General features: G+C 62.4%; 38 protein-coding genes. 17 read left to right on the top strand and 21 right to left on the bottom strand.

Annotated elements, in window-relative coordinates; all coding sequences use genetic code 11:
* Positions 1-528 precede the first annotated feature (528 nt).
* From BM317_RS27225 to ubiE, 10 genes are all read right to left on the bottom strand, one after another.
* Positions 529-2,445 carry a methyl-accepting chemotaxis protein gene (locus tag BM317_RS27225; protein ID WP_092476934.1) on the bottom strand — a complete coding sequence of 639 codons (1,917 nt, stop codon included), beginning with the start codon at positions 2,443-2,445 and terminating at the stop codon, positions 529-531.
* A 130-nt stretch (positions 2,446-2,575) separates the two neighbouring features.
* Entirely contained in the window at positions 2,576-3,283 is a 708-nt protein-coding gene (locus tag BM317_RS27220; RefSeq protein WP_092175271.1) for a 16S rRNA (uracil(1498)-N(3))-methyltransferase, read from the bottom strand.
* Positions 3,280-4,077, bottom strand: coding sequence for a twin-arginine translocase subunit TatC (gene tatC, locus BM317_RS27215; RefSeq protein ID WP_092476932.1), 798 nt, complete (start codon positions 4,075-4,077; stop codon positions 3,280-3,282). Before tatC ends, BM317_RS27220 begins: the two co-directional genes overlap by 4 nt.
* Positions 4,074-4,493, bottom strand: coding sequence for a Sec-independent protein translocase protein TatB (gene tatB / locus BM317_RS27210; protein ID WP_092175263.1), 420 nt, complete (start codon positions 4,491-4,493; stop codon positions 4,074-4,076). The genes tatC and tatB overlap by 4 nt, the downstream gene beginning before the upstream one ends.
* A 10-nt stretch (positions 4,494-4,503) precedes the next feature.
* On the bottom strand, positions 4,504-4,791 hold the full coding sequence (locus BM317_RS27205) for a twin-arginine translocase TatA/TatE family subunit (RefSeq protein ID WP_060739575.1): 288 nt from the start codon (positions 4,789-4,791) through the stop codon (positions 4,504-4,506).
* A 24-nt stretch (positions 4,792-4,815) separates the two neighbouring features.
* Positions 4,816-5,148, bottom strand: a complete 333-nt coding sequence (locus BM317_RS27200; protein ID WP_003186671.1) for a phosphoribosyl-ATP diphosphatase — start codon at positions 5,146-5,148, stop codon at positions 4,816-4,818.
* Complete coding sequence (gene hisI / locus BM317_RS27195; RefSeq protein WP_003196931.1) at positions 5,141-5,539, bottom strand: phosphoribosyl-AMP cyclohydrolase; 399 nt, start codon at positions 5,537-5,539, stop codon at positions 5,141-5,143. Before hisI ends, BM317_RS27200 begins: the two co-directional genes overlap by 8 nt.
* 132 nt (positions 5,540-5,671) lie before the next feature.
* Positions 5,672-7,276: a ubiquinone biosynthesis regulatory protein kinase UbiB gene (gene ubiB, locus BM317_RS27190; RefSeq protein WP_092175259.1), complete on the bottom strand. Its 1,605-nt coding sequence runs from the start codon at positions 7,274-7,276 to the stop codon at positions 5,672-5,674.
* Between the two features lie 3 nt (positions 7,277-7,279).
* Positions 7,280-7,897, bottom strand: a complete 618-nt coding sequence (locus BM317_RS27185; RefSeq protein WP_092175256.1) for a ubiquinone biosynthesis accessory factor UbiJ — start codon at positions 7,895-7,897, stop codon at positions 7,280-7,282.
* Positions 7,897-8,667, bottom strand: a complete 771-nt coding sequence (ubiE, locus tag BM317_RS27180; protein WP_003196937.1) for a bifunctional demethylmenaquinone methyltransferase/2-methoxy-6-polyprenyl-1,4-benzoquinol methylase UbiE — start codon at positions 8,665-8,667, stop codon at positions 7,897-7,899. Before ubiE ends, BM317_RS27185 begins: the two co-directional genes overlap by 1 nt.
* Before the next feature lie 155 nt (positions 8,668-8,822).
* Here ubiE and BM317_RS27175 point away from each other — a divergent pair, with 155 nt between their 5' ends.
* The 3 genes from BM317_RS27175 to BM317_RS27165 all read left to right on the top strand — a co-directional run bounded on the left by BM317_RS27175 (position 8,823) and on the right by BM317_RS27165 (position 10,707).
* Complete coding sequence (locus tag BM317_RS27175) at positions 8,823-9,098, top strand: polyhydroxyalkanoic acid system family protein (protein WP_092175253.1); 276 nt, start codon at positions 8,823-8,825, stop codon at positions 9,096-9,098.
* Positions 9,099-9,362: 264 nt separating this feature from the next.
* Positions 9,363-9,785, top strand: coding sequence for a phasin family protein (locus BM317_RS27170; protein WP_060739572.1), 423 nt, complete (start codon positions 9,363-9,365; stop codon positions 9,783-9,785).
* Positions 9,786-9,795: 10 nt separating this feature from the next.
* Positions 9,796-10,707: a phasin family protein gene (locus BM317_RS27165; RefSeq protein WP_092476931.1), complete on the top strand. Its 912-nt coding sequence runs from the start codon at positions 9,796-9,798 to the stop codon at positions 10,705-10,707.
* 207 nt (positions 10,708-10,914) lie between these two features.
* On the opposite strand, the gene BM317_RS27160 is transcribed toward BM317_RS27165, so the two are convergent.
* From BM317_RS27160 to BM317_RS27115, 10 genes are all read right to left on the bottom strand, one after another.
* Positions 10,915-11,535, bottom strand: a complete 621-nt coding sequence (locus BM317_RS27160; protein ID WP_092476929.1) for a TetR/AcrR family transcriptional regulator — start codon at positions 11,533-11,535, stop codon at positions 10,915-10,917.
* A 60-nt stretch (positions 11,536-11,595) separates the two neighbouring features.
* Positions 11,596-13,278, bottom strand: coding sequence for a class II poly(R)-hydroxyalkanoic acid synthase (gene phaC, locus BM317_RS27155; protein WP_092175244.1), 1,683 nt, complete (start codon positions 13,276-13,278; stop codon positions 11,596-11,598).
* 113 nt (positions 13,279-13,391) lie between these two features.
* Complete coding sequence (phaZ, locus tag BM317_RS27150; RefSeq protein WP_003186648.1) at positions 13,392-14,249, bottom strand: poly(3-hydroxyalkanoate) depolymerase; 858 nt, start codon at positions 14,247-14,249, stop codon at positions 13,392-13,394.
* 212 nt (positions 14,250-14,461) lie between these two features.
* Entirely contained in the window at positions 14,462-16,141 is a 1,680-nt protein-coding gene (gene phaC / locus BM317_RS27145) for a class II poly(R)-hydroxyalkanoic acid synthase (protein WP_092175241.1), read from the bottom strand.
* 278 nt (positions 16,142-16,419) lie between these two features.
* Positions 16,420-16,797 carry a gamma-butyrobetaine hydroxylase family protein gene (locus BM317_RS27140; protein ID WP_092175238.1) on the bottom strand — a complete coding sequence of 126 codons (378 nt, stop codon included), beginning with the start codon at positions 16,795-16,797 and terminating at the stop codon, positions 16,420-16,422.
* A 94-nt stretch (positions 16,798-16,891) separates the two neighbouring features.
* A complete protein-coding gene (gene hslU / locus BM317_RS27135) occupies positions 16,892-18,229 on the bottom strand; it encodes an ATP-dependent protease ATPase subunit HslU (protein WP_053117636.1) in 1,338 nt (445 codons plus the stop codon).
* A 50-nt stretch (positions 18,230-18,279) separates the two neighbouring features.
* On the bottom strand, positions 18,280-18,810 hold the full coding sequence (gene hslV, locus BM317_RS27130; RefSeq protein WP_003196958.1) for an ATP-dependent protease subunit HslV: 531 nt from the start codon (positions 18,808-18,810) through the stop codon (positions 18,280-18,282).
* A gap of 277 nt (positions 18,811-19,087) precedes the next feature.
* The gene (locus BM317_RS27125) at positions 19,088-19,783 is read right to left on the bottom strand and encodes an SPOR domain-containing protein (protein ID WP_003196959.1); all 696 of its coding nucleotides are present in this window, start codon (positions 19,781-19,783) and stop codon (positions 19,088-19,090) included.
* A gap of 1 nt (position 19,784) precedes the next feature.
* The gene (gene argS / locus BM317_RS27120; protein WP_092175234.1) at positions 19,785-21,521 is read right to left on the bottom strand and encodes an arginine--tRNA ligase; all 1,737 of its coding nucleotides are present in this window, start codon (positions 21,519-21,521) and stop codon (positions 19,785-19,787) included.
* Between the two features lie 269 nt (positions 21,522-21,790).
* Positions 21,791-24,010, bottom strand: coding sequence for a primosomal protein N' (locus BM317_RS27115; protein WP_092476927.1), 2,220 nt, complete (start codon positions 24,008-24,010; stop codon positions 21,791-21,793).
* 289 nt (positions 24,011-24,299) lie between these two features.
* On the opposite strand from BM317_RS27115, the gene rpmE reads away from it, so the two are divergent.
* The 3 genes from rpmE to BM317_RS27100 all read left to right on the top strand — a co-directional run bounded on the left by rpmE (position 24,300) and on the right by BM317_RS27100 (position 26,803).
* Positions 24,300-24,524, top strand: a complete 225-nt coding sequence (gene rpmE, locus BM317_RS27110; protein ID WP_014336159.1) for a 50S ribosomal protein L31 — start codon at positions 24,300-24,302, stop codon at positions 24,522-24,524.
* An 11-nt stretch (positions 24,525-24,535) separates the two neighbouring features.
* A complete protein-coding gene (locus BM317_RS27105; RefSeq protein ID WP_092476925.1) occupies positions 24,536-25,348 on the top strand; it encodes a thermonuclease family protein in 813 nt (270 codons plus the stop codon).
* 186 nt (positions 25,349-25,534) lie between these two features.
* Positions 25,535-26,803 carry a malic enzyme-like NAD(P)-binding protein gene (locus BM317_RS27100; protein ID WP_072407352.1) on the top strand — a complete coding sequence of 423 codons (1,269 nt, stop codon included), beginning with the start codon at positions 25,535-25,537 and terminating at the stop codon, positions 26,801-26,803.
* A gap of 300 nt (positions 26,804-27,103) precedes the next feature.
* On the opposite strand, the gene BM317_RS27095 is transcribed toward BM317_RS27100, so the two are convergent.
* The gene (locus BM317_RS27095; protein ID WP_170842383.1) at positions 27,104-29,548 is read right to left on the bottom strand and encodes a penicillin-binding protein 1A; all 2,445 of its coding nucleotides are present in this window, start codon (positions 29,546-29,548) and stop codon (positions 27,104-27,106) included.
* Positions 29,549-29,755: 207 nt separating this feature from the next.
* On the opposite strand from BM317_RS27095, the gene BM317_RS27090 reads away from it, so the two are divergent.
* The 11 genes from BM317_RS27090 to hemE all read left to right on the top strand — a co-directional run bounded on the left by BM317_RS27090 (position 29,756) and on the right by hemE (position 45,520).
* Positions 29,756-30,820 (top strand): pilus assembly protein PilM, encoded by a 1,065-nt coding sequence (locus tag BM317_RS27090; RefSeq protein WP_092476923.1) that lies wholly within the window; start codon positions 29,756-29,758, stop codon positions 30,818-30,820.
* A complete protein-coding gene (locus BM317_RS27085; protein ID WP_092175212.1) occupies positions 30,820-31,386 on the top strand; it encodes a PilN domain-containing protein in 567 nt (188 codons plus the stop codon). Before BM317_RS27090 ends, BM317_RS27085 begins: the two co-directional genes overlap by 1 nt.
* Complete coding sequence (pilO, locus tag BM317_RS27080; protein WP_092476922.1) at positions 31,383-32,006, top strand: type 4a pilus biogenesis protein PilO; 624 nt, start codon at positions 31,383-31,385, stop codon at positions 32,004-32,006. Before BM317_RS27085 ends, pilO begins: the two co-directional genes overlap by 4 nt.
* A complete protein-coding gene (locus BM317_RS27075) occupies positions 32,003-32,551 on the top strand; it encodes a pilus assembly protein PilP (protein WP_092175205.1) in 549 nt (182 codons plus the stop codon). The genes pilO and BM317_RS27075 overlap by 4 nt, the downstream gene beginning before the upstream one ends.
* The gene (gene pilQ / locus BM317_RS27070; RefSeq protein ID WP_092175202.1) at positions 32,548-34,635 is read left to right on the top strand and encodes a type IV pilus secretin PilQ; all 2,088 of its coding nucleotides are present in this window, start codon (positions 32,548-32,550) and stop codon (positions 34,633-34,635) included. Before BM317_RS27075 ends, pilQ begins: the two co-directional genes overlap by 4 nt.
* Positions 34,636-34,639: 4 nt before the next feature.
* Positions 34,640-35,158 (top strand): shikimate kinase AroK, encoded by a 519-nt coding sequence (gene aroK, locus BM317_RS27065; RefSeq protein ID WP_003196983.1) that lies wholly within the window; start codon positions 34,640-34,642, stop codon positions 35,156-35,158.
* A 129-nt stretch (positions 35,159-35,287) separates the two neighbouring features.
* The gene (gene aroB / locus BM317_RS27060) at positions 35,288-36,388 is read left to right on the top strand and encodes a 3-dehydroquinate synthase (RefSeq protein ID WP_092476920.1); all 1,101 of its coding nucleotides are present in this window, start codon (positions 35,288-35,290) and stop codon (positions 36,386-36,388) included.
* A 10-nt stretch (positions 36,389-36,398) separates the two neighbouring features.
* On the top strand, positions 36,399-37,982 hold the full coding sequence (locus BM317_RS27055) for an AAA family ATPase (protein ID WP_092476918.1): 1,584 nt from the start codon (positions 36,399-36,401) through the stop codon (positions 37,980-37,982).
* Positions 37,983-38,332: 350 nt separating this feature from the next.
* Positions 38,333-42,781: a glutamate synthase large subunit gene (gene gltB, locus BM317_RS27045; RefSeq protein ID WP_092175190.1), complete on the top strand. Its 4,449-nt coding sequence runs from the start codon at positions 38,333-38,335 to the stop codon at positions 42,779-42,781.
* Between the two features lie 33 nt (positions 42,782-42,814).
* Complete coding sequence (locus BM317_RS27040) at positions 42,815-44,233, top strand: FAD-dependent oxidoreductase (RefSeq protein ID WP_092175185.1); 1,419 nt, start codon at positions 42,815-42,817, stop codon at positions 44,231-44,233.
* Positions 44,234-44,452: 219 nt separating this feature from the next.
* The gene (gene hemE, locus BM317_RS27035) at positions 44,453-45,520 is read left to right on the top strand and encodes a uroporphyrinogen decarboxylase (RefSeq protein WP_092476916.1); all 1,068 of its coding nucleotides are present in this window, start codon (positions 44,453-44,455) and stop codon (positions 45,518-45,520) included.
* The last annotated feature ends 590 nt before the right edge of the window (positions 45,521-46,110 follow it).

Below are 46,110 nucleotides of genomic sequence, written 5' to 3'. Positions count from 1 at the left end.
TAGGCAATGGCGCAAGGCTTCGTAGCCTTGGGATGACGGATTGTGGGAGTGGGGATTTTTGTGTGTATATCCGTTATTTGGGTAACGGCTGCTTAGGGTTCCGCCCTTACGGCGGGTCACTTTTGAGAAGCGCAAAAGTAACCAAAACGCTTTATGCCCCACCACTCGGCACCTCGCCTAGGCTCGGTGTGCCCGAACGCAGGCATTGCTCCGTGGGCCCGCCGCGAAGGGCCATCCATGGCCCAGCGCGGCTATCCCGGCATCCATGCCGGGATGCCCACTCCACAATGCCTGCGTTCGGCCAGCGTGGTTAACGGGGCGCCGAGATCAACGTCCGACGCGAGGCGGCCTTATAGCCGACCTGGTTCTTGATGGGGATCGCGTTTCCCCTGTGGGAGCGGGCTTGCTCGCGAAGACGGCGGCACATTCAGCATTGATGCAAGCAGACCCACCGCTAGGCTCCCACAGGGCTCGGCGGTGTGCATGAATATTGTGTGCCCTGAAGAGCACGGGTATCCCCACGCCAAGTTAAACCCGGAACCGTCCCACCAACGTCTGCAAATGAACCCCCAATCGCGCCAGTTCGGCACTGGAAGCCGCAGTTTCTTCACTGGACGACGCCGTCTGCTCCGACACATCACGCACATTCAGTACGCTACGGTTGATCTCCTCAGCCACCGCACTCTGTTGCTCGGCCGCGGCCGCGATCTGCTGGTTCATCGATTGGATCGCCGAAACCGTGCGAGTGATGTTCTCCAACGAGCCTCCCGCGCGGCGGGTCAGTTCGACGCTGCTGTCGGTCAGGCTGCGGCTGTTGTCCATGATGGTCGCGACCTGTTCAGTACCGGCTTGCAGGCCAACGATCAGTTCTTCGATCTCTTCCGTGGACTTCTGGGTGCGCTGGGCCAGGCTGCGGACTTCGTCGGCCACCACCGCGAAACCACGCCCGGCTTCGCCGGCGCGGGCCGCTTCGATGGCCGCGTTGAGGGCCAGCAGGTTGGTTTGCTGGGCCACGGACTTGATCACGTCCAGGACGCTGCCGATCTTGTCGCTTTCACGTTTCAAATCGCCCATGGCTGCGGTGGAGTTGCCCACTTCCTTGGCCAGCCGTTCGATCTGAGCGATGGCTTCGCCGACGACCTTGTCGCCTTCACGAGCCTGCTGATCGGCTGCGACGGCTGCTTCGGAGGCTTCCTCGGCGTTGCGCGCGACTTCCTGCACCGTGGCGGTCATTTCGTGCATGGCGGTGGCGACCTGATCGGTTTCCACTTTTTGGCTGTTGACCCCGGCGCTGGTCTGCTCGGTCACGGCTGAAAGCTGTTCGGCGGCACTGGCGATCTGGGTCACACCTTCGCTGATGCCGCCGATCAATTGCCGCAGGCCCACGGTCATGCTTTGCATGGCGCGTTGCAGTTGGCCCAGTTCGTCGCGACGGTTGGAGGTGAGGTTGTGGGTCAGGTCGCCAGCAGCCACGCGCTCGGCAACCTTCAAGGTCTCGCCGAGCGGGCCCACGATCTGCCGGGTGATGAACAGCGCGGCGATCACGCCAAACAGCAGCGCCAAGGCGGCCGCTACGATCAGGACCATCTTGGCTTGGGCGGCGTCGCGGTCACGCACGCCTGTCTGGGACACGGTCAGCTTCTGGCTGGCATCCATCAGTATCTGGCCCTGCTCGCTCATGCGCTGGAGGGCCGCGGCGTTGTCGATTTGCGAGTCGCGGAACTGGGCGACCGCCGCGCGATAGAGGTTGAACGAGTCGCTGGCCTGCTGCAGGTTGGCGGCGTGTTCCTGGGGCAATTGGTCTGGCAGGCGCGCAAGCAGTTTGAGGACGACGTCGATGGCATCGAGGGCGGGTTGCTGGGCATCGCTCTTGCCGCTGTAGGTGTAGCCGCGAACCTGGTAGCGGGCTTGCTGGATGGCTTTGCTCAGGGTGACCACGCTGTTGAACGTGGTGACATCGCCCGCTTGCAGCATCGACTTTTCAACTTCGGCGACGCGGGCCACGGCGTTGTCGGCGCTGGCGCCGAGTTTGCTGCGTGCATCTTCGCGGCTGACGGTAGCGCGGGTCATCTGGGCGAAGGCGCCTTTGTATTCGGCGACGGCGGCCAATTGCTTGTCGATCAGCGCGACGTCGGCCGGCTGTTCGATCAACTCGCGAGCGGTTTTCAGCCCGGCCTCGAGCTTGCCGAGCAGATCGTTGACCGCTTGCGGTCCTTTCTCGCCCCGCGTGGTGTTGTAGTCGATGCTGGCCAGGTTCAAGTCTTTGCTCAAGTCGTTGAGACTGGCAATGAACCCCAGTTTATCGCCCCGGCTGATGACATTGCCCAGGCTGGACCAGCCGGTGAATGCGATCATCAAGGTGAGGAACAACACCAAGCCGAAGCCTGCGCCGAGTTTGCGATTGACGCCTACATTTCCCAGACCCTGGGCAAGCCACCGGAACATGCTGATACTCCCTGGAGCGTTGAATTGGTTTTATGGGATCTGTATCGGCGGCTTTGGAGGGATCTGTAGAAAATAGGCGCTGGGTGCTCCCTCGCCACAAGGATCATGTGCCTGTGTGAGTGTTGCCGGGTCAGAACAACCGGGCAAGCAGCGCCGTAACCGCAGTCTCGACCCGCAGGATTCGCTCGCCCAGTTGAACCGGTTGCAGGCCGGCCTTGCCCAGCAGGTCGATCTCGTAGGGAATCCAACCGCCTTCGGGGCCGATGGCCAAGGTCACTGGTTCTGTCAGCGCTCGCGGGCAGGGCGGGTGGTTGCCAGGGTGGCCGACCAGGCCGAGGGTGCCATTCGCGATGGCCGGCAGGCGGTCCTCGACGAAGGGTTTGAAACGTTTCTCGATAACAACTTCAGGCAATACGCTGTCCCGAGCCTGCTCCAGCCCCAGGATCAATTGCTCACGAATGGCCTCGGGCTCGAGGAACGGCGTCTGCCAAAAGCTCTTTTCCACGCGATAGCTGTTGACCAGCACCACCCGCGGCACGCCCATGGTGGCGACCGTCTGGAACACTCGCCGGAGCATTTTCGGACGCGGCAGCGCCAGCACCAGGGTCAACGGCAACTTGGCCGGCGGCGGCTGGTCGAGGGTCACCTGCAGTTCGGCCTCGCGGGCTTCCAGGCGTAGCACCTGGGCCGTGCCCATCAAGCCACCGATGCGCCCGACCCGCAGGCTGTCACCGACGGCGCTGCGGTGGACTTCCTGCATGTGGGTCAACCGGCGATCGCTCAGGATGACGCGGTCAGGCCCGATGAAGTCGGCCTCTTCGAGCAGCAGCAGGTTCACGCTTGGGTCGCTGGCGGCTGATCGTTGTGGTCATCGATTGGCTGGTCGTCGGGCTCTTCTTCCCGGCGCTTGCGCACCAGTCCACCGAACAGGATGCCGATCTCGAACAGCAGCCACATCGGCACCGCCAGCAGGGTCTGGGAGAAAATGTCCGGCGGGGTCAGGATCATGCCGACCACGAAGCAGCCGATGATCACGTAGGGGCGGATCTTCTTCAGGTAGGCCACGTCGACCACGCCGATCCACACCAGCAGCACCACGGCCACGGGGATTTCGAACGCCACGCCGAAGGCGAAGAACAGCGTCATGACGAAATCCAGGTAGCTGCTGATATCGGTCATCATCTCCACGCCCGCCGGGGTGGCGGCGGCGAAGAACTTGAAGATCAGCGGGAACACCAGGTAATAGGCGAAGGCCATGCCGGTGTAGAACAGCAGGATGCTGGACACCAACAGCGGCACGGCGATGCGCTTCTCATGCTTGTACAGGCCCGGTGCGATGAAGCCCCAGATCTGGTGCAGGATCACCGGGATCGCCAGGAACAGCGAGACCATCATCGTCAGCTTCAATGGCGTCAGGAACGGCGACGATACGTCGGTGGCGATCATCGTCGCGCCTACCGGCAGGTACTGGCGCAGTGGCGTGGAGACGAAGGTGTAGATCTGCTGGGTGAAGGAAAACAGCCCGGCGAAGATGATGAACACCGCCGCGACGCAACGCAGCAGGCGGGTGCGCAACTCGGTGAGGTGCGATACCAGCGGCATCGGCTGGTCGTTTTCAGGAATATCGCTCATGGGGCTCGCGGCGGCAAAGTAGGATCGTTAGGCGCAGGGACAGCGGGGGGCGCTGTATCGGCGACCGTCGGTGTCACTGGCGCCGGTTCAGCCACCGGCGCGCCACCTTCTGGCGCTTGGGAAGCCACCGTCGGCTCGGCCACAGGCTGAACTGGCGTCGGTTCCTGCTGGGTGGGCGTGAAGATTTTCCGCGCCTCCTGCTCCAGGGACAGAATGTGCTCGTTGTGCAGTTGCCGACGGATGTCGTCGGCACCGATTTCACGTTCAACTTCCTGTTTGATCGCATTGAAGCTGCGCTTCAGGCGCCCGATCCAGAGACCGGCGGTGCGCGCAGCACCCGGCAGGCGCTCGGGGCCCAGTACCAGCAGGGCAACGAGGCCGACGAGCAGCAGTTCAGTGAAGCTGATCCCAAACATTAGTCAGTGCTCACGAGTCTTTGCGGATGGGCTCTTCGACTTTTTGGGCCTGCACGTCGATGGTATTCGGCGCATTCACAGGCTGGGTGGCCTGAGGGTGTACCGGTTGGGTCGGTTGTGCGGGCTGAGCCTGGTTTGTCGTCGGATCGGCCGGTTTCTCGTCATCGTTCATGGCCTTGCGAAAACCCTTGATCGACTCGCCGACATCGGTGCCGAGGTTCTTCAGTTTCTTGGTGCCGAACACCAGCACCACGACGACCAGGATGACGACCCAGTGTTTCCAGTCAAAGATACCCATGTGGCTACTCCTCTCAAAAATGGATCAGGCGGACGGGCGCGAGGCTTTCTCGACGTGCCCGGACAGACCGAAGCGACGGTCCAGTTCATCCAATACGGCCTGCGGATGCTGCCCCAGTTGGGCCAGCATGACCAGGCTGTGGAACCACAGGTCGGCGGTCTCGTAGATCACGTCGCTGCAGTCGCCGCTGATGGCGGCGTCCTTGGCAGCGATGATGGTCTCGACGGATTCTTCGCCGACTTTTTCCAGAATCTTGTTCAAGCCCTTGTGGTACAGGCTGGCGACATAGGAGCTGTCGGCCGCGGCGCCCTTGCGCTCTTCCAGCACCTGGGCCAGGCGGGTCAGGGTGTCACTCATGGGTATGTCCTGAATAAATGGCATGCGGGTCCTTGAGCACCGGGTCGACGGTTTTCCAGTCGCCGTTCTCGAAGACGCGATAGAAGCAGCTTTGACGGCCGGTGTGGCAGGCAATCTCACCGACCTGCTCGACCATCAGGATGATGACGTCGCCGTCGCAGTCCAGGCGCATCTCATGCAGATGTTGCACATGCCCGGACTCTTCACCCTTGCGCCACAGCTTGCCACGGGAACGTGACCAATAGATGGCTCGGTTCTCGGCGGCGGTCAGGGCCAGTGCTTCACGGTTCATCCAGGCCATCATCAATACGCGCCCGGTCTTGTGGTCCTGGGCGATGGCCGGCACCAGGCCGTCAGCGTCCCACTTGATCTCGTCCTGCCAGTTTTTCATCTTGAGTCCTGACGGTAGCGGCAAGCTTTAAGCTTCAAGCTGCAAGTAAAAGCAATTCTGTATCGTGCTTGCGTTGATAGGTTCAACCCATGAACTTGAGGCTTGCAGCTTATCGCTTGTGGCTGATTCCTGCTATCGACGTACGACCAGATACAAGCCGACGACCACCATGATACCGGCCGGCCAGTGACCCAGTTCGCTCAACGGCCCGCCGGTCGCCAGCACCGCGCCGCCACCCAGGTGAGCCGCGCCAAGCAAGCGCAACAGCCAATCGTCCTTGCGTCGATGCCACGGTGGCGCCGGGTCGTGGGCGTGAGGTTGGGACATGCGTTCGAGCAGGTCGCGGGTCATGTTGGCCAGGTGCGGGATCTGCTCGAACTGGCTCTGCACGTTGCCCAGCAGGGCGCGCGGGCTGACGCGCTCGCGCATCCAGCGTTCGAGGAACGGTTGGGCGGTGTTCCACAGGTCGAGGTCCGGGTACAGCTGGCGACCGAGGCCTTCGATGTTCAACAGGGTTTTCTGCAACAGCACCAACTGGGGCTGGACCTCCATGTTGAAGCGTCGCGCGGTCTGGAACAGGCGCATCAGTACCTGGCCGAAGGAAATATCTTTTAAAGGTTTTTCGAAGATCGGTTCGCACACGGTTCGGATCGCCGCTTCGAATTCGTTGAGCTTGGTCTCGGCCGGCACCCAGCCCGAATCGATGTGCAGTTGGGCGACACGGCGGTAATCACGCTTGAAGAAGGCGAACAGGTTGCGGGCCAGGTAGTCCTGGTCCTCGGGGGTCAGGCTGCCGACGATGCCGCAGTCGATGGCAATGTATTGCGGGCTCCACGGCTGCACGGTGCTGACGAAGATGTTGCCCGGGTGCATGTCGGCGTGGAAGAAACTGTCGCGGAACACTTGGGTGAAGAAGATCTCCACGCCGCGCTCGGCCAGCAGTTTCATGTCGGTGCGCTGGTCGGCCAGGGTCGCCAGGTCTGTCACCTGGATGCCGTAGATGCGCTCCATCACCAGTACTTTCGGTCGGCACCAGTCCCAATAGACCTGCGGCACATAGAGCAGCGGCGAACCTTCGAAGTTGCGGCGCAGCTGGCTGGCGTTGGCGGCCTCGCGCAGCAGGTCGAGTTCGTCGTAGATGGTTTTTTCGTAGTCCTGGACCACGTCCACCGGGTGCAGCAGGCGGGCATCGGCCGACAACCGTTCGGCGGCGCGGGCGAGGATGAACAGCCACGCCAGGTCCTGGGCGATGATGGGCTTGAGGCCCGGACGGATGACCTTGACCACCACCTCTTCGCCGCTCTTGAGCTGGGCGGCGTGCACCTGGGCCACGGAGGCCGAGGCCAGGGGCTCGACGTCGAAACGGCTGAACACTTCGCTGATCTTCTTGCCCAGTTGCTCTTCGATCAGCGCCACCGACAGCTTGGAGTCGAACGGCGGCACGCGGTCTTGCAACAGCATCAGTTCATCGGCGATGTCTTCGGGCAGCAGGTCGCGCCGGGTCGAGAGGATCTGCCCGAACTTGATGAAGATCGGTCCCAGGTCCTGCAAGGCCAGGCGCAGGCGCGCGCCACGCGTCAGGTCCAGGGTTCGTCGGGGGAACCAGCGCCACGGCAGCACGAAGCGCAGCGCCAGGAGAAACCAGGGCAGCGGCAGGGCGAACAGCAGGTCATCGAGGCGGTAGCGGATCACGACGCGCTGGATGCGCAACAAACGGCGGACGGCAAGCAGCTTCATGCGTTATCGCTTGGTTTCAAGGGATCGGGAAAGGCGCTCGAAACGCGCCTCGAGACGTTCCAGGTCAAGCTTGACCTGGTCCAGTTCATCAAAACGGGCCTGGGCCTCGCGTTGGCCTACGAGGGTACGCGATTCTTCGGCCAGGTATTCACTCAGATTCTGTCCCAGGCTGGCGAAGCCCTGGCCATACCAGCGACGGCGGCTGTGCAGATGGCCGCTGAGCAACTGGGTCGCCACCGGGCCGATCCAGCGTGACACTTCGTATTCCCAGTCCAGCTCCAGGTCCTGGAGAATCTCCGCCAGCTCCAGCAGCACGCCACTGTCGCCGTCGAGTTCGACTTCGGGGCTGTGCAGCACCGCACTCTTGTCCTTGCCCAGGGCCAGGTTCAGCAGGCTCGAGGCTGGGGCGCGCAGGGTGCAATCGGCTTCGGCTTCCCAGTGGGCGGCGAGCATCAGGCCCTCGTCGCTGGGCAGGATGAACAACTGCAACGCCGGGCTGCGGCAGTCCACGGCGATCACCTTGCCGCTCAAGTGCGCCAGGCGCGCGAGCGCCGTGCTGTCCAGGCGCAATACCCGGTTGATGCCGAGTTCGACGCTGGCGAGCAGGCCGGTGAGCAACATCAGGGTTTGATACCGCGGTGCAGGGCGACGATACCGGCGGTCATGTTGTGGTAGGTCACGCGGTCGAAACCGGCCTCGACCATCATCGACTTCAGGGTTTCCTGGTTCGGGTGCATGCGGATCGATTCGGCCAGGTAGCGATAGCTTTCCGAGTCATTGGTGATCAGCTTGCCCATCAGCGGCATGAAGGCGAACGAGTAGGCGTCATAGGCCTTGGACATCAGCGCGTTGGTCGGCTTGGAGAACTCCAGCACCAGCAGGCGGCCGCCGGGCTTGAGCACGCGCAGCATCGAGCGCAGGGCGTCTTCCTTGTGGGTGACGTTGCGCAGGCCGAAGGCGATGGTCACGCAGTCGAAATGGTTGTCGGGGAACGGCAGCTTTTCGGCGTCGGCCTGGACGAACTCGACATTGCCGGCCACCCCCAGGTCCAGCAGGCGGTCGCGGCCGACCTTGAGCATGGACTCGTTGATGTCGGCCAGCACCACCTGGCCGGTCGGCCCGACGATGTGGGAAAACTTCTTCGTCAGGTCACCCGTGCCGCCAGCGATGTCCAGCACACGATTGCCGCTGCGCACGCCCGACAGCTCGATCGCGAAACGCTTCCACAGGCGGTGCATGCCGCCCGAGAGCAGGTCGTTCATCAAGTCGTACTTGGCGGCTACCGAGTGGAAAACCTCAGCGACTTTTTCCGCTTTCTGGCTTTCCGGCACGTTCTTGAAGCCGAAGTGAGTGGTGGGTTCGGCATCGCTGCCTTTGCGCTGATCAGTCATATCGCGGTCACCAAAAAAGAATGCGGGACATTCTAATCCCGGTGGAGGGCTTTGTCTTGGCAAGGCTGAAGGTAAGATGGGCGACCGCCGGGACGTTTTGACGCAGCCAGGGTCTGAAACGTTCAGGCAAGTCCCGATAAAACAGGAGTCACCCGATGGCCCGTATAACTGTTGAGCGTGCCCATGGCCTGGGCAAGGAAGTGGCGCGAGAGAAAGCCGACAAGCTGGCGCAGAAGTTGTCCGACAGCTATGGCCTGGAGCCGCAGTGGGTGGGCGATACCCTGAAACTCAAGCGTTCCGGGGTCAAGGGCGAAGTGCATGTGGGCGAGGATTCGATCCGCGTCGACGTGGAACTGGGCATGTTGATGTCGGCCATGAGCGGCACGATCAAGACGGAAATTGAAAAGGCGTTGGATAAGGCGTTGGCCTGATCGACCGAAAGGGTGGGGTGGAACACATCCAAGTTCACCACTACTCCTGTGGGAGCGGGCTTGCTCGCGAAAGCGGTGGGCCAGTCGACATCAATAGTGAATGGTCCACCGCATTCGCGAGCAAGCCCGCTCCCACATGAAGTCATCGCCTTCAGTGTTTGTGTCAGTTGTTAGGGTGCCGTTTCTAATTATTGTCACTACTTTGTGCCTGAGCCCGTCCATGTGCGGGCAGTTCCTCAAACCTTTTTTCGAGTGAGGTGCACCATGGCCAAAGTTATTCTGAAGAAAAAAACCGACGTTGAATCTTCCACGCTCAGCGACGTGAAAACGTACGCGCGCAAGATCTGGCTGGCTGGCCTGGGCGCCTACACGAAGGTCGGCCAGGAAGGCAGCGGGTACTTCCAGGAGCTGGTAAAGGCTGGCGAAGTTATTGAAACCAAAGGCAAAAAGAAAATCGCCGGGAAACTTGAAGCGGCCAACAGCGAATTGATTGAAGCCAAGAGTGACGTCAATACTTTCAAGGCCCGGGTTGAAGTACAACTCGATAAAGTCGAGAAGGTATTCGATGCCCGTGTTGCAAGTGCCTTGAATCGTATCGGCATTCCGTCTAAACATGACGTTGAGACACTCTCTGCTAAGCTCGATGAGCTGACAGCATTGCTCGAACGTGTCGCGCGTAAACATTAAGGAGAACGGGATGGCTGGCAAAAAAATCACAGAAAAAGAGGGCAGCTCGTGGGCCGGGAAGATTGAAAAATATTCCCGCAAAATCTGGCTTGCTGGTTTAGGCGTGTACTCGAAGATCGACACTGACGGCAGCAAGCTCTTCGAGTCCCTGGTTAAGGACGGCGAAAAGGCCGAAAAACTCACCAAGACGGCAGTCGGCAAACAAGTCGATGCCGCCAAGGACTCTGCCGAGTCTGCCAAGTCGCGTATCGGCGGCGTGAAGGATCGGGCACTGGGTAAATGGGACGAACTGGAAGGGGCTTTCGACAAGCGCTTGAACAGTGCTATCTCGCGCCTGGGCGTGCCGAGCCGTAATGAAGTCAAGGCACTGCACAGCAAGGTCGACACCCTGACCAAGCAGATCGAAAAACTCACCGGCGCCAAAGTCGCACCCGTCGCGACCAAGACGGCGGCGGCCAAACCGGCCGCTAAAACGGCAGCCAAACCACTGGTCAAGGCCGCGGCAAAAACCGCCGCCAAACCAGCGGCGAAAGCAGCGGCCAAGCCTGCGGCTAAAATCGCTGCGGCCAAACCTGCTGCCAAGGCTGCGGCCAAACCGGTAGCGGCGAAAGCGGCAGCCAAGCCCGCCGCGAAACCAGCGGCCAAGCCCGCGGCCAAGACTGCTGCAGCTAAACCCGCAGCGGCCAAGCCAGCGGCTAAGCCTGCAGCCAAGCCGGCGGCAAAAGCGGCGGCCAAACCCGCTGCGGCGAAAAAGCCTGCCGTGAAAAAACCGGCTGCGCCAAAAGCTGCCGCGCCCAAGGCGCCAACCGCGGCCGCCAAACCGGCAACCCCGACGAGCACGGCGAACTCCGCCGCCGCTCCGACTCCGGTCGCCACTCCAGCACCAACGGCGGTTCCAACGACGCCTTCCACCCAGTCCTGATTCTGCGGGACATGCAAAAACGCCCGGCCTGTGAAGGTCGGGCGTTTTTGTTTGTAGGCAGGTCAATCTCAAACCTTGAAATCACCCGGAAAACAATGTGGGAGCGAGCTTGCTCGCGATAGCGGCGGGTCAGCAGTATTGATCTTGACTGATACACCTTCATCGCGAGCAAGCTCGCTCCCACAATGGATCTGCCACCGCCGGTGGTTACTCGTGTTCTTCCAGGTACCGCAACGCCAGCCGCTCCGTCGCCACTTTGGTCGCGGGCGGCAGGTGCGGTGCCACCAGCATCATGATCTGGTAGACCACCAGTCGAACCTCGCCCTCGCGGTCCAGGATCCGCTGGTAGTCCAGGGAGAACAGCAACGTCATGGTGATCTGCTCAACCAGTTGCCCCAGGGCCTGGGTATCGCTGACGAGTAAATCCTGGGCCTTGAGCTGCGCCAGCAGTGAGGCGAGGGTTCGCTTCAGGGCGTTGAGCAATTGACGGATGCCCTTGGCCAGCTTCGGCAGGCGCCCGGCCAGGTTCGACAGGTCCTGGAACAGAAACCGGTACTGGGCCAGGCGCTCGACGATCAAGTGCAGGAACAGCCAGTAGTCTTCCGGCGCCAACTGTGCGTCCGCCGGTGGGTCCAGCAGCGGTGCCAGTTCGCTCTGGAAGCGCTCGAACAACCCGAGGATCAGCGGTTCCTTGCCATGGAAGTGGTAGTAGAGGTTGCCTGGGCTGATGCCCATTTCGTTGGCAACTTCCATCGTGGATACGTTCGGTTCGCCCTTTTCGTTGAATAATTGCAGGGCACATTCAAGGATGCGGTCGCGGGTTTTCATCCGGTCTTCTTAATGATCGAGTCGTGCCACGGCCAGTCGCCTAGCCGTGGGGTAGGGCCTTCAGCGCACGCGAACATAGGTGCCGGGGGCGGCGTCCAGAGGCGGATAGTTCGCGTTGCCCAGGGTCATCTGGGTTTCGTGCTGGGCGCCGGAGCGTTCCTGGATCCAGCCCAGCCATTGCGTCCACCAACTCCCTTCGACGTGGGCGGCGTCGTAGTACCAGGCCCGTGGGTCGCTGCTCATTTTTGCGCTTTCGATGTAGTTGGCCTTGGGGTTGCCCGGCGGGTTGAGAATGCTCTGGACATGGCCGCTGTTGGAAAGCACGAAGCGTTTGTCGCCACCGAGCAACAGCGTCGAGCGATAGACGGCGTCCCAGGGCGTGATGTGGTCGTTGATACCGGCCACGCTGAAGCTGTCCACCGTCACTTTCTGCAGGTCGATGGGCGTGCCGCACACTTCCAGGCCGCCGGGGTGAGTCAGTGGGTTGTGCTTGAAGAAGTCCAGCAGGTCGCCGTGGTAAGCCGCCGGCAGCCGGGTGCAGTCGTTGTTCCAGTAGAGAATGTCGAAAGCCGGCGGCTCTTTGCCCAGCAGGTAGTTGTTGATGAAGTAGGTCCAGATCAGGTCGTTGGGGCGCATCCAGGCGAACACCCGGGCCATGTCGCGACCATCGAGAACGCCTTTCTGGTAGGAGCGGCGCTTGGCGGCCTCGAGGGTCTGCTCGTCGATGAACAGCGTGGCCGGGCTGTCGATCTGGCTGTCCAGCAGGCTCACCAGGTAGGTGGCGCTGGCTACTCGGCGCAACTGGCGCTTGGCTTGCAGGTGGCCTTGCAGGGCGGCGATGGTCATGCCACCGGCACAGGCTCCCATCAGGTTGACCTCACGAGCGCCCGTGATCGCCCGGCAGACATTCATGGCCTCTTCCGTGGCCTCGACATAGCTGGACAGGCCCCATTCGCGGTGGCGTACGTCAGGGTTGCGCCAACTGATGATGAACACCTGCAAACCGTTTTTCAGGGCGTACTGGACGAAGCTGTTGGAGGGGCTGAGGTCGAAAATGTAGAACTTGTTGATCTGTGGCGGCACGATCAGCAATGGCTTGGCGTACTGCTTTTCGCTCATGGGCCGGTACTGGATCAGTTCGAGCAATTCATTGCGAAACACCACCGCGCCGGGTGTGGTCGCCAGGGTCTTGCCGACTTCAAAGGCATGGGGCGTGGTCTGGCGCGGCAAGCCGTCGTTGTGCAGCAGGTCGTCCACCAGGTGGCTGATGCCTCGAACCAGGCTGGCACCGCCGGAGTTGAACAGCTCCTTGACCGCCAGTGGGTTGAGCAAGGTATTGGACGGCGATACGGCGTCGTTGAGCAGGGCGAAGGCGAAGTGGGCCCGGGCGCGGTCGTCCTGGCCCATGTCGCTTTCGTCAATCCAGCTCTTGACCTGTTTTTGCCAGCTCAGGTAGGCCTGCAGGCTGCGGCGGTAGAACGGATTGAGCTGCCAGGTGGGGTCGGCGAAGCGCGGGTCGTTGGGGTTGGTGGGGTGCAGGGTTTCGCCCAGCAACACACGGCCCAATTGACTACCCAGTTTCAACGCATGCCGGGCACTGTGCACCGGGTTGCGCAAGCCGTGTGCGGCCACGCTGCGCAAAGTGGACAGCAGGTCCCTGCCACGCAGGCCGGTGACCGCACTTTGTGCGTTGATGAAACTGGCAGGGGCGGGCATGGAACCCTTCGCCGGTCTGTCGCGCATGAGTCAACTCCTTCGTCATCAGGCTAAAAACAAACACACCGAACCAGACAACATAGTCGCTGTTTCGGGTCGCTGCGCGATCCGGCGTCCTGCCAGGCGCTAATGGGCGGGTTTCAGCCGCCGCCCAGCGGCGAGGGATGCGGATGCATCACGGCACGCTGACGTTCTTCCTCCAGAAACTTCATGATGATCGGCGCCACCGCTTCGGCCCGGGTGATCAGGAACAGATGGCCGTCATCGATGATGTGCAACTGGGCGTTGGGGATGCGCCAGGCCAGCATGCGCATGTTGATCAAGGGAATCAGCGGGTCGTCATCACCGGCCAGCACCAGTGTCGGCTGGTGGATCTTGTGCAGCCAATGGATGCTGGTCCAGCCGAGGCCGGCGAACAGTTGCCAGTAATAACCGAGCTTGCCCGCCGAACGAACCTTGGCCGCGTGGCTGGCCGCCAGGCTCGGATCACGGCGAAACGAACCACCATAGATCAGCGGTGCGATACGCATCACATGGGAGGGCTGAACGTAGCGCCGGGGGCTGGCCATCATCCACAGCACCTTCGGTTTGCCCGGCACCATCACCGCCCCGGCAGCCGTGGCCGCCAGCACCAGCTTCTTGCAGCGCTCCGGGTAGTCGTAGGCAAACTGCTGGGCCAGGGCGCCCCCCCAGGACACGCCGATCACGTTGACCTGCCCGTAGTCGAGGTAATCGAGCATCCGCGCGGTGAGCTTGGCCAGGCCCGGAAAGCGATACGGCCGGTTGGGCGTCGATGAACCGCCGACACCGGGCACGTCAAAGGCGATGACTTCCAGGTCCGGGTCCAGGGCCTGGATGAACGGGAACACCAGCTCCAGGTTGGCGCCGATGCCGTTGAAAATAAGCAAGGGCGTCAAGTGAGGCTTGCCGGGACGTACCGCGGTGCGCAAGGTCTGGCCATCCAGATCGACGGTACGGAAGATGTACGGTTGCGGCATGCTTCAAGCCCTATCAGGTGAATCGCTGTCGTTCATATAACCCGTCCCTGTGGGAGCGAGCTTGCTCGCGATGAGGGCATCACAGCCAGCATCGCTGTTGCCTGATACACCGTCATCGCGAGCAAGCTCGCTCCCACAGGGGGTTATCAGCGTGTCGGCTGGCGGGATGTATTCGTGAGCAAGCCCACCCCGCAGCAGACGAGTTGCATCCCTTATCGCTCATGCACATAGGTGCCGGGCGCTGCTTCACCGGCCGGGTAGGCCTTGTTGCCCAGCACGGTCGGGGCTTTTTTCAGTTTGCCCGAGCGCTCGGCCTGCCAGGCTTGCCAGTGCAGCCACCAGGAGTCGGTGTGTTTGGTTGAGTTCTCCTGCCAGTCTTCGGCCTTGGCCGGCATGTCATCACTGGTCATGTAGCGCGACTTGGGGTTGCCTGGCGGGTTGAGAATGCTTTGGATATGGCCGCTGCTCGACAGCACGAACTCCACCTTGCCGCCAAACAACTGCGCCGACTTGTAGCAGGATTTCCACGGCGTGATGTGGTCGTTGGTGCCGGCCAGGGAGAAGATATCGGCGGTGACCTGCTTGAGATCGATGGGGGTGCCGCACACTTCCAGTGCGTTGGGGCGGATCAGTGGATTGTTCTTGAACATTTCGATGAGGTCGCCGTGGAACGCCGCCGGCAGCCGCGTGGTGTCGTTGTTCCAGAACAGGATGTCGAACACGGGCGGTTCGTTGCCCAGCAGGTAATTGTTGACCCAGTAGTTCCAGATCAGGTCGTTGGGGCGCATCCAGGCGAAGACCTTGGCCATGTCGCGGCCTTCGAGTACGCCGGCCTGGTAGGAGTGGCGCTTGGCCGCTTCCAGGGTCTGTTCGTCGACGAACAGCGCCACGTCGGTGTCCAGGGTGGTGTCGAGCACGCTCACCAGCAAGGTCAGGGCATTGACCTTTTTCTCGCCGAGGGCGGCGTAATGGCCCAGCAGCGCGGTGCAGGTGATGCCGCCCGAGCAGGCGCCGAGCATGTTCACGTCCTTGCTGCCGGTGATGGCCGTGACCACATCCACCGCTTCCTTGAGCGCCTCGATGTAGGTCGACAGGCCCCACTCGCGCTGCTCCTTGGTGGGGTTGCGCCAGCTGATGATGAAGGTCTGCACGTTGCTGCGCAGGCAGAAGCGCGCCAGGCTCTTGTCCGGGCTCAGGTCGAACACGTAGAACTTGTTGATCTGTGGCGGCACCACCAGCAGCGGTCGTTCGTGGACCTGCTCGGTGATGGGCCGGTACTGGATCAGCTCCAGCACGTCGTTGCGAAACACCACGGCGCCTTCGGTCACGCCCAGGCTCTTGCCGACCTCGAACGCGCCCATGTTCACCTGGCTCGGCATCCCGCCGTTGTGCACCAGGTCCTTGGCCAGGTGGGACAGGCCGTCCAGCAGGCTCTTGCCGCCGGTTTCGAAGAAGCGCTTGACCGCCGCCGGGTTGGCCGCCGAATTGGTCGGGGCCATGGCTTCGGTCATCAGGTTGATCACGAAATGCCCGCGGCTGATGTCCGCGGGCGAGAGGCTGCTGTCGTCGATCCAGGCGTGCAGCTCCTTGCGCCACGCCAGGTAGGTTTGCAGGTAGCGTTTGTAGAGCGGGTTCTGGCTCCACGCCGGGTCGGCGAAACGACGGTCGTCGCCGGCCGGTTGCAGTTCGGATTTGCCGAACAGGACATTCTTGAGTTCGACGCTGAAATGGGCGACATGCTTGACGCTGTGCAGCGGTTGCCTGATGGCCTGCTTCAGCACCATGCGGGCAGAGGCCAGCAGGTCTTTCCTGCGCAAGCCGACGACGGGATTCAACCCCAGGGTGTTTTCCGAGGCCTGGTACTTCAGGTCATCGTTGTTCTTGTTGCTCATCTACGACGCTCCATTGTCCTTCAGACGAGTACCCGGTTGGTGCCATGAAGCCACACAGCCGATACCAGGTACGCTGCTCGGGTGACCATTAATTCCGCATCGAGGGCCAATGAGGAAACGTATGCCAGGAACTCGCCGGTTCCTTTGCAGGGAACTTGCCAGCTCCATTGGTTACCCGAGTTTAATTTTTTTCGCAAGCAGGCCAGTCATTGACGTTGCTGCGCGGGCATTCAAGCAGATGAGTCTAGAAAAATCGCCCTAAAGCGCCAGCCCTTGAGCTAGAGCATCAGCTTGACGACGGACGCGTTCGGATCGCGGGTTTTTCCGGCGGCCTTGAGTTCGCCAAGATAATCGTTCCACAGGTCCTGCTGGCGCACCGCCAACTGGTAGAGATAGTCCCAGGTGAACAATCCGCTGTCGTGGCCGTCGTCGAAGGTCAGTTTCAGTGCGTACTGGCCGGCGGGTTCGACCTTGGTCAGGGCCACGTCGAGCTTGCCGTATTGCAGGATGGGTTTGCCATGGCCCTGGACCTCGGCGGAAGGCGAGTGCACCCGCAGGAATTCGGCGGGCAGGTGATACTCCTCGTCCGGCGCGTATTTGAGCGTCAGGGTCTTGGAGGCTTTGTGCAGGTTGATGGCGGTGGGGAGTTTGGTCATGAAGGCAGCTTACAAGCTACAAGCTACAAGCTACAAGCTACAAGCTACAAGCTGGAGGTGACCAGCTTGCAGCTTGAGGCTTACAACTTGCAGCTTAAAGAATATACCGCGACAGGTCTTCGTTCTGCGCCAATTCACCCAGGTGGCTGTTGACGTACTCGGCGTCGATGAGGATCGGCGCTTCGTTGTGGGCGCTGGCCAGGTCGCCGGCGCTGAACGACACTTCCTCGAGCAAGCGTTCGAGCAGCGTGTGCAGGCGACGGGCACCGATGTTCTCGGTCTTCTCGTTGACCTGCCAGGCGATCTGGGCCAGGCGCTTGATACCTTCTGGCGTGAACTCGATGCTCAGGCCTTCGGTCTTGAGCAGCGCGCAATACTGCTCGGTCAGGGACGCATGGGGCTCGCTCAGGATGCGTTCGAAGTCTTCCGGCGTCAGCGCCTTGAGTTCGACACGGATCGGCAGGCGACCCTGCAGTTCCGGCACCAGGTCGCTCGGTTTGCTCAGGTGGAACGCACCGGAAGCGATGAACAGGATGTGGTCGGTCTTGACCATGCCCAGCTTGGTGTTGACCGTGCAGCCTTCGATCAGCGGCAGCAGGTCGCGTTGCACCCCTTCGCGGGACACATCGGCACCGCCGACGTTGCCGCGCTTGGCGACCTTGTCGATTTCGTCGATGAACACAATGCCATGCTGCTCGACCGCTTCCAGGGCCTTGGCCTTCAATTCTTCTTCGTTGACCAGGCGGCCGGCTTCTTCGTCGCGCACCAGCTTCAGCGCTTCCTTGACCTTGAGCTTGCGGCTTTTCTTCTTGCCCTTGCCCATGTTGGCGAACAGGCTCTGCAACTGGTTGGTCATTTCTTCCATGCCCGGCGGCGCGGAAATGTCGACGCCGGCCATCTCGGCCACTTCGATCTCGATTTCCTTGTCGTCCAACTGGCCTTCGCGCAGGCGCTTGCGGAACAGCTGGCGGGTGTTGGAGTCCTGGGTCGCGGCGGCGTCGGCGTTGAAGCCCATGCGCGCCGGTGGCAGCAGGGCGTCGAGGATGCGCTCTTCGGCGGCGTCTTCGGCGCGGTGGCGGACCTTGGTGATTTCCTGTTCGCGCAGCAGCTTGATGGCGGCATCGGCCAGGTCACGGATGATCGACTCGACGTCGCGGCCGACATACCCGACTTCGGTGAACTTGGTGGCTTCGACCTTGATGAACGGCGCGTTGGCGAGCTTGGCCAGGCGCCGGGCGATTTCGGTCTTGCCGACACCGGTCGGGCCGATCATCAGGATGTTCTTGGGGGTCACTTCGACGCGCAGCTCTTCGGGCAGCTGCATCCGGCGCCAGCGGTTACGCAGGGCGATGGCGACGGCGCGCTTGGCATCGTCCTGGCCGATGATATGGCGGTTGAGTTCGTGGACGATTTCGCGGGGAGTCATGGACATAATAATTGGCGGTCCTCAAGCAAGAATGAGCCGGTGCACGGGTGGCAGGCTTATTCGGCGAGGTCCTGCTCCTCAATGGTCTGGGTGTGGTTGGTGAAGACGCAGATGTCGCCGGCGATGCCCAAGGCGGTCTCGACGATCTCACGGGCCGACAGGTCGGTTTTTTTCAGCAGGGCGCTGGCCGCGGCCTGGGCGTAGGCACCGCCGGAACCCATGGCGATCAAGCCATCTTCGGGCTCAACGACGTCGCCATTGCCGGTGATGATCAGCGAAGCGTCCTTGTTGGCGACCGCGAGCATGGCCTCGAGGCGGCTCAGGGAGCGGTCGGTCCGCCATTCCTTGGCCAGCTCCACGGCGGCGCGGACCAGATGGCCCTGGTGTTTTTCAAGTTGGCCTTCGAATCGTTCGAACAGAGTGAAAGCGTCGGCGGTGGCGCCGGCGAAACCGGCGATGACCTCGCCGTGATACAGGCGGCGGACTTTCTTCGCATTGCCTTTCATCACGGTGTTGCCCAGTGAAACCTGGCCGTCGCCGCCCATGACGACTTTGCCATGACGGCGGACTGAAACGATGGTGGTCAAGGGAGAGTCTCCACGCAGCGGGGCGAAAATGCCCGGATGGAACTCATATGGGGGTGGCGTGGGTTTTTTCAACTGTGGGGGCGTAGAGGGGATGAGCGGTGCGCTGTGATTGTTCCGCGATCCTGTGGTGAGGGGATTTATCCCCGCTGGGGCGCGCAGCGGCCCTAAAAACCTGCCGCCTCGGTGTGTCAGGGCCGAATACATCAAGCTTTCTTGGGGCTGCTTCGCAGCCCCGCGGGGATAAATCCCCTCACCACAAGGGTTGGTGTCGCCTGGTTCAGCGGCTCTGGCGTTGTTGTAACAACAGGTTGCTGAAACCACTGCCGGCCAATTGTTTCTGGGCCTTGGTTAGTTCTTCGCGGTTGCTGAACGGACCGACCAGGACCCGGTACCAGGTTTCGTCCTTCACCGTCCCGGATTCCACGGACACGGATTGGCCCAGCAGAATGATCTGTGCGCGGACCTTGTCGGCGTCGGCTTCCTTGCGGAACGAGCCGGCCTGCAGGAAGAACTTCGTCACCGGCGCGGCTTTCTGCACCGGAGGGGCCGGTGGCGGCGTGATGCCGGCCAGGGCCGCCTGGGCGCGAGCGGTGTCGATCTTCGCCGCTTCGGCCGGGGTCACCGGTGTGGTGGGCACTTGCGGCGTCGGCAGGGTTTTCTCCGGCACGGCATCGGGCGGCACGATGACTTCCGATTCCGGCAGCAACGTGTAGAAGTCGTACTTCGGCTTCACCGGTTGTGTCGGGCTCGGCGGGGTCTTGTTGGCCTCGGCGATGCGGGTGGCTTTCTGCTGCTCTTGCCGGACGCGCTTGACGTCATCGCCCTGGCCCGGTTCCAGCTTCATCAAGAACACAATGAACGCGCCGACGGTCAGGCCGATGGCCATCCACAACCAACCTGGAATCGGTTTTTTGGCTGGAGGCTGGTAACGACTGGCGCCGCGCTTGGGTGCAGGTTTTTTCTTGGCGGCCAACTTACATGCGCTCCAGGGTTTCCAGGCCCAGCAGTTCCAGGCCTTGCTTGAGCGTGCGCCCGGTCAGTGCGGCGAGGCGCAGGCGGCTCTGCATTTGCTCCGGGGTTTGCGCATTGAGGATCGGACAGTTCTCGTAGAAGCTGGAGAACAGGCCGGCGACGTCATACAGGTAGGCACACAGGGTGTGCGGCGTGCCCTTGTCGGCGACGTTGTTCAGGACCTCGCCGAACTGCGCCAGCTTCGCCGCCAGCTCCTGTTCCTGAGAGGCCTCGAGCACAATCTGGCCGTCCACTTCGTTAAAACCCTTGCCGAGCTTGCGGAACACCCCCGCCACGCGGGTGTAGGCGTACAGCAGGTACGGCGCGGTATTGCCTTCGAAGTTGAGCATCAGGTCGAAGTTGAAGCTGTAGTCGCTGGTGCGATGCTTGGACAGGTCGGCGTATTTCACCGCGTCGATGCCCACCACCTTGGCGATCTTGCGCAACTCGTCCTCGGCCAGGTCCGGGTTCTTGCCCTTGACCAGGGTGTAGGCGCGGTCCTGGGCTTCGGTCAGCAGGTCGATCAGCTTCACTGTGCCGCCATCGCGGGTCTTGAACGGGCGGCCGTCGGCGCCGTTCATGGTGCCGAAACCCATGTGTTCCATTTCCATCGGACGGGTCACGAAGCCGGCCAGGCGCGCCACTTCGAACACTTGCTGGAAGTGCAGGGCCTGGCGTTGGTCGACGAAATAAAGCACTCGATCGGCCTTGAGCACGCTGTTGCGGTAGCGCACGGCGGCCAGGTCGGTGGTGGCGTAGAGGTAGCCACCATCGGCCTTGACGATGATCACCGGCAACGGCTCGCCGTCGGCGGTCTTGAACTGGTCGAGGAACACGCACTGGGCGCCGTTGCTTTCCACCAGCATGCCCTTGGCCCTGAGGTCGTTGACCACGTTGACCAGGTCGTCGTTGTAGGCGCTTTCGCCCATCACGTCGGCCATGGTCAATTTGACGTTCAGCAGCTCGTAGATTTTCTGGCAGTGGGACAGGGAAATGTCCTTGAACTTGCTCCACAGTGCCAGGCACTCGGCATCGCCGGCCTGCAGCTTGACCACCAGGCCACGGGCACGGTCGGCGAACTCGGGCGACTCGTCGAAGCGTTGCTTGGCGGCGCGGTAGAAGTTCTCCAGGTCCGACAGTTCGTCGCTGGTGATCGGATTTTCCTGCAGGTAGGCCATCAGCATGCCGAACTGGGTGCCCCAGTCGCCAACATGGTTCTGGCGGATCACGGTGTCGCCAAGAAACTCCAGGACCCGGGCCACGCCGTCGCCGATGATGGTCGAGCGCAGGTGGCCGACGTGCATTTCCTTGGCGAGGTTGGGGGCCGAGAGGTCGACCACGGTGCGCTGCAACGGGCCGGCCTTGCGCACGCCAATGCGTTCGTCGGCCAGGGCCGCATCCAGGCGCGAAGCCAGGGCCTGGGTGTTCTGGAAGAAATTGATGAACCCGGGGCCGGCGATGTCAGCCTTGCTGACGTTCTCGTCGGCCGGCAGCGCGGCGATGATTTTTTCCGCCAGGTCGCGAGGTTTCATGCCGGCCGGCTTGGCGAGCATCATCGCGATGTTGCTGGCAAAGTCGCCGTGGGTCTTGTCGCGGGTGTTCTCGACCTGAATCGCCGGCGACAGGCCTTCTGGCAGCACACCTTCAGTGACGAGTTGGGCGATGGCTTGCTGGATGAGCTGGCGAATGGTGTCTTTCATGGTCTTCTCTTTCAACCGCAGGCGCGGCGGCGCTTCGATGCGCTGGTGGAAAAACTGGGCATTATCCGTGGCCCGGACGAGCTTGCCAACTGTAGCGGGTCGGTTGGGGATGTGTGGTGACTATTCTTGCTGGCCTGGATGCACTCGGTCCACCTGTGGGAGCGGGCTTGCTCGCGAAAGCGGCGGCACAGCCAACATCACCACAACTGACCCACCGCCTTCGCGAGCAAGCCCGCTCCCACAGGGGGCAAAGCTTGCGATCTGCTCAATCAATACAAATCCACCGGATCCACATCCAACGACCAGCGCACCGCGCGCCCACTCGGCATCTGTTCCAGCGCCAGCAGCCAGGCACTCAGCAGGCGATGCAGCGGTGCCCGGGCATTGGCCTGTAATAAAAGCTGTGCCCGATAACGCCCGGCCCGGCGTTCCATCGGAGCCGGGACCGGACCCAATAGTTCGATCCCGGTAAGGTTCTGCTGCGTCAGCAGGCGTTCTGCCTCGCTACAGGCCTCATCGAGGAAGCCTTCGGCCTGCCCCGGCTTGTGGGCTTCGGCCCGCAGCAGCGCCAGGTGGGCAAACGGCGGCAGGCCGGCGCTGCGGCGTTCGCTCAAGGCCTGTTCGGCGAAGGCGAAGTACCCCTGCTCGGTCAGTTGGATCAACAGCGGGTGATCGGCCAGGTGCGTCTGGATAATCACTTTGCCCGGCTCTTCGGCCCGTCCGGCCCGGCCGGCGACCTGGACGATCAACTGCGCCATGCGCTCGCTGGCGCGGAAGTCGCCGGAGAACAGCCCGCCATCGGCATCGAGGATCGACACCAGCGTGACCCGCGGAAAGTGATGCCCCTTGGCGAGCATCTGCGTGCCGACCAATATGCACGGCTGGCCCTTCTGGATCGTCGCGAACAACTGGTTCATCGCGTCCTTGCGCGAGGTGCTGTCGCGATCCACCCGCAAGACCGGATAGTCCGGAAACAGGATGCCCAGCCGTTCCTCGGCGCGTTCGGTGCCGGCGCCGACCGGGCGCAGGTCCACTTTGCCGCACTGGGGGCAATGCCTTGGCACGCGTTCGACGTGGCCGCAATGGTGGCAACGCAGCTCGCCATGGCGTTGATGCACGGTCATCCGCGCGTCGCAGCGTTCGCAGCCAGACATCCAGCCGCAGTCGTGGCACAGCAGGGTTGGGGCAAAACCGCGGCGATTGAGGAACACCAGGACCTGTTGCCCGGCGGCCAGGGTCTGGCCGATGGCTTGCTGCATCGGCCCGGAAATACCGCTGTCCAGTGGACGACTTTTCACGTCCAGGCGCAGGAACCGCGGTTGCTTGGCGCCGCCGGCCCGCTCGTTGAGGCGCAGCAGGCCGTAGCGGCCGGTGTAGGCGTTGTGCAGGCTTTCCAGCGAGGGCGTGGCCGAGCCGAGGACAATGGGGATGTTTTCCTGGCGGGCGCGCACCAGTGCCAGGTCGCGGGCGTGATAGCGCAGGCCCTCCTGCTGTTTATAAGAGCCGTCGTGTTCTTCGTCGATGATGATCAGGCCGGGGTTTTTCATCGGCGTGAACAGGGCCGAGCGGGTGCCGATGATGATATCGGCCTCGCCGTCCCGGGCGGCGAGCCAGGCCTCCAGGCGCTCGCGGTCGTTGACTGCTGAGTGCACCAGGGCGATCCGCGCGTTGAAGCGTTGCTCGAAACGCGCCAGGGTCTGGGGGCCGAGGTTGATTTCCGGAATCAGCACCAGGGCCTGCTTGCCGGCCTCCAGGGTCTGGCGGATCAGTTGCAGGTAGACCTCGGTCTTGCCGCTGCCGGTGACGCCCGCCAGCAGAAAGGCGTGATAACTGTCGAAACCTGCGCGAATCGCTTCGCAAGCGGCGCGCTGTTCGGCGTTGAGCGGCAGTTCCGGCTGGGCCAGCCAATGTTCGTGGCGGGCGCCGGGGGCGTGCCGGCGGATCTCCACCTGGACCAGGTCCTTGGCCAACAACAAATCGAGGCTGTCCTTGCTGAGCATCAGTTTGCTCAGCAGTTGGTGGGCCACGCCATGGGGATGTTGGGCGAGGGTCGCCAAGGCCTCGCGCTGGCGTGGCGCGCGGGCGATGCGCGGATCATCCAGCGAGGCCCCCGGAGCCACCGACCAGAACCGCTCCTGGCGCGCCTCGGCCAGTTCACCCTGGCGCAGCAGCACCGGCAGCGCCCAGCTCAGGGTGTCGCCGAGGCTGTGCTGGTAATACTGGGACGTCCACAGGCACAACTTGAACAGCGAGGCGGGCAGCGGCGGCGTGGCGTCGAGCAGGGCCAGGGCTGGCTTGAGCTTGTCGACCGGGACCTCGCTGTGATCGGTGACCTCCACCAGGATGCCGATCATTTCCCGCCGGCCGAACGGCACTCGCAGGCGCATGCCCGGCTGCAACTGGGCGCGCAGGACCCCGGCGGGGGCGCGGTAGTCGAACAGGCGGCGCAGGGGCGAGGGCAGGGCGAGGCGCAGGATGGCGTTGGGCACGCGGGGAATCTCGATAAGCGGACAAGTTCGCAAGGCTGAGCGCGATTCAATGTGGGAGCGAGCTTGCTCGCGAAAGCGGCGGCACAGCCAACATCACCGCAACTGACCCATCGCTATCGCGAGCAAGCTCGCTCCCACAGGGATTGTGCTTGAGGGCGCGAGCCTAGCAGACGGTTGGTATAAGCGACAGCTTGCGCGAATGACGATGTCTGGTAGAATCCGCGGCCTAATTACGTGCGGTATTCAACAATAGTGTTGGGTGGCGGCACGCTAGCCTGAGGAAAACAGCATGAAAACCGATATCCATCCGGAATACCCAGCAATTGCCGTAACCTGCAGCTGCGGCAACAAGTTCGAAACGCGTTCGACCTACGGCAAAGCCCTGGCGATCGACGTTTGCAACGAATGCCACCCGTTCTACACCGGTAAGCAAAAGACTCTGGATACCGGCGGCCGCGTTCAGAAGTTCGCCGATCGTTTCGGTGCTTTCGGCAAAGTTACTCCAAAAGCCTGAGGCTGATCATTTTGGATGGTCGTTTCGACTGCTCCAGATTGATAAAGAAGGCGTCCCTTGCGGGCGCCTTTTTTGTGTCTGCGATTTGGCTCGGTGGCGCCCAGGGGGCCTGTCCTTCGCCGGGCAGCCTGCCCCAGGTGGCGGTGCAGCGTGTGGTGGACGGCGACACCTTGTACCTGGAGGATGGTCGCCGCATTCGGATGATCGGTCTCAACAGCCCCGAGCTGGGCAAGCGCGGCCGCGCCGACGAACCCTTCGCCGTGGCGGCGCGCCAGCGACTCGAAGCCCTGGTGGCCGCCAGCGATGGCCGGGTGGGCGTATTGCCTGGCAAGGACGACCGCGATGATTACGGTCGCACGCTGGCCCATGTCTACAACGCCCAAGGCGAGAACCTCGAAGAGCGCCTGATTGCCGAAGGGTTGGGTTTTCTGGTGGCGGTCGCGCCGAACGTCGACCTGGTCGGTTGCCAGCAAATGGCCGAACGGCATGCGCGGCAAGCCGGATCTGGTCTCTGGAGCAAATCGCCCGTCGTGCGAGCGGAGCAGATCAATGCGCCCGGTTTCGTGCTGACGAGCGGGCGGGTAGAAAGCGTGCAGCGCAATCGCGGTGGTGTCTGGATTAAATTGCAGGGGCCGGTTGTCCTGCACATCGCGCCGGGTTTGCAGAGGCGCTTCGACGCCTCGGCCCTGGAGCGGCTCAAGGGGCGGAAAATCGAGGCCCGTGGCTGGGTCGTCGACCGCGCCCGGCGTGGCGGGACCAGGGCTGGTCAGGCACGATGGATGCTGCCGCTGACCGATCCGGCCATGTTGGAAGCGGTCCTGTAGGAAAAATAATTGTAGACACTATTCTGTCGGATTGTATGCATGTGGCCCTTGTGTTTCGCGGCTCTTGGTCCAAAGTCGTAGAGTAGGGCGCTTGACAGCAGTGACTGGTCAGTCTTGTAGGGACTTTGCGAGGCGCGTATCCTCGGCGGTCCGTCTGTCCAACACAGTAAAAAGCGGAATGCCCACATGTCTGATCTGAAAACTGCCGCTCTCGAATATCACGCGCATCCTCGTCCAGGAAAGCTGAGTGTCGAGCTCACCAAGGCCACCGCTACTGCTCGCGACTTGTCGCTGGCCTACAGCCCCGGCGTAGCCGAACCAGTCCGCGAAATCGCTCGCGACCCTGAACTGGCCTACAAATACACCGGTAAAGGCAACCTGGTTGCAGTCATTTCCGATGGCACCGCGATTCTCGGCCTGGGTAACCTCGGCCCATTGGCTTCCAAGCCAGTCATGGAAGGCAAGGGCGTACTGTTCAAGCGCTTCGCCGGTATCGACGTATTCGACATCGAAGTCGATTCCGAGAGCCCGCAAGCCTTCATCGACACCGTCAAGCGCATCTCCATCACCTTCGGTGGCATCAACCTGGAAGACATCAAGGCACCTGAGTGCTTCGAGATCGAGCGCGCCCTGATTGAACAGTGCGACATCCCGGTGTTCCACGATGACCAGCACGGCACCGCCATCGTCACCGCGGCCGGCATGATCAACGCCCTGGAAATCGCCGGCAAGACCCTTCCGGAAGCCAAGATCGTCTGCCTGGGTGCCGGCGCTGCGGCCATCTCCTGCATGAAGTTGCTGGTGAGCATGGGCGCCAAGATCGAAAACATCTTCATGGTCGACCGTACCGGCGTGATCCACTCCGGCCGTGACGACCTGAACCAATACAAGGCCGTCTTCGCCCACGCGACCGACAAGCGCTCCCTGGCGGACGCGCTGGACGGTGCAGACGTGTTCGTCGGCCTGTCGGGTCCGAACCTGCTGAGCCCGGAAAACCTGCTGCGCATGGCGCCGAACCCGATCGTGTTCGCCTGCTCGAACCCGGACCCGGAAATCTCCCCGGAACTGGCGCACGCGACTCGCAGCGACGTGATCATGGCCACCGGCCGTTCGGACTACCCGAACCAGGTCAACAACGTACTGGGCTTCCCGTTCATCTTCCGTGGTGCCCTGGACGTTCGCGCCAAGCGCATCAACGAAGAGATGAAAGTCGCGGCCGCCAACGCCCTGCGCGAACTGGCCAAGCTGCCGGTGCCTCAGGAAGTGTGCGACGCCTACGGCGGCATCAAGCTGGAATTCGGTCGTGAGTACATCATCCCGAAACCAATGGACGCCCGCCTGATCACCCTGATCTCCGATGCCGTGGCCAAGGCCGCCATCGAGACGGGCGTGGCCACCCTGCCGTACCCGAAAAACTACCCGCTCAAGAGCGTGGATGATGTGTTCAACGGCTAAGCCGTTGTAGCGCTTCAACGAAAAGCCCCGGCTCTTGCGAGCCGGGGCTTTTTTTGTCTGGATTTTATGGATGGAAACCCGTTGCTGGGCAAGCCGACAACCTGTGGCGAGGGGATTTATCCCCGCTCGGCTGCGTAGCAGTCGTCATTTGGCTGACGCGGTTTCATGTATTGTTCCGCGCAGTCTGGATTTGGGGCTGCTGCGCAGCCCAGCGGGGATAAATCCCCTCGCCACAGGGGCCTTGCGCGGCATAAAAAGCCCCGCACTTCTTTCGAAGGCGGGGCTTTTGGATGAGACCGGTCAGAACAAATCGATCGGCGCCGCTTCGTCCGCTGGCAGCGGGCTGCCCGGTGCGACGCCATTGCCCAGCTCGTTGACCGACGGTGGCGTGTCTTCGCTCTTGAACAGCTCGAAGTACGCACCCGGGGTGCCCGGCGTGGCCGCGCGGCCGCTGACCGGGTCGACCCGCAGGCTGAGGATGCCTTCCGGTTCCGGCTGGGTGTGCGGCGGCTTGTCCTTGAGGGCGGCGCCCATGTAGGTCATCCAGATCGGCAGCGCCACGGTGCCGCCGAACTCACGGCGCCCCAGGCTTTCGGGCTGGTCGAAACCGGTCCAGACCGTGGTCACGTAATCGGCGTTGTAGCCGGAGAACCAGGCGTCCTTGGATTCGTTGGTGGTACCGGTCTTGCCCGCCAGGTCGGTGCGGCCCAGGGCCAGGGCGCGACGGCCGGTGCCAAGCTTGATCACGTCCTGCAACATGCTGTTGAGAATGAAGGTGGTGCGGCCATCGACAATGCGCTCCGCGACGGCGGGTGCTTGCGGCAGGCCTGGGGCCGTGGTGGCTTCGCCTGGCGTCGCATTGACCGTGAACGTGTCGGTGGTCGGTGCGGCGACGCCATCGCTGGCCTGCTCGCCCGTGGGGACCCGTGGCGGGTTGGCCACGAACAATGTCTCGCCGTTGCGACTTTCGATCTTGTCGATGATGTACGGGGTGATCTTGTAGCCGCCGTTGGCGAACGTGCTCCAGCCCGTGGCGATTTCCATCGGTGTCAGGGTCGCGGTGCCCAGGGCCAGGGACAGGTTACGCGGCAGGTCCTGCTTGTTGAAACCGAACTTGCTGATGTAGTCGATGGTGCGATCCACGCCCAGCGCCTGCAACAGGCGGATCGATACCAGGTTGCGGGATTTGTACAGCGCCTCGCGCAGGCGGATCGGGCCGAGGAACGTATTGGTGTCGTTCTTCGGCCGCCAGACCTTGTCCAGGTACTCGTCGACGAACACGATCGGCGCGTCGTTCACCAGGCTGGCGGCTGTGTAGCCGTTATCCAGGGCGGCGCTGTAGACGAACGGCTTGAAGCTCGAGCCCGGCTGGCGCTTGGCCTGCAGTGCACGGTTGTAATTGCTTTGCTCGAAGGCGAAGCCACCCACCAGCGAGCGAATGGCCCCATCCTGCGGATCAAGGGACACCAGGGCGCCCTGGGCCGCCGGGATCTGGCTGAACTTGAGCGTGTTGTCCGCCTGGCGCTGGACGCGGATCAGGTCACCGACCTGGGCAACGTCCGACGGCTGCCGTGGGTTGGCGCCCATGCTGTTGGTATTGAGGAACGGACGGGCCCATTTCATGGTGTCCCAGGCCACGTGTTCTTCCAGCTCGCCGTTGCGGGTCAGCACCTTGATGCCGTCCTTGTCCACCGAGGTGACGATCGCCGGCTCCAGGCTGCTGATGGTGCGTTGCTTGGTCAACTCCAGGGCCCAGGCTTCCTTGGTCTTGCCCGGCAGGCGCGATTCAGGACCGCGGTAGCCGTGGCGCTGGTCATAGGTCATCAGGCCCTCGTGCAGCGCGGTGTTGGCCATTTCCTGCAGGTTGCTCGGCACCGTGGTGGTGACGCGGAAACCTTCGGTGTAGGCGTCGCTGCCATAGCGCCCAACCATCTCGGCACGGGCCATCTCGGCGATGTACGGGGCGTTCACTTCCGGGGTCGGTACGTGATAACTGGCGTTCAGCGGCTCATTGATCGCGGCGGTGTAGTCGGCCTCGCTGATCTTGCCGAGCTTGTACATGCGCCCCAGGATCCAGTCGCGACGCTCCTTGCTGCGCGCCGGGTTGGCGAGTGGGTTGAAGCGCGACGGCGCCTTGGGCAGGCCGGCGATCATCGCCATCTGCGCCAGGCTCACGTCGCGGATCGACTTGCCGTAATACACCTGTGCCGCCGCCTCGATGCCGTAGGCGCGGTTGCCCAGGTAAATCTTGTTCACGTAGAGCTCGAGGATTTCATCCTTGGTCAACTGCCGCTCGATCTGCAGGGCCAGGAGGATCTCGGTGGTCTTGCGCGAGAAGCTGCGCTCGCTGGTCAGGAAGAAGTTCTTGGCCACCTGCATGGTGATGGTGCTGCCGCCGGACTGGATGTGTCCGCTCTTGACCAACTGGCTGGCGGCGCGCATCAGGCTGCCGGGATCGACGCCGTAGTGGTTGGCGAAGTTATCGTCTTCAGCACTTAGTAACGCATTGATGAAATTGGGGGGAATGTCGGCGAAACGGATCGGTGTGCGGCGCATTTCGCCAAATTCGGCGATCAGCTTGTTATCGCTGCTGTACACCCGCAAAGGAATCTGCAACTGAATACTTCTCAGTGCCTCCACGGACGGCAATCCCGGACTAAGGTAAAGAAAGGCACCGCTCAGGCCCAGGAGCAGTCCGCAGAAAACGGCGACGATGGACCATCCGAAAAATTTCAGCAGACGAATCAAGGCTTTTGGATATCCAGGCAAAGAATGAAAAAGGCGCCAGGTGCAGGGAAGAACCCGAGCGTGCAACAAAGCGAAAAAAACGCTGGGCATTATAAGCATTTTTTTTCGTCGGGAATGCCATCCGGACGTCCGTCGGACGGCCGTGATTGAACGCAATGCATATTAGAGAGTCCGTAACTCACGGATAGTCATAGGGAATTGGTAGTGCTACGACTCTTCAATAAAAAAGCCCATGCGCTTCTGGGGATCGACATCAGTTCGACGTCGGTGAAGCTGCTCGAGTTGAGTCGCCAGGGCGAGCGGTACCGCGTCGAGTCCTATGCGGTCGAACCGTTGCCGGCCAACGCCGTGATCGAGAAGAACATCGCCGAGCTCGAAGGGGTGGGCCAGGCGTTGTCGCGACTGTTGGCCAAGGCCAGGACGCCCTTGCGCAGCGTGGCGGTGGCCGTGGCGGGTTCGGCGGTGATCACCAAGATCATCGAGATGGACGCGGGCCTGTCCGACGACGACATGGAGAACCAGCTCAAGATCGAGGCCGATCAGTACATTCCCTATCCGCTGGATGAGGTGGCCATTGATTTCGAGGTGGTGGGCGTTTCGCCGCGCAGCGCCGAGCGCGTCGAAGTGCTGCTGGCGGCCTGTCGCAAGGAAAACGTCGAGGTTCGCGAGGCTGCGTTGGCGCTCGCCGGGCTGACGGCCCGGGTGGTCGATGTGGAGGCTTATGCGCTGGAGCGAGCGTTTGGCCTGCTCGCCACGCAATTGGCGGCGTCCCAGGAACGGCTGACGGTGGCGGTCATCGACATCGGCGCCACCATGACCACCCTCAGCGTGTTGCATAACGGGCGCATCATCTATACCCGCGAACAATTGTTCGGCGGCCGCCAGTTGACCGAAGAGATCCAGCGCCGCTACGGCCTGACATCCGAGCAGGCCGGCCTGGCAAAGAAGCAGGGTGGGTTGCCGGACGATTATCTCGGCGAAGTGTTGCAACCTTTTCGCGAGGCCCTGGTGCAGCAGGTCTCGCGCTCCCTGCAATTCTTCTTCGCCTCGGGCCAGTACAGCGCTGTGGACCACATTCTGCTGGCTGGGGGCACGGCTTCGGTCGCTGGCCTGGATCGGCTGATCGAGCAGCGCCTGGGCACGCCGACCCAGGTGGCCAACCCGTTTACCAACATGGCCCTGAGCAGCAAGGTCAATGCCGGTGCCCTGGCCAGTGACGCACCGGCCCTGATGATTGCCTGTGGGCTGGCCCTCAGGAGTTTCGACTGATGGCGCGGATCAACCTGCTTCCCTGGCGCGAAGAGCTGCGCGAAGAGCGGCGCAAGCGCTTTCTGCTGGCCTTGGTCGCGGCGCTGGTCGGGGCGGTCGGCGTGGTCCTGGTCGCCGTCCGCTACCTCGACGGCGCCATCGACCACCAGGTTGCCCGCAATAGCCACCTCTCCGGGCAGATCGCCGTGCTGGACGAGCGCATCAAGCAGATCAGCGAATTGAAAGCCCGTCGCCAGCAATTGCTGGAGCGCATGCGCATTATCCAAAACTTGCAAGGGAATCGACCGGTCAGCGGGCGTATCTTCGACCAGTTGGTGAGGACGTTGCCGGACGGGGTGTACTTCACCGAAGTGAAGATGGAGGACCGGACGCTCTTCATCAAGGGGGCCGCGGAATCGAACAACCGGGTCTCGGACCTGATGCGCAACCTGGACTCGTCGGACCTGTTCGATGCGCCCAGCCTGACGGAGGTCAAGGCCACCACCGCCGGTCAGCTCGACCAGGCCAACGTTTTCCAGCTGACGGTTCGCCAGACCCGGCCGGCCGATGAGGAGAGCGCCCAATGAGGCCGGGAGAATGGCTCGACGCGTTGCGCAAGATCGACGTCAGTGACCTGGACACCAACAACATCGGTTCCTGGCCAGCGCCAATCAAGTGGGTGGCGGGCGTCCTGCTGGTGGCCCTGGTGCTGGGACTGGGCTATAACGTTGCCTTGAGTGACTTGGAAAACCAGTTGCAGCAGGTGCGCGAGGAAGAAACCACCCTCAAGGAACAGTTCGCGGGCAAGGCCCACATGGCCGCGAACCTGGAACGCTACACCGAGCAGATGAAGCAGATGGAAACGTCTTTCGGTGTGCTGTTGCGGCAATTGCCCAGCGATACCGAAGTGCCGGGCCTGCTGGAAGACATTACCCGCACCGGCTTGGGTAGTGGACTGGAGTTCGAGGAAATCAAGCTGCTGCCGGAAGTCACCCAACCGTTCTACATCGAGCTGCCGATCCAGATCACCGTGACCGGCGGCTACCACGACCTGGCGACATTCGTCAGTGGAGTGGCCGGACTGCCCCGGATCGTCACGCTGCACGATTTCGAAATCGCCCCGATGGAGCCCGAGGCCGGCACGAAGCTGCGCATGAGCATCCAGGCCAGGACCTATCGCTACAACGAGCAGGAGGCGCAGCCATGAGGCCGCTGTTGTGTCGCCTCTGCCTGGTGGCGGGCCTGGTCACGCTGGCCGGTTGCAACAACGACAACGGCTTCAGCGACCTGGACGCTTACATGAACGAAGTGCGCCTGCGTCCGCCCGGCAAGATCGAGCCGACGCCGACGTTCAGGCCCTACGAGACGTTTACCTACAGCGCCGCGAACCTGCGCAGCCCGTTTTCCCGGCAGGTCCGCGTGGACCAGGCCGACCGGCAGCGCGGCTCGCACAACGTCCGGCCCGACCCCAACCGGGTCAAGCAGTACCTGGAAGGCTTCAACATCGAGCAGTTTGAAATGGTCGGTACGATCTCCAACGCCGCTGGCTCCTTCGCGCTCCTGCGGGGCGCGGGCGGGGTGCATCGGCTCAAGGTCGGTGACTATCTGGGGCGCAACGACGGGCGAATCCTCGCCATTGGCGCCACCCAGGTCGATGTGATCGAAATCGTTCCCGATGGCGAGGGCGCCTGGCTGGAACGACCTCGGACCATTCCTTTGAAAGAGCACTCAATAGTGGAACCCCAACAATGAACAGGTTTTTGTCAGCCTTCGGTATTTCGCTATGGATAGCGCTGTTGTCGCCGATGGTTCACGCGGCCAGTCTGAAGACGCTGGATGTCGCGGCGTTGCCGGGTGACCGTGTCGAGTTGAAGCTCACCTTCGACGGGCCGCCGCCGCCGCCCCGGGGCTACACCACCGAACAACCGGCCCGGATTGCCCTGGACCTGCCAGGCGTGACCAATCAACTGGCCAGCAAGCGCCGCGACCTGGGCGGGGGCAATGCGCGCAGCGCCACCGTGGTCGAGGCAGGCGATCGCACCCGGTTGATCATCGGCCTGACCCAGCTGGCGCCGTACGACACCCGGGTCGAAGGCAATAGCCTGTTCGTGGTGGTTGGCAAGGGCGCCGCTGCGAAGAACACTGCTGCGAAGAGCACCGCCCAGGCCCCGCGTCCAGCGGTGGCCAGCGCGGTGCCTGCGAGGGCCAGTGCGCCGGCGGGAAAGGCGATTCGTGGGGTGGATTTCCAGCGGGGGACCCAGGGCGAAGGCAACGTGGTGATCGATTTGTCCGATCCGTCCATCGCCCCGGACATCCAGGAGCGCGAAGGCAAGATCATCCTCAATTTCGCCAGGACCCAATTGCCCGAGCCACTGCGGGTGCGCCTGGACGTCAAGGACTTCGCTACCCCGGTGCAGTTCGTCAATGCCAGCGCCGGCAGTGACCGAGCGACCATCAGCATCGAGCCCAGTGGCACCTTCGACTACTCGACCTATCAGACCGACAACAAGCTCACCGTCAGCGTCCGGCCCATGACCGTCGACGACCTGCAAAAACGCAATGCCGACCGCGCGGCCTACAGCGGCGAGAAGCTCTCGCTCAACTTCCAGGACATCGAAGTCCGTTCGGTCCTGCAACTGATTGCCGATTTCACCAACCTGAACCTGGTGGCCAGTGACACGGTGCAGGGCGGCATCACCCTGCGCTTGCAGAATGTGCCTTGGGACCAGGCGCTGGACCTGGTGCTCAAGACCAAGGGCCTGGACAAGCGCAAGGTCGGTAACGTGCTGCTGGTGGCCCCGGCCGATGAAATCGCGGCGCGCGAACGCCAGGAACTGGAGTCGCAGAAGCAGATCGCCGACCTGGCGCCGCTGCGGCGCGAGCTGCTGCAGGTCAACTATGCGAAGGCGGCGGACATCGCCAAGCTGTTCCAGTCGGTGACCAGTGCCGAGGCGAAAGCCGACGAGCGCGGCACGATCACGGTGGATGAGCGAACCAACAACATCATTGCCTACCAGACCCAGGACCGGCTCGACGAATTGCGCCGGATCGTGGCGCAGCTGGATATTCCGGTACGCCAGGTGATGATCGAGGCGCGGATCGTCGAGGCCAACGTCGACTACGACAAAAGCCTGGGCGTGCGCTGGGGGGGATCGATACAGAACAAGGGCAACTGGAACTCCTCGGGGGTGACCACTGGCACCTCCACCACCATCGGCACGCCGGGCAGTACCGGCACCAACCAGCCGTTCGTCGACCTGGGCGCCTCGGGCAATACGTCGGGGATCGGCATTGCGTTCATCACCGACAACGTCTTGCTGGACCTCGAGCTGACGGCCATGGAAAAAACCGGCAACGGCGAAATCGTCTCCCAGCCCAAGGTGGTGACGTCCGACAAGGAGACGGCAAAGATCCTCAAGGGCACGGAAATCCCATACCAGGAAGCCAGCTCCAGCGGCGCCACCTCGGTGTCGTTCAAGGAGGCCTCGCTGTCGCTGGAGGTGACCCCGCAAATCACCCCGGACAACCGCATCATCATGGAGGTCAAGGTCACCAAGGATGAGCCGGACTACCTGAACAAGGTGCAGGAAGTGCCGCCGATCAAGAAAAACGAAGTCAACGCCAAGGTCCTGGTCAATGATGGCGAGACCATTGTGATTGGCGGAGTTTTCTCAAATACTCAGAGCAAGGTCGTAGATAAGGTGCCATTTCTTGGCGATGTGCCGTATCTTGGCCGCCTTTTCCGGCGTGATGTGGTTTCGGAGAAAAAATCCGAGCTGCTGGTGTTCCTCACTCCGCGTATCATGAATAACCAGGCGATTGCTGTGAGTCGTTGATTCTGTGCGAAATTTGATTCTTGTTGGGCCGATGGGCGCTGGAAAAAGCACCATCGGCCGTTTGCTGGCCAAAGAGCTGCGCCTGCCGTTCAAAGATTCCGACAAGGAAATTGAATTGCGCACGGGTGCCAATATCCCATGGATCTTCGATAAGGAAGGCGAGCCGGGCTTTCGTGACCGTGAGCAGGCGATGATCGCCGAGCTGTGCGCATTCGATGGCGTGGTGCTGGCCACTGGCGGCGGCGCGGTGATGCGCGAAGCCAATCGTCGGGCGCTGCATGCCGGCGGACGAGTGGTCTATCTGCACGCCTCTGTCGAGCAGCAGGTCGGTCGCACCGCCCGGGATCGCAACCGACCGCTGTTGCGCACCGCCGACCCTGCCAAGACCCTGCGGGACCTGCTGGAGCTGCGTGATCCGCTGTATCGGGAGATCGCCGACCTGGTGGTGGAAACCGACGAGCGGCCGCCGCGGATGGTGGTGCTGGACATTCTCGATCGCCTGCAGCAACTGCCGCCCCGTTAATGCGCCTGGCGAAATGCGCTATCCTCGACGTCCCGTCATGGCCCGCCTGTGGCGAGGGGATTTATCCCCATAGGGTACTTTCGTTAATTGCAGGCAGGACGCCTGATTCCATCTTCACTGTGGGGACACATGCAGACACTTAAGGTCGACCTGGGCGAGCGCAGCTACCCGATTCATATTGGCGAAGGCTTGCTGGACCAGCCCGAACTGCTGGCGCCGCATATCGCCGGGCGGCAAGTGGCGATCATTTCCAATGAAACCGTCGCGCCTCTGTATCTGGAACGTCTGACCCACAGCCTCTCGGCTTTCTCGGTCATTTCCGTGGTGTTGCCCGACGGCGAAGCCTTCAAGAACTGGGAAACCCTGCAACTCATTTTCGACGGCCTGCTGACCGCACGGCATGATCGCCGCACCACGGTGGTTGCCCTGGGTGGTGGCGTGATCGGCGACATGGCCGGTTTTGCCGCCGCTTGTTATCAGCGCGGCGTCGACTTCATCCAGATCCCCACCACGCTGTTGTCGCAGGTCGACTCGTCGGTGGGTGGCAAGACCGGGATCAACCATCCGCTGGGCAAGAACATGGTCGGTGCGTTCTATCAGCCCAACGTGGTGCTGATCGACACCGCCACCCTCAATACCCTGCCGGCCCGGGAACTGTCTGCGGGGCTGGCGGAAGTCATCAAGTACGGGCTGATCTGCGACGAACCGTTCCTGGGCTGGCTCGAAGAGCACGTCGACCGCCTGCGTGCGCTGGATCAAGCGGCCCTGACCTACGCCATCGAGCGCTCCTGCGCCGCCAAGGCCGCCGTGGTCGGTGCCGATGAACGTGAGTCGGGGGTGCGCGCCACGCTCAACCTGGGTCACACCTTCGGCCATGCCATCGAAACTCACATGGGCTATGGTGTCTGGCTGCACGGTGAAGCGGTTGCGGCCGGTACGGTCATGGCCTTGGAGATGTCCGCGCGCCTGGGCTGGATCAGCGAACAGGAACGCGATCGCGGTATTCGTCTGTTCCAGCGCGCCGGGCTGCCGGTGGTTCCGCCCGAGGAAATGAGCGAGGCGGATTTTCTTGAACACATGGCAATCGACAAAAAAGTGATCGACGGTCGTCTGCGCCTGGTGCTGCTGCGCCACATGGGCGAAGCGGTGGTGACCGACGATTATCCGAAAGAAGTTCTACAGGCCACGCTGGGAGCGGACTACCGCGCCCTGGCTCAGCTTAAAGGTTAATGAGATTCCGATGACTAGTTTGCATGCCGACGAGGCTTTCCTCGGCCATTTCCAATTGAGTCATGACCCTTTTGCCCCTCGGGTCCCGGGCTTCAAGTTCTTCCCCGCCCAGCGCAAGCCGGTGCTGGGGCAGCTGCATCACCTGGCGCGCTACAGCCAACTGCTGTTGGTGGTCACCGGCCCCCAGGGCAGCGGCAAGACCTTGTTGCGCCAGGCCCTGGTGGCCAGTACCAACAAACAGTCCGTGCAGAGCGTGGTGGTGTCGGCCCGTGGCGCCGGCGATGCCGCCGGTGTGTTGCGCCAGGTGGCCCAGGCGCTGAACGTCGCCCAGGCCGAAATCGGTGCAATCCTCGACCAGATCGTGCAACTGGCGCTGACCGGGCAGGAAGTCTATCTGCTGGTGGACGATGCCGAGCAACTCGACGAGTCGGCCCTCGAAGCCCTGCTGGCCTTGGCGGCCGGTGCGCCGGAGGGCCGGCCTCACGTGTTCCTGTTCGGCGAGTCGTCGCTGATCGCCGACCTGGACCAATTGAACCTCGAGGAAGAGCGCTTCCACGTCATCGAGCTGGCGCCCTACACCGAGGAAGAAACGCGTGAATACCTGGCCCAGCGTCTTGAGGGTGCGGGCCGGGGTATCGAACTTTTTACCGCCGATCAGATCTCTGAGATTCACGAAAGCTCCGACGGCTGGCCTGGCAACATCAACCAGGTCGCCCGCGATGCTCTGATCGAAGTCATGATTGCCAGCCGCTCAGCGGTGAAGCGTCCAAGTATGGGGTTCAACATGCCGAAGAAACACGTATTGGCAATTTCCGCCGTCGTCGTGGTCGCCGTTGCCGCCGCCTGGCTGATGCCGGGTCGCACCAAGGCACCTGCCACGGGGGCCCCTGCCAGCGAACAGGCGCAACTGCCCCTCGGCCAAGGTACGCCGCAACCCAACGGTGGCGCGCCGGCCGTGGAATTCGCCGGTAACACCCAACCGATGCCGCTGCCGCTGGTCGGCCAGTCGCAGCCGGTCATGCGCGGCCCGCTGGCCGAAGCGGCCGGCGGTATCACCGAAGGCGACGACGGCGCAGCGCCACCGATCGACGACAGCAGCGACACGCCGCCGACCGTGACCACCACCGCACCGCCTGCGGGCGTGCCGGCCGGCCCGGCGCCAACGCCTGCTCCGACCGCCAAGCCGACCCCGGCACCGACCCAGGTGGCCACCGCCAAGCCTGCACCGGTCCCAGCGTCTGCGCCCAAGCCAGCGGCGCCAGCAACACCGGCGGCCAAGCCTGCTGCTACCCCAGCCAAGGCTGCGGGCGGTAGCTGGTACGCCGGCCAGGCGCCGGGCAACTACGTGGTGCAGATCCTCGGCACCAGTTCCGAAGCCGCGGCGCAGAACTTCGTCAAGGAGCAGGGCGGCGAGTATCGTTATTTCAAGAAAGTGCTCAACGGCAAGCCGCTGTATGTCATCACCTACGGCAGTTTTGCCAACCGTGATGCGGCCGTTTCCGCTATCAAGGCCTTGCCAGCGAAGGTTCAGGCTGGTAAACCTTGGCCTCGCACTGTCGCCAGCGTCCAACAGGAACTGGCAGCAACTCGCTGAAGATTCGGCGGCCTTACCCAGGCCGCCTCTCCCGGCAACCTCAAAATTTCCGCAAGGGCGGGCGACCTTTAAGGCCGCGCGCCTTGTGGTGTCTGCGTCACAGTAGCGTTTGAGTCGTAGCGGTCAAACCCAAAAAAGTTTTGACTAGCACAGCATATAGCTTTAAACCTTTCACAAATGCGACATGGATTTGCGACAGTTCGTCGTCAAATTTGTGAGCCCCTGTGTCGGTGTGTACAATGACCTCCCTTTTGCCCCCGCAAAGCTGGCGTACGTTCGGCGCGGCATGCAACTGGTTGAATTGAAAAGAAATTTGCCTCGGTTAGAGGCAGCCTGGTGAGAAAGTGTCTATGAAAGCAGGTCTGTACCAACCAGATGAATTCAAGGATAACTGCGGTTTCGGCCTGATAGCTCATATGCAGGGCGAGCCCAGCCATACCCTTTTGCAAACGGCCATTGAGGCCCTGACCTGCATGACCCACCGTGGTGGGATCAACGCCGACGGCAAGACCGGCGACGGTTGTGGCTTGCTGATTCAAAAGCCTGACGAGTTCCTGCGTGCCGTAGCCCAGGAAACGTTCGGCGTGACCCTGCCCAAGCAGTACGCCGTGGGCATGGTGTTCTTCAACCAGGACCCGGTGAAGGCTGAGGCGGCTCGCGAAAACATGAATCGCGAGATCCTGGCCGCCGGCCTGCAACTGGTTGGCTGGCGCAAAGTGCCGATCGATACCAGCGTTCTCGGTCGCCTGGCGCTCGAGCGCCTGCCGCAGATCGAACAGGTGTTCATCGCCGGCGAAGGCCTGAGCGACCAGGACATGTCGATCAAGCTGTTCAGCTCCCGTCGTCGTTCGTCCGTGGCCAACGCCGCCGACACCGATCACTATATCTGCAGCTTTTCCCACAAGACCATTATCTACAAAGGCCTGATGATGCCGGCGGATCTCACCGCCTTCTATCCGGACCTGAGCGACGAGCGCCTGAAAACCGCGATCTGCGTGTTCCACCAGCGCTTCTCCACCAACACCCTGCCGAAGTGGCCGCTGGCCCAGCCATTCCGCTTCCTCGCCCACAACGGCGAGATCAACACCATCACCGGCAACCGCAACTGGGCCGTGGCCCGTCGCACCAAGTTCGCCAACGACCTGATGCCGGATCTCGAAGAGCTCGGCCCGCTGGTCAACCGCGTGGGTTCGGACTCCTCGAGCATGGACAACATGCTGGAACTGATGGTGACCGGTGGCATCGACCTGTTCCGCGGCGTGCGCATGCTGGTGCCGCCGGCGTGGCAGAACGTCGAGACCATGGACCCGGACCTGCGTGCCTTCTACGAATACAACTCCATGCACATGGAGCCGTGGGACGGCCCGGCCGGTATCGTCATGACCGACGGTCGCTACGCCGTGTGCCTGCTGGACCGTAACGGTCTGCGTCCGGCGCGCTGGGTCACCACAACCAACGGGTTCATCACCCTGGCGTCGGAAATCGGCGTCTGGAACTACCAGCCCGAAGACGTCATCGCCAAGGGCCGCGTAGGTCCGGGCCAGATCTTTGCCGTGGACACCGAGACCGGCCAGATCCTCGACACCGATGCCATCGACAACCGTCTCAAGTCCCGTCATCCGTACAAGCAATGGCTGCGCAAGAATGCCCTGCGCATCCAGGCGACCATGGAAGACAACGACCACGGCTCGGCTTTCTATGACGTCGACCAGCTCAAGCAGTACATGAAGATGTACCAGGTGACGTTCGAGGAACGTGACCAGGTGCTGCGTCCGCTGGGTGAGCAGGGCTACGAAGCGGTCGGCTCCATGGGCGATGACACGCCGATGGCCGTGCTGTCGCAGCGCGTGCGCACGCCGTACGACTATTTCCGCCAGCAGTTCGCCCAGGTGACCAACCCACCGATCGACCCGCTGCGCGAAGCGATCGTGATGTCCCTGGAAATCTGCCTCGGTGCCGAGCGCAATATTTTCCAGGAGTCGCCGGAACACGCCTCGCGGGTGATCCTCAGCTCGCCGGTCATTTCCCCGGCCAAGTGGCGTTCGTTGACCAACCTCGACCGCCCAGGCTTCGCGCGCCAGGTCATCGACCTGAACTACGACGAAAGCGTCGGCCTGGAAGCGGCGATCCGCAACGTGGCCGATCAGGCTGAAGAAGCCGCGCGCGCCGGGCGTACCCAGATCGTCCTCAGCGACCGCCACATCGCCCCGGGCAAGCTGCCGATCCACGCCTCGCTGGCCACCGGTGCGGTGCACCATCGCCTGACCGAAAAAGGCCTGCGCTGCGACTCCAACATCCTGGTGGAAACCGCCACTGCCCGCGATCCGCATCACTTCGCGGTGCTGATCGGTTTTGGTGCCTCGGCGGTGTATCCGTTCCTGGCCTATGAAGTGCTGGGCGACCTGATTCGCACCGGTGAAGTACTGGGCGACCTCTACGAGGTGTTCAAGAACTACCGCAAGGGCATCACCAAGGGCCTGCTCAAGATCCTGTCGAAGATGGGCATCTCGACCATCGCCTCGTACCGTGGCGCGCAACTGTTCGAGGCCATCGGCCTGTCCGAGGAAGTCTGCGAGTTGAGCTTCCGTGGCGTGCCGAGCCGCATCAAGGGTGCGCGTTTCGTTGACATCGAAGCCGAACAGAAAGCCCTGGCCGCCGAAGCCTGGAGCCCGCGCAAGCCGATCCAGCAGGGCGGCCTGCTGAAGTTCGTCCACGGTGGCGAATACCACGCCTACAACCCCGATGTGGTCAACACCCTGCAAGCGGCCGTACAGCAGGGCGACTACAGCAAGTTCAAGGAATACACCTCGCTGGTGGACAACCGTCCGGTGTCGATGATCCGCGACCTGCTCAAGGTCAAGACCCTCGACACGCCGCTGGACATCAACGAAGTGGAACCGCTGGAATCGGTGCTCAAGCGCTTCGATTCGGCCGGTATTTCCCTGGGCGCCTTATCCCCGGAAGCCCACGAAGCCCTGGCCGAAGCCATGAACCGCCTCGGTGCGCGTTCCAACTCCGGCGAAGGCGGCGAAGACCCGGCGCGCTACGGCACCATCAAGAGCTCGAAAATCAAGCAGGTGGCCACCGGCCGCTTCGGTGTGACGCCGGAGTACCTGGTCAACGCTGAAGTGTTGCAGATCAAGGTCGCCCAAGGCGCCAAGCCCGGCGAAGGCGGCCAGTTGCCCGGCGGTAAGGTCAACGGCCTGATCGCCAAGCTGCGTTATGCGGTCCCCGGCGTGACCCTGATCTCGCCGCCGCCGCACCACGACATCTACTCGATCGAGGACTTGTCGCAACTGATCTTCGACCTCAAGCAGGTGAACCCCAAGGCACTGGTCTCGGTGAAGCTGGTGGCGGAAGCCGGTGTCGGCACCATTGCGGCCGGCGTGGCCAAGGCCTATGCCGATCTCATCACCATCTCCGGCTACGACGGCGGCACCGGCGCATCGCCGCTGACCTCGATCAAGTACGCCGGCGCGCCGTGGGAACTGGGCCTGGCCGAAACCCACCAGACCCTGCGCGGCAACGACTTGCGCGGCAAGGTCCGGGTGCAGACCGACGGTGGCCTGAAAACCGGCCTGGACGTGATCAAAGCCGCCATCCTCGGCGCCGAGAGCTTCGGCTTCGGCACGGCGCCGATGATCGCCCTGGGCTGCAAGTACCTGCGCATCTGCCACCTGAACAACTGCGCCACCGGCGTGGCGACCCAGAACGACAAGCTGCGCAAGGACCACTACATCGGAACCGTCGACATGGTGGTGAATTTCTTCACCTACGTGGCCGAAGAGACCCGTGAGTGGCTGGCGAAGCTGGGTGTGCGTTCGCTCGAGGAGCTGATCGGCCGTACCGACCTGCTGGAAGTGCTCGAAGGCCAGACCGCCAAGCAGCATCATCTGGACCTGACCCCGTTGCTGGGCAGCGATCACATTCCGGCGGACAAGCCACAGTTCTGCCAGGTCGACCGCAACCCGCCATTCGACAAGGGTGAGCTGGCCGAGAGGATGGTCGATATGGCCGCCGCGGCGATCAACGACCTGAGCGGTGCCGAGTTCGACCTGGATATCTGCAACTGCGACCGTTCCATCGGCGCGCGGATCTCCGGCGAAATCGCTCGCAAGCACGGCAACCAGGGCATGGCCAAGGCGCCGATCACCTTCCGCTTCAAGGGCACCGCAGGCCAGAGCTTCGGCGTCTGGAACGCCGGTGGCCTGAACATGTACCTGGAAGGCGATGCCAACGACTACGTGGGCAAGGGCATGACCGGCGGCAAGCTGGTCATCGTTCCGCCCAAGGGCAGCGTCTACAAGACCCAAGACAGTGCCATCATCGGCAACACCTGCCTGTATGGCGCCACGGGCGGCAAGCTGTTCGCCGCCGGCACCGCGGGCGAGCGTTTTGCCGTGCGTAACTCCGGGGCCCACACTGTGGTGGAAGGCACCGGCGATCACTGCTGCGAGTACATGACCGGTGGTTTTGTCTGCGTGCTGGGCAAGACCGGTTATAACTTCGGCTCTGGCATGACCGGCGGTTTCGCCTACGTGCTCGACCAGGACAACACTTTCGTTGACCGGGTCAACCACGAACTGGTGGAAATCCAGCGGATCAGCGGCGAGGCGATGGAAGCCTACCGCAGCCATTTGCAGCGCGTACTGGATGAGTACGTCGAGGAAACCGACAGCGAGTGGGGTCGTGAACTCGCCGAGAACCTCGATGACTACGTGCGTCGTTTCTGGCTGGTCAAGCCCAAGGCTGCCAACCTGAAATCGTTGCTTTCCAGCACTCGTGCCAACCCGCAGTGATATGCGCCTGAAGAGTTTGATGAGGTTTTAACAATGGCTGAACGTCTGAATAACGACTTCCAGTTCATCGATGTCGGGCGCAAGGATCCGAAGAAGAAACTGTTGCGTCAACGCAAGAAAGAGTTCGTGGAAATCTACGAGCCTTTCAAACCCCAGCAGTCGGCCGACCAGGCCCACCGCTGCCTGGGTTGCGGTAACCCGTACTGCGAATGGAAGTGCCCGGTGCACAACTTCATTCCCAACTGGCTGAAACTGGTGGCCGAGGGCAACATCCTCCAGGCCGCCGAGCTGTCCCACCAGACCAACACCCTGCCGGAAGTCTGCGGCCGGGTGTGCCCGCAGGATCGCCTGTGTGAAGGTGCCTGCACCCTCAACGACGGTTTTGGCGCGGTGACCATCGGTTCGGTGGAGAAGTACATCACCGACACCGCGTTCGCCATGGGCTGGCGCCCGGACATGTCCAAGGTCAAGCCGACCGGCAAGCGCGTGGCGATCATCGGTGCCGGCCCGGCGGGCCTGGGCTGTGCCGACGTGCTGGTACGCGGTGGCGTGACCCCGGTGGTGTTCGACAAGAACCCGGAAATCGGCGGCCTGCTGACCTTTGGCATTCCCGAGTTCAAGCTGGAAAAGACCGTGCTGAGCAATCGTCGCGAAGTCTTCACCGGCATGGGCATCGAGTTCCGCCTGAACACCGAGGTGGGCCAGGACGTGACCATGGAGCAACTGCTCGAGGAATACGATGCGGTCTTCATGGGCATGGGCACCTACACCTACATGAAGGGTGGCTTTGCCGGTGAGGACCTGCCGGGCGTCTACGACGCACTCGACTTCCTGATCGCCAACGTCAACCGCAACCTGGGCTTTGAAAAGTCGCCGGAAGATTTCGTCGACATGAAAGGCAAGAAGGTCGTGGTGCTCGGCGGTGGCGACACGGCGATGGACTGCAACCGCACGTCGATTCGCCAGGGCGCCAAGTCGGTGACCTGCGCCTATCGTCGCGACGAAGCGAACATGCCCGGCTCGCGCAAAGAGGTGAAGAACGCCAAGGAAGAAGGCGTGAAGTTCCTCTACAACCGCCAGCCGATCGCCATTGTCGGTGAAGACAAGGTCGAAGGCGTGAAGGTGGTCGAGACCCGTCTCGGCGAACCGGACGCCCGCGGCCGTCGCAGCCCCGAGCCGATCCCCGGTTCCGAAGAGATCATCCCGGCCGACGCCGTGGTCATCGCCTTCGGCTTCCGCCCGAGCCCGGCACCCTGGTTCGAGCAGTTCAGTATCCAGACCGACAGCCAGGGGCGCGTGGTGGCGCCAGAACAAGGCCAGTACAAGCACCAGACCAGCAACCCGAAGATCTTCGCCGGTGGCGACATGGTCCGTGGTTCCGACCTGGTGGTGACGGCGATCTTCGAAGGCCGCAACGCGGCGGAAGGGATTCTGGATTACCTGCAAGTCTGACCGCTGTTGATCGTTCCCACGCTCTGCGTGGGAATGCAGCCCGGGACGCTCTGCGTCCCCCTGGAACGCGGAGCGTCCCTTGAGGCATTCCCACGCAGAGCGTAGGAACGATCAGTTCAACCGCGACAAATTGCCCCGATAGATAAAAGGCACGGCTCTTGCCGTGCCTTTTGCGTCGCGCTCTGAGAAAATGCCCGCACTTTTTTTCCGGATGCCGACATGACTGCCCTGAAGAACGACCGTTTCCTTCGCGCCCTGCTCAAGCAACCTGTGGACGTCACCCCCGTATGGATGATGCGCCAGGCCGGTCGCTATCTGCCGGAGTACCGCGCCAGCCGCGCCAAGGCCGGTGACTTCATGAGCCTGTGCATGAACCCCCAGTTCGCCTGCGAAGTCACGATGCAGCCGCTGGACCGTTATCCACAGTTGGACGCGGCGATCCTGTTCTCCGATATTCTCACCATTCCCGACGCCATGGGGCAGGGCTTGTACTTCGAGACCGGCGAAGGCCCGCGTTTCAAGAAAGTCGTCAGCACCCTGGCCGACATCGAGGCCCTGCCGATTCCCGATCCGCAGAAGGACCTGGGCTACGTCATGGACGCGGTCAGCACCATTCGCCGTGAACTCAACGGGCGCGTGCCGCTGATCGGTTTCTCCGGTAGCCCCTGGACCCTGGCCACCTACATGGTCGAAGGCGGTTCGTCGAAGGACTTCCGCAAGACCAAGGCGATGCTCTACGACAACCCGCAAGCCATGCACCTGTTGCTGGACAAGCTGGCCCAGTCGGTCATGTCCTACCTCAACGGCCAGATCCTGGCCGGTGCGCAAGCGGTACAGATCTTCGATACCTGGGGCGGCAACCTGTCGGCGGCGGCCTACCAGGAGTTTTCCCTGGCCTACATGCGCAAGATCGTCAGCGGCCTGATCCGCGAGCACGAAGGTCGCAAAGTCCCGGTGATCCTGTTCACCAAGAACGGCGGCCTATGGCTGGAAAGCATCGCCGAGGCCGGCGCCGACGCCTTGGGCCTGGATTGGACCTGCGACATCGGCAACGCCCGCGAACGTGTCGGTCATAAAGTCGCCCTGCAAGGCAACATGGACCCGACCGTGCTCTACGCCAAGCCTGAAGCCATCCGCGCTGAAGTCGGACGCATCCTGGCCAGCTACGGCAGTGGCAGTGGCCATGTGTTCAACCTGGGCCATGGCATCACCCCGGAAGTCGACCCGGAACATGCCGGCGCCTTCTTGCGCGCAGTGCATGAGTTGTCGGCGCAATATCACGTCTGATTGCTGCCCCTGTCACCCAGCCTGTCCGGTCCTGTGCCGGACGGGCTTTTTATGTGCGCCCAGCATGGGCGCAATCTTGTGGGTGAAAGTCCCGCCGTAAGCTGACCACAGCGAACGAAGTGAAGCGCAACTGCATGAGGGCGACCGAGTGTGGGGAGGAAGCGTGGATCGAAGCCATGAGCCGATGTACAAGAACCGGATAGAAGGCGAAGCCGATCAGGGCGAGCGGGCATAAAACCGCGAAGTTCTTGTGGTCAAGGATCAGGCTGCGTAAATCCGGCGGTTGTGTGGTGAAGGATTGCGTTCTTACCTGGGGAGATCTCGCCTTGTGCCTGAAAGGGCGACGGTGCAAGCCGGAGCGAGAAGTCAGCAGAGGCCGTAGTAGTCTTTTTTTTTTGACGAAGGGCCGAACGAGAGAAAGCGTTATAGGCCATGTTGATGCGAACGACCGGAAGTCAGATGCCTGCCAAACGCGGGGCGGATGTGAGGACGCGAGCGGTGAAACCGTGAGAAGCCCCATCAGCGACGAGGTCAATCGCCCGCAAGATGAATCCGACAACGCAGGGCAAGGGCTGCTGGATCGGGCCTTT

Origin of the sequence: Pseudomonas sp. NFACC24-1 (assembly GCF_900115235.1) — a bacterium.
GTDB lineage: Bacteria > Pseudomonadota > Gammaproteobacteria > Pseudomonadales > Pseudomonadaceae > Aquipseudomonas > Aquipseudomonas fluorescens_AA.
The sequence above is the reverse complement of the archived record's forward strand: the minus strand, read 5'-3'. Positions and strand labels throughout refer to the sequence as shown.

What these genes read in the sequence shown, in the direction of transcription:
- BM317_RS27225 (WP_092476934.1), bottom strand. Translation starts at nt 2,445, where the DNA reads ATGTTCCGGTGGCTTGCCCAGGGTCTGGGAAATGTAGGCGTCAATCGC.
- tatC (WP_092476932.1), bottom strand. Translation starts at nt 4,077, where the DNA reads ATGAGCGATATTCCTGAAAACGACCAGCCGATGCCGCTGGTATCGCAC.
- tatB (WP_092175263.1), bottom strand. Translation starts at nt 4,493, where the DNA reads ATGTTTGGGATCAGCTTCACTGAACTGCTGCTCGTCGGCCTCGTTGCC.
- BM317_RS27205 (WP_060739575.1), bottom strand. Translation starts at nt 4,791, where the DNA reads ATGGGTATCTTTGACTGGAAACACTGGGTCGTCATCCTGGTCGTCGTG.
- BM317_RS27200 (WP_003186671.1), bottom strand. Translation starts at nt 5,148, where the DNA reads ATGAGTGACACCCTGACCCGCCTGGCCCAGGTGCTGGAAGAGCGCAAG.
- hisI (WP_003196931.1), bottom strand. Translation starts at nt 5,539, where the DNA reads ATGAAAAACTGGCAGGACGAGATCAAGTGGGACGCTGACGGCCTGGTG.
- ubiB (WP_092175259.1), bottom strand. Translation starts at nt 7,276, where the DNA reads ATGAAGCTGCTTGCCGTCCGCCGTTTGTTGCGCATCCAGCGCGTCGTG.
- BM317_RS27185 (WP_092175256.1), bottom strand. Translation starts at nt 7,897, where the DNA reads ATGTTGCTCACCGGCCTGCTCGCCAGCGTCGAACTCGGCATCAACCGG.
- ubiE (WP_003196937.1), bottom strand. Translation starts at nt 8,667, where the DNA reads ATGACTGATCAGCGCAAAGGCAGCGATGCCGAACCCACCACTCACTTC.
- BM317_RS27175 (WP_092175253.1), top strand. Translation starts at nt 8,823, where the DNA reads ATGGCCCGTATAACTGTTGAGCGTGCCCATGGCCTGGGCAAGGAAGTG.
- BM317_RS27170 (WP_060739572.1), top strand. Translation starts at nt 9,363, where the DNA reads ATGGCCAAAGTTATTCTGAAGAAAAAAACCGACGTTGAATCTTCCACG.
- BM317_RS27165 (WP_092476931.1), top strand. Translation starts at nt 9,796, where the DNA reads ATGGCTGGCAAAAAAATCACAGAAAAAGAGGGCAGCTCGTGGGCCGGG.
- BM317_RS27160 (WP_092476929.1), bottom strand. Translation starts at nt 11,535, where the DNA reads ATGAAAACCCGCGACCGCATCCTTGAATGTGCCCTGCAATTATTCAAC.
- phaC (WP_092175244.1), bottom strand. Translation starts at nt 13,278, where the DNA reads ATGCGCGACAGACCGGCGAAGGGTTCCATGCCCGCCCCTGCCAGTTTC.
- phaZ (WP_003186648.1), bottom strand. Translation starts at nt 14,249, where the DNA reads ATGCCGCAACCGTACATCTTCCGTACCGTCGATCTGGATGGCCAGACC.
- phaC (WP_092175241.1), bottom strand. Translation starts at nt 16,141, where the DNA reads ATGAGCAACAAGAACAACGATGACCTGAAGTACCAGGCCTCGGAAAAC.
- BM317_RS27140 (WP_092175238.1), bottom strand. Translation starts at nt 16,797, where the DNA reads ATGACCAAACTCCCCACCGCCATCAACCTGCACAAAGCCTCCAAGACC.
- hslU (WP_053117636.1), bottom strand. Translation starts at nt 18,229, where the DNA reads ATGTCCATGACTCCCCGCGAAATCGTCCACGAACTCAACCGCCATATC.
- argS (WP_092175234.1), bottom strand. Translation starts at nt 21,521, where the DNA reads ATGAAAGACACCATTCGCCAGCTCATCCAGCAAGCCATCGCCCAACTC.
- rpmE (WP_014336159.1), top strand. Translation starts at nt 24,300, where the DNA reads ATGAAAACCGATATCCATCCGGAATACCCAGCAATTGCCGTAACCTGC.
- BM317_RS27100 (WP_072407352.1), top strand. Translation starts at nt 25,535, where the DNA reads ATGTCTGATCTGAAAACTGCCGCTCTCGAATATCACGCGCATCCTCGT.
- BM317_RS27085 (WP_092175212.1), top strand. Translation starts at nt 30,820, where the DNA reads ATGGCGCGGATCAACCTGCTTCCCTGGCGCGAAGAGCTGCGCGAAGAG.
- pilO (WP_092476922.1), top strand. Translation starts at nt 31,383, where the DNA reads ATGAGGCCGGGAGAATGGCTCGACGCGTTGCGCAAGATCGACGTCAGT.
- BM317_RS27075 (WP_092175205.1), top strand. Translation starts at nt 32,003, where the DNA reads ATGAGGCCGCTGTTGTGTCGCCTCTGCCTGGTGGCGGGCCTGGTCACG.
- pilQ (WP_092175202.1), top strand. Translation starts at nt 32,548, where the DNA reads ATGAACAGGTTTTTGTCAGCCTTCGGTATTTCGCTATGGATAGCGCTG.
- aroB (WP_092476920.1), top strand. Translation starts at nt 35,288, where the DNA reads ATGCAGACACTTAAGGTCGACCTGGGCGAGCGCAGCTACCCGATTCAT.
- BM317_RS27055 (WP_092476918.1), top strand. Translation starts at nt 36,399, where the DNA reads ATGACTAGTTTGCATGCCGACGAGGCTTTCCTCGGCCATTTCCAATTG.
- gltB (WP_092175190.1), top strand. Translation starts at nt 38,333, where the DNA reads ATGAAAGCAGGTCTGTACCAACCAGATGAATTCAAGGATAACTGCGGT.
- BM317_RS27040 (WP_092175185.1), top strand. Translation starts at nt 42,815, where the DNA reads ATGGCTGAACGTCTGAATAACGACTTCCAGTTCATCGATGTCGGGCGC.
- hemE (WP_092476916.1), top strand. Translation starts at nt 44,453, where the DNA reads ATGACTGCCCTGAAGAACGACCGTTTCCTTCGCGCCCTGCTCAAGCAA.